Source organism: Lentzea sp. NPDC005914 (genome assembly GCF_040629405.1).
Classification (GTDB): Bacteria; Actinomycetota; Actinomycetes; order Mycobacteriales; family Pseudonocardiaceae; genus Lentzea.
This window is the reverse complement of the sequence record NZ_JBEXVQ010000030.1, coordinates 57672-111669: the sequence shown is the minus strand read 5'-3', so window position 1 is coordinate 111669 and position 53998 is coordinate 57672. Positions and strand designations below refer to the sequence as shown.

Here is a 53998-nt window from a genome sequence, read left to right as displayed (position 1 = left end):
GGCGCTGCAGGTAGAGGCATCGTAAGCACACCTCACATGGAATCGCCTGCTCACATGGGCGCGGCCTGAACCTGACTTAACAGGCAACCAACCCTCAGTGCTCAGGCCGCAGGCTCCGCGTCGCCGATCAACTGCGGTGCGCCGGACCCGATCCGCCGCCACCGGTAGCCCTCGCCGTCGAGAAACGAGAACGTCACCAACGGCTTGGCGTCGCCTGACTCGATCTTGCTTTTCATGCGCCCAAGCCGGCCGTGACTGATTTCCTCCAGCGATCCCGCAGCGATCACTTCCGGTCCGTCGGACACCACGTCGTCGAAGAACACGCGGCCAGGGAATGCGACGTTCCTGAAGTCGGCACCAGCCTCGAACGTGGCGTGCCCGAAGTCCACCGCCACGGACGGCGTGAGCTCGCCGCGCTCTGAGGCGGTCTCGATCTTCAGCATGGTTCCAGGGAGGGGCGCGTTCCCGGTGAAGGTGCAGCCGCGGAAGACGAACCGCTCAGCGCTGACGCCATTGAGGATTTGCTGCACGTGGTGCTCATTCAGGACGGTCCCGCGCACGTCGACGCGCTTGTGCATCTTCGTGACGAGCAGAGCAGCGGTTCGCTGACGATCGTCGGCATGGGCGAAGCAGAGATCGGGTCCGTCCTCATAGACGGTGTCGCGCAAGATCCGGCCGGTACAGCCCTCGTGGGTGCACTGCGAAAAAGAGGTGGTGCGGCGTCCGTCGAGGCCTTGACCTCCACGTTTGGCCGTGTGCCAGAGTGCGCTCATAGGGGCTCACCGCCAGCGGCCGGTTCGAGCCCGGCGATTGGCTCGTGATCGGCGGTGCGCCCGGACGGCTTCGCTGACATAGGGCAACGTGATTTGCGTGCACGCGGCAGCCGGGTCATGGGCGTCTGCTCCGACGTGCGTCAAGCTTTCGTCCGGCCCAGATGATCCCGAAGCATATGGCGAGGTAGAGAAGGACGACCACGCCACTGACGCGGATGCTCGGGTCGACCAAGTTGAGGGCCAAGCCGAGCAACAAGAACGCACTGATCACCGATCCGACCACAGTCCACGTGCGGTTCATAGCGTCGGCCTAACCGATGTTCCAGACCCAACCGCGGCTTCCGTCCGGCCCAGGTGTCAGCCACGCTGACGCAACGGAGGTGACCGACTCGGGCACGTCGACTTCCACCGTTCCCGTGTACCGCGAGTTTGCAAGGATCGTGTCTGACAGCCTGCCCTTGTAGTCCACGCACGAACCCGGCTGCGCGTCGTGCACGAACCCGTCAGCGCTGAGGCCCTTGAGCGAGAACGGGTTGAAAATCGTGGGCGCCAACCCCTGCGCATTGGAGCTGAGGTTCCCCGTCGTCAGCGACACGTGCAGCAGCAACGTCTTCCGTCCCGCAGCGGCGGGCGTGCCGTACTCGTAGCACGTGGGGTTCACCTCGATCTTGTCGACGGTGAACTTGATCGCGCACGTGTCGAGGCTGTTCTGACACTCTGTCCCGCCCAGCTCGCCGACCTTCTTCTGCAGGAACCCCTGCGCCGTGAGGTTCTTCTTCACGCTCGCGGCCGTGGCGGGTGCGGCGCTGCTCGGTGTCGGACTGGGCGCTGGGCTTTTGGTCTCAGCAGTTGGCCCTGTGCACGAAGCGAGCAGGACGAGCGCGGGAAGAGCGGCGAGGCGAGCAACGATCGACAGCATGGCGGACTCCTCGGCGGCGTGGTGTCACCCATCCACATCGAGGGTGGTTGCGGAGCGTTACGCACCTCACCTGGTTGGCCGCTGCCGAGGCCCGGCGTCTACTCGGCGAGCTCGGTGGCCAGGCGCAGCCGAGGCCGTCCGCGCTACCCCTTGCAGACCCGGTAGTGGAGCGTCGACACCGGGATCCCGCCGTCGGCTTTCGTCTCGCGCGAGAAAATGAGTTCGCCGGAGAAACCGATGAGGTCATTCGTCTCCCATAGCCGACGACCGTCCTTGCACAGCGCGATCTTGCCGAACCGCAAGGCCCCTTTGTCATCCGTGCAGCCCTTGTCGATGAGGGTGTCTGTGACTGGCTGGTCTTCCTGGGCGACCTGCTGGCACCTGTCGGCACTGCTGGTTGATGAGGTAGCCATCGTTGCTGGCACCGACGTTTCGGTAGCCGGTTGAGGGCTGATTGAACACGCTGCGGCGAGGCAGGCGGCGGCGAGGGCCAGCAGAGTTCGCACAGAGATGTCTCCGCTCGGATGGGGCTACTCCGAGGTGTCGAGGGCGCCCGCCTCTGCGTTACTGCCGGCGGACTGGCCGTCAGGCTCGGCCTCGTCTTCTGACTGGACGATTCGGCGGACCTGCTGACGCGTATACCCCGTCACCTCACAGATGTCCTTCTGGGGCACCCCATCTTTTGTTGCTTCCCGGATCGCTTCGGCGAGCTCCTGCCTAAGGATCTTGGTCCGGATCTCGGCCTCCCTGAATCTGCCCGCCAGATGCGCCAGTGATCGCTTGTCCACGGTACATAGTGTTCCATCAGTCGTCATGGAACTAGATGTTACTTACATCGGTACTATTTACCTAGGTTGAGAGTGTTGACAAGGGAACATTATGTTCCCTACGGTGGTCCTATCAGCACCAACACGGAGCAGGGAGAGACCAGATGAACGCCGAGGCCAAGCCCGCCAGATGTGCCCGCTGTGGCCGAAAGCTGACCTCGGCCAAGGCGGTTGCGGAGGGCTATGGCCGCACGTGCAAGGCGAAGATCGCCAAGGCCGCGAAGGTCGTCGACCTGGCCGAGTACAAGGCGTTCCAGGTCGCCAAGGCGCAGGAGCTGATCGAGCTGCGCGCCATCGTCCGCACCGCGCCCGCGCTGTACCTCGCCGTCTCCTCGGACGGCTCCGTGAACTACGAGGTCAACCAGGCCGCACACAGCTGTTCCTGCAAGGCCGGAGAGCGCGGTCTCCGGTGCTACCACCTGGCGGCAGCCGAGATCTTGGCCGCGGCCTGACCGAACGAAAGCGGCCCCGGCCGGTGCGCTAACACCGAGCCGAGGCCTTGACCCCAACCACCTGCAGACACAGGAGTTGAGACCCGATGGCGAATCCTGCCAGCACCCTCACCAAGCCCGACAGCAACACCGTCGTCTACGGCGCGTACGGCGCCCCCAGCCCCACCCCCGTTGAGGCGGGCGTGCGCCTGGAGTGCCTGCCGGGCTGCGACGACTCGCACAACCGCGGTCGCGGCAACGAGTGCCACGTCGTGCACAAGATCGGCACGGCCGAGCTCAGCTACGGCGACCCGAACGTGACCGTCCGCAGCTACTCCACGACCGAGGGCGCGTTGCGCTTCGCCGAGGTCGGGTTTCACTTCGACGGCGCCCACCCCGAGACCGAGCAGTTCCTCAACCCCGACGCGGCTCGCAAGCTGGCGCGGCTGTTGCTGGAGGCCGCCAACGTCGCCGAGCGCGTCGCCGCGGGTAACGCCCGATGAGCGGCGAATCCGCCGAGGTGGTGCAGCTGGGCTGTCTGCCCGGCTGCACCGTCAGTCACGCCACGACGGTCAGCGGCTGCGAGGTCACCACCGACGTCGGAACCGTGAAGTCCACCCAGGGCGAGCCCGACCTGATCGTGCGCAGCTACGTCTCCACCGAGGGCGGCACGAGGTACACCGAGATCAACCTCGCGGTCGCCGACGACGAGCAGGGCGACCTCGTCTCGCTCGACGTCGACCAGGCGCTGGAGTTGGCGGCCCTGCTGCTCGCCGCGTGCGACAAGGCCGCGCAGATCGCCGCTGGCGGCAACCAGGCCAGCGCGGGAGATCCGCGATGACCGCGTTGTTCTCGTCTGGCAGGCCGGCGTCGGACCGCGTCACGTCACGCGACGTCGCCAGCGTCCGCCTGATGACCGTGCGAGACGGCGCAGGACGCGAACGCAACCTCGGCGTCGGAACCACCGGAGACGGCCGCATCTCGCTAACCGCCAGCGGCCGACCTGTCGGCCTGCTCGCGATGGACGACGCCGCCGAACTGATCGGCCTGCTCCGCGAAGCGATCAGCAGCGCCGCACTGACCTTTTTGGACTGACACCACCAGGAGAGCGCCATGGCCAACCAGGGCCAGCAGGCATCACAGCCGCCGCTCAGCGCGGCAGCACTCGACGCGGTCCCGCACATGCCCGGCTGCACCGGAGCGTGCGACATCACCCGCCACGAGCACTCCGGTGACGGCCGGATCGAGTACCCGACCCGACAGCTGCCGGTCGACGGCACGGCCAAGCAGGGACGCCAGGTCGTGTACGTGCGGTGGTGCGTGCGCCCGATCAGCGAGTCGCCCGAGGTGTGGATCGAGCGCCTCGCGTGGGCCGACTCCAGCGGCGTGCACGTCGGCGACATCGAGATCGTCGTCAACGACGCGCCGGGCACGACCCTAGACGACGTCCGAGCGTTCGGACGGCTCATGGAGCAGACCGCGGCGATCGCCGAGAAGACGCTCGTCGAGGACCGTGCCAGGCGCGACGGCGCACTCGACGACGGGCTCCAGATGCTGCTGGGAACGCGCCGATGATCAGCACCGGCCTCGTCCAGGGCGCCGCCGCCGGCGACCAGCAGGCCACCGCCGAGCTGTTCGCCGCGCTGCGCCCGGTCGTGCTCCGCTACGTACGCCGCCGCGTGCAGCCGGACCTCGTCGAGGACACCACTCAGGACGTGTGCGAGCGGCTGATCGCCGCGCTGCCGGGCTACCGCAGCTACGGCCGCCCGTTCCTCGCGTTCGTCTACCGGGTGGCCGCGAACCGGATCATCGACATCCACCGGGCCGCCGCGCGGAACCCGTCGATTCTCGTGGACGAGCTGCCGCCCAGCGTTGACGACCAGCCGGGGCCCGAGCAGCTGGTGATCCGCGCCGACCAGGCCACCGCCGCGAAGGCAGCTCTCGACCATCTGACCGCCGACCAGCGCGCCGTCGTCGTCATGCGGATCTTCGCGGAGATGTCGTTTACCGACATCGCGGTCGCCACCGACACGACCACCGGCGCGGTCAAGGCCTTGCAACACCGGGCGCTGCTTCGCCTCCGCAAGACCGTGCAGCACGTGCTGTGACTGCTCGCCTTCGACTTCAAGGAGAAGTTGTGAACACCATCCGAAGCTTGCGGCGCTTGACGATGCCAGCGGCCGTCGCTCTGGTCCTCGTGACCGTGCTGACGCTGCTTGCCCGCGTGGTGGCCACGCTGGCTGCGCTCGTCGCCGACGTGGCCGAGCGCCTGGCTGACGCCGGCGACAACGCCCGCCACACCGTGACCGCGCCCGTGCCGATGCACGCCGGGGGTGGCTGGTGAGCGGCAGGCTCGACGTGATGACCGCCATCGCCGAGGCGGATGCCTACAACCGACAGTCCGAGGCGGGCGACCTGCAGGAGCGGGCGCACGCGGCTCACCGCGACTCAACGGACCCGGTTGCCGTCGTCAGCGAGCCGTCTGCAGTGACCGCCGAGAAGGAGCCCGTCGACGAGCCGACCGGCACGGCCGAGTTGCCGGAGACCGGAGACGCACGTGAGCAGGCGCGTCAGGAGATCCGGGATCGTGCCGCCGCCGGACTGCCCGAACTGAGCGGCAAGACCCTCGGCAAGATGTTCGGCTACAGCGAGCGTTGGGGACGCGACCGCATCGGCGAGGTTCGCAGGTCAGGCCCTGCGGCAAGCTCGGTTGCCGTCGCGGGGCGCGTCGACCAGGACGCGGCAAGCACCGCGGCAAACCAGGGGACCGAAACGACCCCCATTCCTGCCGCTGAGACAGCCGTGGTCGTGCGGCCCGTTGCCGCCGAGTCTGCTCGTCGGCCCGCTGGCGCGAAGGGCTTCTACGCGGTCGCGCTCCTGAGCATCGGCGTCAGCGTCGACACCTCCTGGCGCTTCTTCGAGCAACGCCTGGGCATCACTGACAGCTGGGAACGCGTCGCCCTGTTCTCCGTCATGGAGGCCGCACTCGTCGCGTGCGGCTGGGCGATGCGCGGAGGCGTGCGCCAGAACGGCCGGCCCGGTCCCGCCCGGCTCGTGGCCTGGGCACTGACGGCGTTCGCCGCGTTCGCCGCGCTCAGCCTCTCCGGCCCGGTCGCGGGTACCGCCCGCGTCCTGCTGGGTCCGGTGCTCGGACTGGTGATGCTGCACCTCGCACTCGGCATCGAGATCCGCGCTGCACGTCAGCGCACGACGACGTGGGCACGTGTCGGCCGTGAGCTCCGGGAACGCCTGCTGTCGTTGCTCGGCCTAGGCGACGACCACCGGGACGCCCTGGCGCGCACCCGTGACAGGGCGGCATTGCGTGCAGCCAAGCTCGCCATCGCCAGTCCGTGGACGCCGCGGCGGAAGGCACGTCTGCGCAAGGCCCTGCACGCCTCGCACGTCGCGCACGACCCCGCCCAGCGTGACCGGATGCTGCGCGAGCTCGGTGTGCTGCAGCACGCGGACAAGCTCGCCTCGACCACCCAGTCAGCACCGTGGTGACCCCGGCATTCGTCTCCTGCCTGGCCGTGGTCGTCCTCGGCTGCGGCGCGGCGCTTGCCCACCTGCCGCACAGCGACGGAAGGAACTGATCATGGCGAAGGAAGTTGTGCACACCGGCCGTGTTTCGTGGTGGAACGGCAGGTACCACGCCCTGTGTGGCCTGGTCGTCGAGGGTGCCAACGCGCAACGCACCTGGTTCCGCAAGGTCACCTGCCCCGGCTGCATCGCGGCGAAGAAGTAACGCGATGCACTACCTCGACCGCCAGGCCGCCAGCGATGGCGTCACCAAGACCCGCCGGATCTCCACGCTCAACCACTGCCGCGGTGGCCGCGCCTGGGAGACGACCAGTCCTGCATGGGCCGACAACCGGCCCGTAACCAACACCGACCCGAGAGGGAACTGAACATGTTCGGACGCAGCAAGGCTCCCCAGGGCCTGAGTCAGGGAAACAACCCCATGTACGTCAAGCACTCCGTGGTCATGACCGGCGAGTGCACCAACAGCCGCTGCCGCGCCAACCTCGAAGTGCCGCACAGCTTCGACGCCCCTTGGGGATGGATCGGCAAGGTCGTTGACAACGTGACCTGTTCGTGCGGCATGACGTCGCCTGTCTCCGCCTACTCCGGCTGATGGCCGACACGGTTCACGTCGAGGCGTCCCGCAGCTGGTGGAACGGCTCTAGCAAGACGCTCTGCGGCCAGACGATCACCAAGGTCACGACCTCGGGCTACTGGTGGACCGGGATGTCCATCACCTGCCCCACCTGCAAGCAGCTCAAGAAGGGCGGGTGCCCGTGGTCAAGGAGTTGATCCACACCGGATCCATCAGCTGGTGGGACGGCAGCGGTAAATCGTTGTGCGGCCTGAAGTTCCCGAGCGTCGCGCGCGTCTGGTTCTCCAGCGGCCCCACCTGCCCGACCTGCAAAGCGCTCAAGAAGAAGCGACACCCAGGCGGACGGCGCCGGCTCCACACCTGGCCGTCCGCCTGGTCCCTCCCGAAGGAGTTGCAAGATCGTGGCACAACCAGACGAGCGGGCAGGTCAGGTCGTCCCGTTCCCCACTCGATCGGCCGACGTCGAGCCCGCGCAGGAGATCCTCGACGGCGAGATCGTCGACGAGGCCGCCGAGCTGAACCGCTCGGTGCCGCGGTGGGTGCCCGCCACGGTGGTGCGGGTGGCGCGGCACGAGCCGACCAGGCGCACCGCCCGCACCGTGGCCGGTGTCGCGGTCACCATCGGTCAGGGCTTCGCATCGTGGGGGCGACGCACCCGCGATGCACGCACGCTCGCACCGCACAATAGGGCGATCCGGGCGGCCGAGATGTCCGGGGATCTGCAGGTGCTCGGCGAGTTCCTCGACCGGCGTGAGGCCGCGGCCGACCAGCGTCACCGCAGGCGCATGGAGCTCCCCAAGTTCCTCGCCGGCATGGCCCGGATCGTGCTCGGCAGCCTCGTGGTGTTCACGCTGCTGACACTGGTCACGGGCCTGGTTGTGCAGCTCGCCGACGTCGGCTCGTTCCTCGGTGTCGTCGGAGCGGTGTTCAGCGTGATCGCGTGGTGCGTCGCCCTGATCGCGGTCTTGTGGACGCCGTTCCTCGCGTGCCTGCCGCTGCTGATCGGCTTCGCCGCGTGGCGGGAGGGCCGCAAGGTCGCCCCGCCGACCCAGTGGGCGACAGGCTTCGTCGACGGCGACGAGGGCCGCGAGATCGTGCCCAGTGACGGCGCGATCCTCGAAGCCTTGCGGCACCTGGGGATCTCGAAGCTCAACGACGCGTTCAAGCGCGGTTGGGGCAGCGTCGGCCACCCGGCACGGGTGTTCGAGCAGGGCACCGCGAAGGACGGTAAGGGCTGGCGGACGCAGATCCGGCTGCCGCAAGGCGTCAACGTCGAGATGATCAACCGGCGCAAGGCGATCCTGGCGCACAACCTCGTGCGTCTGCCGGTCGAGGTGTGGCCGACCGAGCCCAAGGACAAGCCCGGCGTGCTCGACCTGTGGGTCGCCGAACCCGGCAGCCTGACCGGACCGCCGCCGGCATGGCCGCTGCTGGCCAAGCTCGACACCGTCCAGACCGACTACTTCAAGGGCGTCCCGGCCGGGGTGAACATCCGCGGCGACAACGTCAACGGCCTGCTGTCCGAGGCCAACTACGCCATGGCCGGGATCATGGGCTCCGGCAAATCGAGCCTGGCGATCACGCTACTGCTCGGCGCGCTGCTCGACCCGCTCGTCGACGCCGACGTCGTGGTCATGGCCGAGAACAGCGACTTCGAGCCGATGAAGCCGCGGCTGCGCAGCCTGCGCACCGGTCCCGGTCTGGACACGATCGAACACTGCATGGCCCTACTCCGCGAGGCGTACAACGACCTCGAGGTGCGCGGCCAGGCACTCAAGGAACACGACGAGCGCGCCGTAACCCGGAGGCTGGCCGAGAAGGACGACCGGCTGCGGCCCCGGATCATCCTGATCGACGAGTGCCAGGCGCTGTTCATGGACGAGACCTACGGCGAGGAGGCCGCGAACGTCGTACAACTGCTGATCAGCGCGGCCCGCAAGTACGCTTTCACGCTGATCTTCCTCACGCCGGAGCCGTCGACCGCGTCCCTGCCACGCAAGGTGATCACCCTCGTTCGCTGTAAGGCGTGCTTCGCGATCGGCGACCAGCAGTCCAACGACGCCATCCTCGGCACCGGCTCGTACCGGACCGGCATCAGCGCGGTCGACCTCGAGCCCAAGACCGACGAGAGCAACGGCGACGTCGGCACGTCGATGGTCCGCGGCTTCATGCCCAAGCCGGGCCTGCTGCGCTCGTACTTCGTCAACCAGGCCGACGCGCACCGCGTCACCGCCCGCGCCATGCAGATCCGCGAGAAGGCCGGCATCACCGGCCGCACCACGGCCGTGATCGAGGCCGAGCAGCGTGACCTGCTGGAGGACGTGGCCGAGGTGCTCGGCGGGGAGCGTGTCAACGCCGCCGACGTCCCTGCGCTGCTGCGCGACCTCGCGCCGAACTGGGCGCCGTACCGGACGCTGGACGGCGTCCGGCTGCGCAAGCTCCTCGCGGCCGAGGGTGTCAAGGTGCCGTCGACCAACAACCGCTACCCGGTCGATCCAGCCGCCGTGCGCAGGGTGCTCGCCGAGCGCTCAACCGCGGACCTCGACGAGGAGTGAGTTAGCCCAACGGCAGTGGCCCCGAACCCCTGAGATCCGGGGTTCGGGGCCACGTCCTAAGCGGATCTAACTCGCTCACTCGTCTAACTTTCCGCTGCTCAGTGGCACATCCACCCGCCGTGGCGCCTCAGGTTAGATCCGTAACTCGATCTGGCGGACCTAACTTGGTACGCAGGCGAACCTCGCGGTCTGCTGTGCAGTCAACGACCGACCAAGTCGATGCGGCTGACATGTCCCTTCCCGCTCTCTTGACCTACTCCGCGACAGGAGGGATGAACGCCTGGATCTTGTCTCGCCTAACCCGATACCGTCGCTGCCCCACACGTCCCACCAACCCGAGCTTGGCGAGTTCGTTCATGTCCCGGGCGGGTGTTCGTTCTCCGCTCTGCGCGTACTTCTTCGCCAGCGTCGTGGTCAGTTCGGTGATTTCCTCAGGGGTATACCGGAGGTCGGCATCCATGTGGAGCGCAACGTCACGCTGCCGGTCACGGGCCGCCGTGCTCGGCTGGCGCCGGAAGACCTCGAAGACATAGCTCTCCCACATGACCTGCAGGTTGTGCTGGCGTACGGCGTCGATCTGCTCGCGCAGTTCGTCGACGAGGCCCTGCAACGCGTAGGTGATGAACTCGCGGACGTCCTTCTGGGCGGCATCAAGGGCCAGGTAGTAGCGGTTCCGGGTCTTGTTGTAGTGGTTGGACAGCAGGTTGGTGGCCACGATGGGGACTACGCCGGACTCGGAGAGGATCTGTACTTCGATCAGCCGCGCGAGTCGACCATTGCCGTTGGCGAACGGGTGGATCCAGGCGATGTAGAGGTGCGCGAGGATCGCGGCCAGCACTGAGCAGACGAAGCGGTCCTCGCGGCGCGATTTCTTCGACACGCTGCTGCGGTGCTCGTCGAGCCACTCCACCAACCGCTTGGTCAGGCCAGGGACGTCCTGCCAGTGGGGTGCGATGTAGGAGCCGGCGGAGACGTTGTGCTGTCGGAACTCACCAGGGACGACCTCGGGCTTGTCTGGGATGCCGTCGAGGATCTTCGCGTTCAGCTTGAGCAGACGGTCGACGTCGATCGGAAGCCGCTGACCTTGTTCGAGAGCGGTGTCGATCTCGTCGATGCAGCCGAGGATGTTCTGGGCTTCGCGCTCTAAGTAAGCCCTGGACTCGGAGACATCGGCTGTGCCCTTGCGGACGATGTCCTGAACCTCGGCCTCCGACAGGGTGTTGCCCTCGATCGCCGTCGTCGCCTGCACGCCGCGCGCGAGGTAGACCGCCGCAAGATCGGCGGCCGCGATTGGCTTCAACGGGATGCCCGCGAGGTGCTGGCACTTACTCATGGCCTCGCCAAGTGCGATCCATGCGTGCGGACTCAGGGTCTTGGTTTCGAACTCGAAGGTGATGAACGGGTGCCGTTCCGGTGGTCTGCCCATCGCTCGATCGTAGGGTAAATACATCGGTCTGACCAGGCACTTCCCCCTATCGGTACACTTATTCGTCCATTCTCTTGACGTGAACGTCATCCTGACCGTTGACCGAATGTCTGACGGTTACGCTGTGCATGCTGTTGTGCACAGTTTCCCGATTGGATGTCCCCGGCCCTGACGAACTCATCGCCTGGATGGGGTCTGGTCGACGTTCTTCGGCGAGCGCAACAGAGAGCCTCGTGGCCACGAGGCTCTCGGACCTGGACGTTGTGGGCTGATGGGCAAGTGAGGTCGCTGATCGCTTTGAGTTAGGTTCGTAACTCGCGGCGACGGCCTCACTCGTTCGTTGAACGTCTGCAGATCGAGCTGGCGTTCACCGGGCGGCTGTTGCGGTGTCGAACGAACCTGGCCGGCATGACACCAACACCGCTAGTGGAAGCTGCTGCCAGGCTGGCCAACGCGACGCAGGAATTCGGGAACGCCTTGGCCTCGATGATCACCATCGTGGTTTTCGAGTGGTCCAAGTCCCGCACCAACAGCCCCCAGACGCTGCCACCGCCCCAGGCTGCTCCAACCTCGAAGACCGAACAACCTCGGTCACGGACGGCCTGGACTGTGGACGAGCTCTCCGAGTCGACGGCTCTGAACAGGAGCACCATTTACCGACTCATCCAGTCTGGCGAGATCCGTGCGATCCGGGTCAACAAGGGCTACCGCATCGCCGAGACAGAGCGGATCAGGTGGTTCGAGGAGCAGGAGCGGCGCCTCGCCGCCGACCTCGGAATCGTGGAGCGGTAGGTCGCGTCCCTTCAACGGCTACAGCCGCGCCGATAGGCTGGTTGTACATCCTCGCCGGATGTTGTGCCCCCGGACTGATCCCCGGGGGCATCTGGCGGGGTGCATCCGGCGAAGAGGTGGCGACGTGCCCAGTCACGACGGGATCGGCCGTACCGTGCGGCAGATCCGCCACGCGAAGCGCAAGAGCCTCGCGGTCATCGCGGGCCGCGCGGGCATCTCCGTGTCCTACCTGTCCCGCATCGAGTCCGGCGAACGCGCCCTCGACCGACGCTCCCTGATCATCGCTTTGGCCAACGCCCTCGAAGTCGCCCCGAGTGAACTCACCGGCGCGGGTCTATCCACGCCAGGCCTGCTCGATGAGGACGCCGCGCTGCCCGCTGTGCGCCGCGCTCTGCTCGCCGTGTCTATGGGCGCACCGCAGGGACAGGTCCAGCCCGCGACTCTGCTGGAGGCGCGTGTGGGGGCGCTGCTCGACGATCAGCGGGACTGCCGGTTCACTGCGGTCGGTGAGGCGTTGCCCGACCTGATCCGCGATCTGCACACTGCCCTCGACGCCGGTCGCGCCGTTGACCACGTGCTGCGCCTGGTCGCGCTGCTGCACGTGCAGGGCACACAGGCGTGGCTGGGCGACATCGGCGCGAGCATGGACCTGGCCTGGCAGGCCTCCCAACTCGCCCGGCAGGCTGCCGAACGCCTCGACGACCCGGTCACCGCGGCTGTAGCGGCGTTCGGCTCCGCGCACGGCCTGCTTGCCGCCGGGGCCGTCGACCTTGCCCAGCACCAGCTGAGCACCGCGCACCCCGGCACCGGCACGCCAGCGGCGCTCGCCGCGACCGGCATGCTCACGCTCACCTCGTCACTGGTCGCCGCCACCGCAGGTGATCGGGCCGAGCAGGGTGCCGCGCTCGCCGAGGCCGCATCCCTCGCCGCGGCCGCGCCGGACGGCCTGGACGCGCTGTGGTTCGGCTTCTCACCCGGCAACGTCGGGGTGTGGCGCATGTCCGTCGCCAACGAGCTCGGCGAGCACGCCGAGGCCGCCCGCATCGGCGCGACCGTGAACGCCGACATGCTGCCCTCGTCGACGCGCCGCGCGGCTTTCTATCGCGAGCTGGGCAGGGCGTTGGCCCGGCTGCCTAAGCGTCACGAGCAGGCCGTGCAGGTGCTGCGCATCGCCGAGGACCTTGCTCCCGCCCGGATGCACCGGCACCCGTTCATGCGCTCGGTGCTTGCCGAACTGCTCGCCAAGGCCCGCCGCGACGCCGCCGGCCGCGAACTGCGGGGTATGGCGTACCGGGCCGGCCTGCTCGGGTAGCCCGTCCGGGGGTGTTTGCCACACAGGCAAAAGTCCACAGCAGACCGTTCCTAGCGTCCTGATCATGGCTGACCTGCTGATTCCTGCCAGCGCCTGTGAACACCCGCGCGACAAGCTGCGCTGCGACGTCCGCAACGACGGCGTGACCGTGCGCATCCTCGCCCAGTGCCTACGGTGCGCAAGCACCTGGAACGAGCGCGACCTACCCGAGGACGTCGCGGACAAGCTCCTCGAGCTAGCCGAGATGGGGTGCTACCGCGAGGGTCGGCTCTAGTGCTCCCCTTGGAAGGGCCGCCGCGCCCGATTCCAGGCGTGTTCAGCTCGCTCTGGCACCTCGTCGACCCAGGCGCGTACGCCATCCGCTTCGACGGTGTGCTGCTCCTTGTGGCACGGTGCGGCGCCATGACCGACCCGACAGCTCACCGCGGACGGCGCCCGTGGTGCCCGCGCTGCTGGCAGAAAGGGTTCTCGTGACCGAGATCCGTGCAACCGCCCTAATGACCGTCACGAACGCCGATGGAACCTTGGTCAACATCGGCGCCGGCGTGGACGTCCACGGCAGGGTGGCGCTGTTCGGTTCCGCTGTGCCTGTGCACCTCACGCTGGACGAGATGACGGAGTACATGAGGCTGGTCCGCGCGGCGATCGCTACCGCCACAGCATTCGACCCTGGCGGGCCAGGAAGGCGCTAGGACTGGCTCGCCTCCACGGTGCGCAGGGCTTCCCGGAACTGCACGACCATCTGACGAGCCGCGACGCTCATGGCGCTCGGGTCGGTCAGGTCCACGATGCCCGTGATGTGGATGTGGATGTCTCCCTGCACGACCGTCCCGCCAACAGCAGCAGGGACAGCCACAGCAGCATCCACAGGCGTGGATGCTGCTGTGGGCAAAGCTGCGCCATCGCCGCCGACGAGCCCGTTGGCGGCGGCGTTCGCGAGTCGCAGTGACGCCCGCTCGACGTCCTTGCTGCCGCCCTCCAGGCCGATCACCATGCCCGCGGGGACCTGACTCGCGAGCTCCTCGGCGACCTTCGAAGGCGACTTGATGCCGAGGGCGTCCGCGACCGGCTTCGGGATGACGCTCTTGACCCAGTCCCAGACCTTGTCGCGCAGCCAGCCGCCCAAGGACGAGATGCCGTTCCAGAGGCCGCGCACGAAATCCTGGCCCTTGCCGAACAGCGTCCCCGCCGCGTCACCGATCGCGGCCAGGATCCGGCCAGGCAGTGCCTTGGCTTCGCCGACGAGCTCCCAGAACTTGTCGACCGCGGCCTGCTTCATGCGGCCGATCCAGTCGCCCATTTTCCCTGGCAGCTCAGAGAACCAGTTGATCGCGTCGCGGATCATGTCGATCTGCTTGCCGGTCTCGGTCTTGATCCACTCCCAGGCGGCGGGGATCTTCTCGATCGCCCAGGCGATGGCGTCACCGATCGGGCCGAGGATCGTGTCGTGCAGCTCTAGCAACGCCGTCACGATGAAGGCGATCGCGGGGATCACGATGCCCGCGATGGTGGCGGCCAGCTCGATCAGCTGGGGGATGTGCGGGGCCACGGCCTCGACGATCTTCATGAAGCTCTCCGCCATCTCCGGCAGATGCGGAGCGATATCGGCGATCGCCTTGGAGAGTTCCTCGGCGATCACCTGCGCGAGCTTCTGCATCTCCGGCCAGATCGGCTCGAAGGCCTCCAGCCACCTGACGGCCAGATCGACCAGTGGCGGCAGCAGGGCCGTGATCAACGTGGTGAGCGGCTCGGTCAGCTGCGCCAGCACCATCCACCACTGCCCGAAGGCTTCCGCGAGTGGTGGCAGCAGTTCCTGCAGTTGACCGCCGATCAGCACGGCTAGCGGCAGCAGGCAGTTCTCGATCAAGCTCGTCAACGCGGGGCTCAGGGCGTCGAGGACCGGGCCGACCACCGCGAGGATGGCGTCGGCCAGCGCCTTCACGACGGGCACCAGCGCGTCCAGGACGGGCGCGAGGGCTTCGGCGAACATGCCGACCAGCTGGCCGATCGGGCCGAGCAGGAGACTGGCTGCCTGGAACACAGACCGCAGCACGTCGCCGATCGGCCCCATCGCGGGCCCGAGCGCGTCGAACAGCATTCCGAGGCCGTCACCGAGCATGTGCAGGCCGTCGGCGAGCGCGTCGGTGACGGGCTTGGCCTCGGAGCCGAGCTTGATCCAGTCCGCGAACACCTGCAGGCCGACGTCACCGGCCGCCTTCACGAGGGGCATGGCGTTGGCGAAGTTCTGCTGCAGCTGCCCCTGGAAAACGGGGCTCTGGAACAGGTCCCCGGCCTTGGAGGCGATGTCACCGATGGCGCCGCTGATGTCCGCGATCCCCGCCTTGAAGATCGGGAACAGGACCTCGGAGTCCTTGAACATCTTCGTGAAGCCCGGCAGCATCTCCCGCTGCGCCGTCTTCGACAGGTCGTCCACGAGCGGCTTCATGGAGATCAGCTGTTCGACGAGGGCGCGCGCCTCGGGCGTCAGCTTCGCCATCGCCTCCGCGTACTGCGACGTCGCACCACCACCCGCGGCCGCCGATGACGCCTGCTGGGCTTGCACATCCGCGAGGTGTTCGACCGCGCGCGCGACCTTCTCGTCAGCCTGGCGTCGGCGCTCGGCCGCGTCCTCCTGCGCGTCGGCGAGTTCTTTCTGGGCGTCCGCGACGTCACGGTTCGCCTCTGCCACGCGTTCCTTCGCGTCGACCACACGCTCGTCGCCCTCGATGCCGGCGGCGTTCGCGTCGTCGAGGTCGCGGCGCATCGACGCGTTGTCTTCCTTCAACCGCTGAAGCCGGTTCTCGGCTTCCTTCACGTCGTGCTGGGCGCGGCGGCGCTCCAGGTCGCTCGACAGCGGGCTGTTGATGACCTCCTTGAGGCGTTCCTGTGCGGACTCCAGCGCGAGCGACGCGCCCTCTTCGGACAGCGCGGAGTCCTCGACGCGACGACGGAGGTCGTCGAGCTGTTCGGCCGCCCGCCGCCGGGCGTCGGTGAGTTCGTCCTGCGCGTCGGCCGCGGACCGGTTCGCGTCCTCGACACGCCGCTCGGCCGCGGCGATCTGGTCGGCGGCATCCTCGTAGGCCTGGACCTGGTCGCGCTTCGACTCGGCGATCGCCCGGTTCGCGTCCCGGATCGCGATCGCGTCCGCGAGCTGACTGCCCGCGGCCGAGCCTGATGCGGCACCAGCAGCCTTCTGGTCGGCCGCGTAGCCCTTCAACGCGCCGATCACACCACCCCAGGCCAGGCCGATGGACGCGATGCCCGCCGCAGCGGCGAGAGCAGCCGGCGCGATGGCCGCGATCGCACCAGCACCGGCGATCGCGAGCGGCGGCACCACGCCGAGGCCGATGGCCGCGTACCGGCCGAGGGAGCCGAGGTGCATGCCCGACCGGTTGGCCGCGCCGCCGAGCCGGTTCTCGAGGTCGTTGGCCGCGGCACCGGACTGCTGCCGGATCGAGTTCGTTGACGAGCGCATGTTGCGCTGCATGTCGTCGGCGGCGTCGCGGACAGAGCCCTTGGCGCGGTTCAGCTTCGGCTCGTCGACCTCGACCGGGATCTTGGCCTTGACGGTCATCGCGACCAGGTCGACTTCGCTGCGGATCTTGCGGCGGAACTCGGCGGCCTCGCCCACATCGAGCGGGATGTCGGCCTTCATCGTCTGCTGGATCTCTTGGATCTGCGCGGCGATGTGCTGCCGGATCTTCTCCGTGTCCGCGTCGACCGGCAGCTGCGCGAGGTCCTTCGCCGCGGCCCGGATGTCGGAGTCGACCTTGGCGCGCCACGCCGCGTCGACCGGGTCCTTCAGCTTGACCGGGACCTCGACGGGGTCCTTCTTGGACTCCTTCTCGGTCTCCTCCTTGAGCTTCTTCTGCTCGGCCGGCGAGGGCGGCTTCAGCTTGGTGGTGGCGGGCAGCTCGAACGGCTTCGAGTTCTTGACGCGCTCCCGCATCTTCCGCATGTCGTCATCGGTGTGGTCCCGCAAGACGACATCCACGAACGCCTCGGCGATGCGAAATCCCTCGGCCATGATCAGGCCGCCCGGTTCGACGTCGGGGTGCCCGCGGTCGGCGCGAAGAACGCCTCCAGCGGTACATCGAGCGCGTGTGCGACGGCGGCGAGTGCGTCAGCACCGGGCCGTGCCCGGCTGGAACGCCACTTGAACACCGCGGACGCTGAACAACCGGTCGCGTCCGCGAGCTGAGTCGCGGTCACACCTTGTTCGGCGCACAAGTCGCGAAAACGCTTGCTGGAGAACCGAAGACTCGCCACGGCGCAGCTCCCGGAAACACGAACGCCGAGCTCCGAGAGCAACGGTTGTTGCTCTGGTGCTCGGCGTCGCGGTCGTCGCGGGCGCGCCGTTCAGCGATCGCTGCCGTTCCGGGGTCCGGACTACCGGACTTATGCCAGTCCACTCGGGACCGGCTTCCCCTCGGCCAGCTCGCTTGGCGTCGACGTTCTACGTCATCATCAGGATAGAGGCGCAGGTCACGACTCGACAGCCCGCAGGCCGACGATGATGCGGCGCAGCCGCTCGACGGTGTGCTCCTCGCTGCCCGGCGAGATGCCCTGAATGCACTCGGCCGAGAGGTACGCCAGCGCCCACAAGGCGATCCGCGACTCCTCTGGCGTCATCGACGTGATGAGGAGGTCGATGCCCTCGGAGTCTCTCCGGATCGCGCCGACGACGAGCGCGATCGTGGTGGCGTGCGGTCCGGCGAAAACAGGGTCAGTAGCCACGGTCACGCCTCCTCGGCCGGCTGGAGCCCGACCGCGTAGGTGATCACCGCGCGCGGCTGGCCGTAGCGGTCGGGCTCCTGCTCGACGATCGACGCGACCGTCACGTCACCATTTGGGCGGAGGCCGCGCTGCTGCAGCTCCCGCAGGAACGCGGTCCCGTTCGCCTCGTGAATCGCGTCCGGGACGTTCGGGCCGATGTCCAGCGCGAACGTCCGGGAGGCGTTGGCGCCTTCGATTCTGATCATGAGTCACTTCCCGTCGATGCCAAGAGCTGCTGTCGCGCGGCTTGTGCGAGGGCGCGTGCTTCGGCGATCAGCCGCAGTCGCTGAGCAGCCTCGGCGGCGTACCGGCCGCTGGCGATGTCGTCGTGCCGCTCGTCGATCGCCTCATCGAGCGTCAGTTCCCGTTCACCGCGGGCCTTCCGGATCAGGTTCATCACGGGCAAGGTGCCAGCGATCTCGGCTTCCATCTCCTCGGTGAACCTGAACTCGGTAGGAAGAACCGACTCGGCCGCCAGCTCGTACCAGGGCCGACGCGCATGCGCCGGTTGCTCCTTCCTCCGCATCACCCACCACCCCCCAGAAGCCGCAGGTGTCGGACGATGAGCGTCGGCGCGCGGCCCGCCTGTTCAGGCGACAGTTCGAGGTCGTCGAGGACACCGTTGATCACGCGAGTGAACTGATCAGCGAGGCGTTCCTGAACCTCGACGCGTCGCTCGTCCAAGCCGAGGCGCACGAGATTTTCCAGAAACTTGGCCGATCTGCTGAAGAATCTTTCGTACATCACGACTTCTGCGCGGATTTGTTCGGAACCGCCAGCGGATTCGTACCGAACGTTCGGCCCAAGCGCGACGACCCGTGCAGCCCAAGCGCTCTTCACCGCGAGCGCCTCGGCCGCCAGGCGCTCTAGGGCCGCGTACGGGTCCTCGCCCAAGGAAACCCCCTCGGCCGCCAGCACTGCCGCCGCGTCGGCCTCCACAGCCCGCACAGCGAGCCGATTCGCGGCCGCACGCTGCACCTGGGGCGCTCCTCCGCCGTGCATCACGCACACCGTGGCGCCAGGCACGGGGGCGCGCTTGCAGCGTTCACCGGAGCGTCGTGACGGTGCCGTGCATCGCGGGGCTTCCAAGGGGTCTGAGGTGGCCACTGGTCCTCCATGGGGTTTTCACGCTCCGCCTGGTCGACCTCGGCACACGCCGCTGGACGACCAGGCGGAGCAGGTGTGTCAGCTGGCGGCGGCGTCCGGCTGCTGGCGGTCGGCGGCGTCCGCCAACCGCAGGTGCTCGAGGAATGCCTCGGCGCTGGTGTGTGCTTCCTGAACGAGGTTCTGTCCGGCGTAGCCGCGGAACTGGAACCGGGCGCGCTCAGCGAGGCCTTGCGCGGTGCCGCTGTGCACGTGGTAGGCCGCAGTCAGTTCGATGACCTGGCCGAGCAGCTTGATCAGCTTCGCGCGTGCCACGCCGACCTGCTTGTTCGATGCCACCGTCCAGTCGCCGTAGTGCGCGTTCAACACGCCGAACAGCGCTTCCCGCGCACGATCCGGCGTCGCTTTGCGCTCGCGGGCGTCGAGGATGAGTCGCGCGACCAGTTCCGCGTCCGCGTCGGGTGGAACCATGTCGACCCGCCCAGCTTGTGCGGCTTCGCGGGCCGCGTTGTGTGCAGTGGTGGTCACGAAGAACTCGTCGAGTGCTGCGTCGATGTGCGGCTCGACGGCGGCCCCGCTGCGGATGAAGCTCATGCTCGGCGAGGCGATCAGGACGTCGATTTGCGGGAGACCCATTGTTGTTCCTTCTCGATCTTGGTCGTGGGGGTTGGCCGTAGATCAGCTCTTGGTCGGGGTGCGGGAGGAAGTCGGCGGACTCCGGCCGCGCCGGCGGCGCACGATGCGGGCGAGGTGCGGCTTGCAGTGCAGGCAGGGCACTGCGGCGTCACGGTCGATCCAGCCGTCCACGCACCGCTCGTCGTGAGGCGGCTCCGGGAACGGCAGCACCAGGGCATCGGTCTCCTCGGGCTCGACGCGTTCGCCAAACCGGTCATGAGGCACGGTGTGCTCCCTCGGCTCGGTGGGCGCGGTAGATCTCGCGGTTGAGCGCTTCCCGGTGCTTCGGGCTGGTCGTGACCGAGTGGCTGAGGCCGAGCGCTTTCCTCGCGGCGAACCGGGCATTGCGGTACCGCACCGGGTCCAGTGCCTTGAGCACCTCGACACGGCTGCTGATCTCCTCTGCGTCGAGCTCCGTGTCATCGGCCAAGAAGTCGACCGAGGCCAGCTCGCGCGCTCGCGCGTGGAGAACGTGAGTTGAGAGATCGACCTGCGTTGGTTTCTCTGGGAGCACGGCAGGTTCCGGTTCCAGATCGGTCCGAGGTGCCGCTTGCGGCGACTCGGTTCGCCGGGGGTCGCAGGGGCCAGCGTGGCCCCCGTTGGTCTCTGGGCTGGTCAGGGGCTGGTCAAGGGCTGGTGTAGCCGGGCTGACCTGCAGGTGTGACGGAGTCGGCGGCGTGACGCAATGCTCCACTGCGGCGTGACGTGATGCCTCTGTGGAGCGTGACGTCACGCCTCTCTGCGGCGTGACGCTGGCATCGGCGTCACGCTCCACTGCGGCGTGACGCGCTCGTTTCGCGTCCCGGTACCTTTGGCTGCGCTCGGCCTGCTTCTTCCGCTCCCGCTCGAACCGGTCATCGAACTCGTCTGCCACGCTGTCGGAGTCGAACTCCAGCTCGTAGTTCAACTTCCACACAACGGTGCCGCCGGTCATCTCGCCGGTCCGCACGATCAGCTTCTCGTCTTCCAAGCGCCGCAACGCATCCAGCGTTGTGCGTTGCTTCGCGAAGTGACTCTCCTTGGTCAGCGTCGCCACTGATGGGCGGACGTTCGTGCCGTCCGGATCCGCAAAGGTGGCCATAACCAGCAACACGTGGTGAGCCGTGGTGTCGGGAGTGCCGTTCCCCCGCATGAGCAACGGCACGGTCTTGGCCCATTCGAACGGGGCGTACACCGAGTACGAACCGTCGTGCAGCCGCGATTTCGAGGGCTTGCGGCGACTTGTCACGCTGGCCACCTCCCGCGGCGTCCACGTCTGGAGATGACCGTGTTCATCCGGTCCGTCGACGCCGAGGCGTACGAGCCTGGAGCCGCACCACCTGCTCGGAAGACGGCTGGGCCTGAGCACGGCGACGAGGGGTCGAGGTCCGCGACGTCGGCTCGTCGCCGGGGAGCTGCTCGAAGATCTTCAAGATCGCGGCCACGTGCTCTGCCGTAAAGCGGTAACTGCCGCCAACCTTTGTGAACGGAATCCGTCGGAGACGGCACTGCTCCAGAAGCCACCAACGCGACGGCGCCGCTGGCCCCCACGACTTGATGACGTCGTCAGGCGTGTACAGCGCAGGCAACGGGTTCGCATTCATGACCGGCCGTCCCTTGCGTAAGGCGCCAACAGCTTGGCCAGGTCCGCCAGTCCGTAAACCCTGGCCAGTCGCACAAGAGCATCGACACTCACCCCTGCGAGACCACGCTCCACACGCGACAGGTGGGCGGGGTCGAGGGCAGCCCGCTTTCCGGCTTCTCCGAGCGAAAGACCATGCGCAACGCGGAGCGCTCGCAGCGGCGACGCTCCATCTAGCACTGGCGCTACCCGACTAGCATTCATGCTTAGTGTGTAGCACCGCCGATGCGTACTACGCAAGTACGCAAGCCGACTAGCACTGATGCTTTGCCCGCTGTTATCGTCGGCGAGGTGGACCCACAGACAAGGCCGAAAAGCTTCGACGACCTGGTCTCGTACAACCTTGGTGAGGCCAGAAAACTGCGCGGGTGGACTCAGCAAGAGGCGGCCGAAAAGCTGTCCGAGTACCTCGGGCGAAGCTGGTCAGTCCAGGTGTACGGAGACGCAGAACGAGCTCATCGAAGCTCGCGAGTGAAGGTGTTCAGCGGGGACGAGCTGATTGCCATGTCTCGCGCGTTCGAACTGCCGCTCACTTGGTGGTTTCTCCCCGAGAGCCCCAACGTCCGCCTCGCGCCTCGCGGCACCGCGAGCGATGACGTCGTCACTGGTGCCGATCTGCTCGACTACATCACCCCGGTTTCGGGCGGGATGTCGAAGGACTTCAGGGACCGCCTCACGCAGCTGTTCGACGCATCACCCGAACTGCGAGACAAGTACCTCCGGGCTACGTCCGCAACCGAGGACCTAGCAGCACGGGCCGCACGCAAAGCAGAGATCGAGGCCGTGGCGATGGAAGCCGTCCGGCGCTACGCCGACAGGTACCCCGAGGACGAAGAGGACCCGGGAATCAGACTCGACTGAGAAAGGAACCCGATGGGGTTCGCCGAGAAGCGCACCGGCAAGGACGGCGTCTACTACAGAGGCCGGTACAAGATCGCCCATGGCAAGTACGGCACGGTCACCGACGCAACCGGCGCGACCGTCAGGTACCGCACGAAGCGCGACGCCGAGAAGGGCGCGAACGACGAAGAGTCCAAGGTCCGCGCTGGCACCTGGCGCGACCCCGCATCCGGGAAGATCCTGTTCGCTGACTACGCGTCACGCTGGTACGCCGCACAGGACCTGGCACTGTCCACGATGGAGAACTACAAGTCGAACCTCGAGGTGCACCTACTCCCCTACTTCGGGGAGATGGAGATCGGTGCGATCACGGCGTTCGACATCGCCGAGTGGGAGAAGGAAGAGCGTGCCGCCGGGTATAAGCCGGCCAGCATCAAGGGCTGGCGCGGCACGCTGCACTTGGTCCTTGAAGACGCGGTCGACGACGAGCTGATCGGCTCGAATCCAGCGACGAGGCGTCGCGGGCGCGGCAAGCGCGCCGGCCGTGCGAGCGAACGTGGGCCAGAGAAGGTCATCACGGACCCGTTAGGCGCCTTGCTAATCGCTGAGCGAGCCGCCTTGCTATCGGGGCGTGACGACGAGTTCGTAGCCGTCGTGACGAAGTACTACACCGGGATGCGGTGGGGCGAGCTGGTCGGACTGGAGACCGAGTACGCCCGACTGGGCTCGATCCAAGTCGAGCACCAGCTGTACGAACTGGACACGAGCGAGCTGCACCGCTGCCCGCCGAAGGACGACTCGTACCGCAAGATCGACTCTCCGGCGTTCCTGTCGCGCCTGATCTCCGACCACATCGCCCGCACCGGACCGAAACCGTGCGCGTGCCACGGCAGGACGTACGTGTTCCGTGGCCTCGGTGCGGCGAACGGCGCCGCGCGCCGCCCTGGCGCGAAGCTCGTCGACGTCGCACGGCGGGCCGACGTGTCAACCGGGACCGTCTCGAACGTGTTGAACTACCCGGACCGCGTGGCCGATGCGACTCGCCTGCAGGTCGAGAAGGCTATCGCCGAGCTCGGCTTCATCCGCGGCTCTGGCGGCGGGGAGACGGCGGCTCACTGGCGCCGCAACGGGTTCGCGACGTGGCTCTTCCAACCGGCGGCGACAGGCTGGTATCCGAAGAAGGCGCCGCACGACGCCCGGCCGGTGCCAGTGCTCGGCGAGCCTTGGCCTGGAGTGCCGGCGCGCGGCCGCAACGCGAGCGGTCGGGCTGACTCGTGCTGGGTGCCGATCGCGAAAGGCCTGACGCCGCACGGGTTGCGGCACTCGCACAAGACGTTGATGCGGAGTGTTGGTACGCCGCCGCCGTTGATGGACGACCGGCTTGGCCACCTCGACGGTTCAGTGCAGGCTCGCTACGACCACGTCACGCAAGAGATGCGGGCCCGCCTGCTCGACGAACTGACGGCCGCGTGGGAGAAGGCGCTGGACGCACGGATCGCGATGAGCCCGCGGTCGCCGGTCGCCGCGCTGGACGAGCTGCTGCGAGCGCGAGCCCGGAAGCTCAATGAGCTCGCGAAGGACGACGTCCGGCGAGCGACTCAGGGACTGGCGTGATGATCGCCGAACCCATGATCATCTCCCCAGATTCTCCCCAGAACCCTTGGGAGACAAGTCAGGGCTGGTCTCCCATTCGGGAAAACCAGCCCTGTCCTGCACTTTCAACCGTCGGGGCGACAGGATTTGAACCTGCGACCCCCCGCTCCCAAAGCGGGTGCGCTACCAAACTGCGCCACGCCCCGGTTGCAACCAGCTTACCGCCCTCGGCTAAGGTATTCACCGCAGCCCCTGAACAGGGCGGCAACGCGGGCGTAGCTCAATGGTAGAGCCCTAGTCTTCCAAACTAGCTACGCGGGTTCGATTCCCGTCGCCCGCTCGCGACCGAGTGGCCGAGGTGTGTCTGCGGAGAGCGCAGACCTTACCTCGGCCTCTCGGTTTTTTCTGGGGGCCGAGCCCCCAGACCCCCAGCCGGGGGCACGCCCCCGGACCCCCATATGGGTTGATCACCTTGGCCAGGCCGCGCTGCGGAGCGCCGTGCCGCGTAGATGACGGGTGTGGGTGGGCTGGGTCAGGCTGAGGTGACTCCTAGCTGGGTGTGGTGGTGGGTTGGGTGGTCGATTTGGTCGGCCACGGCTAGGGCGAAGTCTTCGTAGGTGAGGTTGTCTGCCGGGTTTGGTGGGCCCAAGCGGTACTTGCCTGTGGGGGTGCCGCCGAAGTTGCCTGCGGGGCTCATCACCAGCCAGTTCGTGGTGGAGTTGGCCAGTACCTGGATGCCGGCTGCGTGGCCTTGGCAGAACGGGCGGTGTTCCGCCGGGAAGTCTGGGGCGTCGATCACTCGCAGGCCTGGTGAGGTCTCTAGGAGTGGGTAGATGCCGATCACGATGATTCGGCCTACGCCGGATGTCACCAAGGCTTGGGCCGCTTCTGTGTAGAACTCGGTTGGGTCTCGGGACAGGTCGGCCACCGAGCTCACTGCTACGTCGTAGCCTGCGGCTACCTCCGGGGCTCGGTGGACGCCGGGGGTGCGGCCTATTCGGGCGACCTCGTGGCCGCGGACTTCTGTTGCCGCCGCGATCTGGTGGCCTGCTTTGCCGTGGGCGCCGAAAACAACGATCTTCGCCATGGGCGCGACGGTAGGGTGCGGGTGGCCGGTTTCCGCAACGATATCGGGGGTGACCAGGTGGAATGCGACCTGCCGTACCGCATCGGCGACAAGTGGACGGCGCATGTGTTGCGGGCGCTGCACGGGGGGCGGCGGCGGTTCACCGAGCTGCGCGCGGAGATGCCGGTGGTTACGGCCAAAGTGCTCACCGAGACGTTGCGGGCGATGGAGCGCGACGGCACAGTCACGCGCACCGAGTACGACGAGAATCCGCCGCGCGTGGAGTACGAACTGACGGAGCAGGGCTACAAGCTGCTGGGGCTGCTCGACCTGTGTTGCGACTGGGCCCGAGAGAACGTGGTGAAGGCGTGAGGCTGGAACAGATCGTCGTCGACAGCAACGACCCCGACCGCCTCGTGCGGTTCTGGGCCGAAATGCTCGGCGGGGAGCCGGTGAACCGCGAGCACGGCTGGGCCCACGTCGAACCCCCCGGCGGGGTGCGGATGTCGTTCCAGCCCGTGCCCGAGCGCAAAGACGTGAAGAACCGGCTGCACCTCGACTTCGAGGTCGACGACATCGAGGCCTCCGTCGTGAAGGCCGTGAACCTCGGCGCGACCCGCGAGGGCGTGATCGTCACCGACGAGAAGGGCAGCTTCCAGGTCATGCGCGACCCCGAGGGCAACGAGTTCTGTTTCGTCCGCTGAGTCTGCTGAAGTCCCGTCCTGGTTCGTCCACAGGGGAACTACTGCACTGCCCGCCAGAGTGCCTCACCGAAGCGGATCGCGAGGATCGCGAGCAGCACACCGATCGCGAAACTGATGAGGCACCGCACGACGACCAGCAGTTTGGCGCCCTTCACACAGCCATGATTTATCGCTGTGAGGCAGGAACAACAGAGTCCAACGGAACCAATAGCATGCGGGTGTGACCGATTGCCTGTTCTGCCGCGTCGTCGCGGGTGACATCCCGGCGACCGTGGTGACGGAGACCGACACGACGCTCGCCTTCCGCGACATCGACCCCAAGGCGCCCACGCACGTCCTGGTGATCCCCAAGGAACACCACCAGGCGGTCGGCGACGTCGACCCGGTGCTCGCGGGCCAGATCCTCGCGACCGCGCACCAGGTCGCGAAGCAGGAGGGGATCGACGAGTCCGGCTACCGGCTCGTGTTCAACACCGGCAAGGACGGCGGCCAGACCGTCTTCCACGTCCACTGCCACGTCCTGGGCGGACGCCGCCTCACGTGGCCGCCGGGATAGCCATCTCCCTGACGAACTCGGCGTCGACCGGGCTGCCGTGGCCCGGCACGACGATCCGCGGGTTCAGCTCCAGCAGCCGGTCCAGGACGTGGCGCCAGTTCGACGGCGTCGCGTCCGAACCGGCCTGAGCGGGAGCGCCCTGCTCGACGAGGTCGCCCGCGAACACCACGCCGACGTCCGGCACGTGCACGATCACGTCGTGCGAGGTGTGCGCGGGCCCGAAGTGGTGCAGGTCGACCCGCCGTCCGCCGACGTCGAGCGTCACGGCGTCCCGGAACGTGTGCGTGGGCGCGACGAGCGTGCCCTCGAAGGGTTCCGAGTAGTACCTGGCACGGCTGTCGAGCAGGCTTTCGTCGACCACGCAGTCCTCGTGCGCCCACACCTCGCACGGCAGGAACGCCTCGGTCGCCAGGACGTGGTCGAAGTGGTTGTGCGTCAACACGATCCGCGACGGCCGGACCTCAGTGGCCAGTGCGGGATCCATGCCGGAGTCCACGAGCAGCGAGTCACCGGAGCCGGTGACAAGTCCCAGCGTGAGGTCGAGTTCGGTGTGCCGTCGGATGAACACACCGTCGGCGATCTCGATCACCGCAGCACCCCGTCGACGAGCACCGGCACGGCGCTGCTGACCCCGATCTGCACCGCCAGTTCGACGTCCGCCGCGTGCCCGTGCCCGATCAGCTCCTGCCCCGATCCGCACGCCCTCACGGCCGCGGCGACGTCCGTGTTCTGAAACGCCGTGACCGCGAGTTGCGCCTCGGGCGAGGCCGGCCCGGAGAGCGCCGCGAGCACCGCGCCGGCGCCCAGGTAGTCCTCGACGCACGGCCGCAGCGGACCGAACGTCTGCCCCTCCCCCGCCATGTTGACGCCCCACCGCTCGCCACCGGGGATCACGCCGATCGTCTCCCCCAGTTCCTGAGCGCGCTTCGCCACGGCCGAGGCGTTGCGCAGACAGGCCGCGAGCACGTGCGCGCCGGTCTCGGCCGCCAGCGCGCACAGGTTCGAGCCGTTCGGCGACGGCAGCTCCACCAGACCCGTCGCGTCGACGAGTGACGCTGGTCGCAGCGTGCCGTTGCGCGGCTTCCAGCGCGACGGCCGCACCTGGCCGCCGTTGCCGACGACCAGGTCGACGGACGTGGTGAACGACAACACGTCCACGACGACCAGCACGTCGCAGTCCCGCAGCACGTCGACGCCCTCAGGCCCCCATTCCAGCTTCAGCCGGTACCCCTCCTGAGCAAACATGCCCGCCAGCGTGCCAGACTCCCGGACGTGCGCGTTTATCTGGCAGCAGACCACGCGGGCTTCGAGCTGAAGTCCCACCTGTCCAAGGCTCTGAGCGAGCAGGGTCACGAGATCGTCGACGTCGGCGCCCTCGAGTACGACGCCCAGGACGACTACGTGTCGTTCTGCATCGACGCGGCCGAGCGGGTCGTCGGCGACCCCGGCAGCCTCGGCGTGGTGATCGGCGGCTCCGGCAACGGCGAGCAGATCGCCGCGAACAAGGTGAAGGGCGCCCGCGCCGCACTCGCCTGGAACATCAGCACCGCGCAGCTGGCCCGCCAGCACAACGACGCCAACCTGGTCGGCATCGGCGCTCGCCAGCACACCACCGAGGAGGCGACCGCGATCGTCTCGGCGTTCGTCGAGACGCCGTTCTCGGGCGAGCCCCGCCACCAGCGTCGCATCGACCAGGTCAGCGCGTACGAAGACAAGCGTGCCTGAGGGCCACACGCTGCACCGCCTGGCGCGGCTGCACCAGCGCCGGTACGCGGGCAGGCCCGTGTCCGTCACGAGTCCACAGGGGCGCTTCGCGGCGTCCCTTGTGGACGGACGGAAGCTGGTCCGCGCGGAGGCGCACGGGAAGCACCTGTTCCACGTCTACGGCCCGGACGCGATCGTGCACGTCCACCTCGGCCTCTACGGGACGTTCACGGAGTCACCCCTGCCGGTCCTGCTGCCCGTCGGCCAGGTCCGGATGCGGATGGCCGGCGAGACGCACTGGACGGACCTGCGCGGCCCCACCGCGTGCGAGGTGCTCAACAAAGACGAGGTCAAGGCGATCCGCGAGCGGCTGGGGCCCGACCCGTTGCGCAAGGACGCCGACTCCGACCGCGCCTACGAGCGGATCATCCGTTCCAAGCAGCCGCTGGCCGTCCTGCTGATGGACCAGAAGATCCTCGCGGGTGTCGGCAACGTCTACCGCGCCGAGGTCCTGTTCCGGCACAACGTGAACCCGCTGCTGGTCGGCAACAAGGTCAGCCGCGAGCTGTGGGACGCGATCTGGGATGACCTGGTCGTGCTGATGAAGGACGGCGTGAAGGTCGGCCAGATCAACACCGTCCGCCGCGAGCACATGCCGCGCGCCATGGGCCGTGCGCCGCGCGTGGATCGGCACGGCGGTGAGGTGTACGTCTACCGCCGTGCCGGGGAGCCGTGCCTGGTCTGCGGCACCGAGGTCCTGACCACGGAACTGGCAGCTCGCAACCTCTTCTGGTGCCCCGCCTGCCAGCCCTGAGAATTTTCTCGGGATGTCTTTTCGGGTGTGGCTGGAAAGTGCTCAGTTCGTGAGCACTTTCCACCGATGAGCACTTCGGGCTAGAAGTCGAACCCGCCCATGTCGCCGAAGTCGAAGCCACCGCCGGCGTCACCCATGTCACCACCACCGAAGTCGGCCGCGCCCATGTCCGCCATGCCGTAGTCACCGATGCCGTGCATGCCGGAGAACATGGCGTCCATCAGCAGGAACGTGCCCACACCCCACGCACCGGCCACGAGCGCGGGCTTCCACCACGGCTCGGAGTACCAGCCACGCGGCACTGGACGTCCGGCGACCATGCCACCGGGGTAGTAGTAGGGCGTGCCGGAACCGGAGTGCGGCGACGCGGCGTACTGGTGGCCCTCGACGCTGACCTGACGGTCCTCGCTGACGGCACCCGCCTGCTTCTGCCCCGCGCTCTCGGGAAGCGCGGGTCCGGGGTCCATGCCCATGGCCTCACGCGCGGCGCGCACGTAGTGCAGGCCCTCCATCGCGGTCTCGGTGACCAGCCGCGCCTGCGGGATCGTGCGGGCCTGCTCCATCTGCGACCCGGCCGCGGTGAAGCGCTCGGACGCGTCGGCCATGGCCTGCGTGGACGCGGCGTTCGACCCCGTGAGGCTCATCACCTGCCCGCCCAGCCGCTCGACCCACCGGCGGGCCTCCGCCTTGGCGTCGTCGAGCTCCCGCGCCTTGCGCGCGTTGCTCTGGCTGACCAGGTAGAACACCCCTGCGACCAGCAGTACCAGTACAACCACCCACACGATGGTGCCCACGGCTTTACCTCCCACACCAGGTAAACCGTCAACGTGTGAACGCGGGCGTGAGTTCCGTCAGAACACCTCTGGGCAGTGCGGCTCACACACGCCGATGAACGCCAACGTCAGCGCGTCCACGTGACCGGGCGTGTGCTCGACCACGCGGTGTGCCCGCTTGAGCACGGAAAGCCGTACGCCACCAAGGTATGCGCTGCCGAGCGCGGCGACGTCGAGCGACACGTCCGCCGGATCCTCGGTCCGCGCCACCACCGCTTCCCCGCCCTTCACGGTGAAGCGCCAGCGACCGGAGTTCCACGGGCAGAACGAGTCCTCGACCTCCAGCACACTGTCCACATCGGACGAATAGCGGCGCAGCGGCAGAGCCCTGTCGACGTCGACGATCCGCAGCCACAGCGCGTCGCCGAGGTCACGTCCCACCTTCCGCGGGTTGTCGACCATGTGCAGGATCGGGTCGTCGGCGGCGGTGTAGAACGAGATCTCCGTCGCCAGGTCGATGTCCAGCAGGAACCGGTACAGGTCCGCGTACGCCTGGTCGGTCTCGCACACCAGCTCGCGCACGTGCAGCTCGTCCTGCGGCCCGCGCGGACCGCCCCCGCCCTTCACCCGGAACACCACGTACCCCTCGGGATGCAGGCAGTACCGGTAGGAGGTGAGGCCGTTGCGATCGACCTCGCGGTCGCCGAGCTGGACCTCCCACGTCGCCTCGACCCGGCTCAGCCAGCCGACCTTCGTGCGGCGCACCCGGTCGTGCACCTCGCGCATGAACGGCAGCGCCTCCTCGCGGGTCACCTGCCGGATCCGGGTGTCGCTCACCGGGACGCCGGGGTGGAACGCCATCCGCGTCGGCATCGTCATCCGGTTGAGGCTGGTGGCCAGCTCGCCGTAGCCGAACCGGCGGTAGATCGCCCCCTCCGACGCCCAGAGGATCGCGATCGGCTCGCCCGACTCGTGCATGCCGTGCAGCTGCGTCTTCATGAGCAGCGACGCGACACCACGCCGCCGATGGCCCGGCTTGACCGTCACCACGGTCACCGCGCCGGCCGGAACCTGCAGACCACCCGGAACGGTGATCTCCCTGCTGAGGACTCCCCCGGTGCCGATGATCTCGTCACCGTCGAGGATCGCGTGCGCCCGGTCGTGCTCGAGCACCTTGAGCCACTTGCTGTCCACGCCCCGCGGGTCGTCCAGGAATGCCCACGCCATGACCCGCGAGAACTCGGGCATGTCGGATTCGTCGATGGTCCTGATGCTCAGCGCCGAGTCAGCCATGGCAGCAGTGATACGCCGCTCCAGCCGGTCCCGCAGCTCAATTTCGTCCGGCCGCGCAGTCCACGTGACGTCGAAAGCAATCGTTTTCATCGGGAACGTTCCTGGGTGGCGTTTTGTTCGAGGCCGAGCGAAAAATCGCCGCGCACGCCGCACCAGTGTTTTGACGAAGGAGCAGAAATGAGAGTGCTCATCGCTTTCTTGTCCGCCGCGGCAATTGTTCTCGGCACGTCCGCGACGGCTTTCGCCACACCCGTTCCGGTGCAGCTGATCGCCGAGACCGGGACGGCGAAGGTCGTCCCGACGCCGATCGAGATCCACATGGAGGCGTTCGCGCGCAACGCGAACACCGGCGCCAACCTCAACAACGTGCTGGTCTCGTTCCGCACCACGACCGGCAACGTGCTGTGCACCGACCACACGGACAGCGGCGGCAAGGCCTCCTGCAACGCCGAGGTCGACCAGACGCAGCTCGTGCTGGTGCTGCTGCTCGGGTTCGACGCCGTGGTGACCGGCACCGCGGACTACGGACCGGCCACCGCCCACAATTCAGTGCGCATTGTTTAGCGCTGAATTGACTTGATCTCGCAGAACTCGTCGAGACCGAACCTGCCGAACTCACGACCGTTGCCCGACTGGCGGTAGCCGCCGAACGGCGCGCTCGTGTTGAACGCGGCGGCGTTGATGTCGACCTGGCCGGTGCGCAAGCGCTTGGCCACCCGCATCGCCCGGTCGGCATCGGCGGAGAACACGCCGCCCGCCAGGCCGTAGATCGTGGAGTTCGCGATGCGCACCGCGTCGTCCTCGTCCACGTACGGCATGACCGCCAGCACCGGCCCGAAGATCTCCTCCTGGGCGATCGTCATCTCCGGCGTGACGCCACCGAACACCGTCGGCGCGACGTAAAAGCCCTGGGACAACGGCGCTTCCGGCCCACCGGCGGCCAGCCGCGCGCCTTCCTCGACGCCCTTGCGGATGTAGCCGACCACGCGGTCGCACTGCGCCTTGGACACCGCCGGCCCGATTCGCGTCGACGGATCCGCCGGGTCCGCGCTCGTGTACTTGGCGGCGGCCTGCGCGGCGAGTTCCACGGCCTCGTCGTGACGGTCCGCGGGCACCAGCAACCGCGTCCAAGCACTGCACGCCTGACCGTTGTTCATGAACGCGTTGGCGACCGCGATCTTCACCGCACGCGCCAGGTCCGCATCGTCGAGCACGATGCACGCCGACTTGCCGCCCAGTTCCAGCGCGACCCGCTTGACCGTCTCGGACGCCACCTTGGACACCTGCCGCCCCGCCCGCGTCGACCCGGTGAACGACACCATGTCCACGTCCGGGTGCGCCGCCAGTGCCTCACCAACGACCGGCCCGGTGCCGTGGACCAGCCCGAACACGCCGCTCGGCACTGCGGCTTCAATGACCTCGGCGAGCAGGTCCGCGGTCTTCGGCGCGAGCTCGCTCGGCTTGAGCACGACGGTGTTGCCCGCGGCGAGCGCCGGCACGACCTTCGCGACCATCTGCTGCAGCGGGAAGTTCCACGGCGTGATGGCGGCGACGACTCCAATGGGCTCGCGCAGGACCAGCGAGTTGCCGATCTCCTCGGGCTCGAAGTAGCCGCGCTCCAGCACGTCCGCCACGCCCTTCGCGATGGCGATGGGGTTCGCGACCTGCACCTTCTGGCTGAAGGTGATGGGCGTGCCCATCTCGGCCGTCATCGCCCGCGCGATCTCTTGGCTCTGTCGCTCGAGGCCGTCGATGATCGCTCGCACGACCTTCGCCCGCTCCTCGACCTCGGTCTGCGACCACGCCGGGAAGGCGGCCACCGCGGCGGCGACGGCGGTGTCGACGTCGGCCGGGGTGCCTTCGGCGAGCGTGCCGATGACTTCCTCGGTGGCGGGGTTGACGACCTCGATCACGAGAGCCCTCCAGGCGGGATGTGACACCTCAGTGCTGACAACGGGTCAGCCTGTCACATCTGCTCGTGGGGGTCACGTTCGAGCGGGGTGGAGGTCAGCGGGGCGGAGGTCAGCGGGGCGGAGGTCAGCGGGGCGGAGGTCAGCGGGATGAGGTGGGGCGCGGCCTGGTGAGGGCCACGAGGTGCGGGCGCGAGTGGGAAGTGTGGTGGCGGGCACCTGTGCGGCGTCGAGCACGGGTGCGCGACGACACCGGCGAGGCGGCAGCCACGGTGCGGCGATCGCACCGGCACTACGGCGGGCGCCGACGAGGTGACGGCGGCCACGAGCGCGACACCGGACACCGGCACCGCCGAGAACGCGGGCGCGGCGGTGGGCACGGGGCAGCGACGGCACAGCTTTCGGCACGGGCGCGCGACGGCACCGACACCGGCATGGCGGCGGGCACGGAGCGGTGCGGAGCGCTCACCGGCCCGAAGTCGCCATCGCACCCCCAAGCCGCCGCTCCCGCAGCACCCTCAGGTGCACCGCGGCCCAAGTCCGATACGGCCGCCACGCCTCGGACACCTCCGCCAGCGGCCGCCCATACCGTTCACGAACCTCGTCCGTGAGCCGGGACTCGTTGTGCGGCACGGCATCCGGCGCGTTCGCCCCGCGCAGCACGACCAGTTCGGCGGCGAACGGGCCCAGGCCCTTGACCTGCTGCACGGCCAGCACCGCCGCGGCGGGCTTCATCGAGCGCAACGTCACCGCGTCGAGCAGGCCGTCCAGCGCGGCCTCGGCCACCGCGCGCAGGTACTCGGGCTTGCGACCGGGCAGGTCGAGGTCCATCGACCGCAACGACGCGGGCGCCGGGAACACCCCGTCCCGCAGCAGCGAAGCCTTCAGAACAGCCGCCTGCGTCATCCGGACCCGCTGCGACAGCACCGACCACGCCGCCGCCTCGTACGGCGAGTAGAACCCGCACGGCCGTAAACCGGGCAGTTCCGCCTGTGCCTCGGCGATCACCGGATCTCGGGCGCCGACGTCGGGCCAGCCCCGGCCGTCGACGTCCAGCGCCAGGAAGCGGCAGACCTGCGCTGCCGCCAGGTCGAGGTCGCCGGCACCGGAGAGCTCCAGAACGGCAGTGGCGCCGCGCTGGGTCACGGAGACCGAAGCACGACGCCACTCACCCTCGACCAGGAACTCCGCCTGCAGCGCCTCGCCTGCAACGGCGGGCAGCGCGGCCGGTGTGAAGCCCTCCCAGAAGGCTCGGGAGGTGGCCAGCGACCAGGGGCCCTGAACTGCGACTTCGACGCGGTGGTGTGCCATGTCTCCAGACGCTAGCGAGCACCACCGACAAAAAACTCAGCTGAAGTCCAGGTCGCCCGACCGGGTCCTCTTGAGCTCGAAGAAGTACGGGTAGCCGGCCAGCAGCCGGGCGCCGTCGAAGATCGTGCCCGCCTCCTCGCCCCGCGGGATCTTGGTCAGCACCGGGCCGAAGAACGCGACGCCGTCGATGTGGATCGTGGGCGTGCCGACGTCCATGCCGACCGGGTCCATGCCGCGGTGGTGCGAGGCCCGCAGCTCCTCGTCGAGCTCGGTCGAGGTGGCCGCGGAGGCCAGCTCGGCCGGCAGCTCGGCGTCGGCCAGGGCCAGCTTGATGATCTCGTCGAAGTCCTTGTTGCCCTCGTTGTGGATCCGGGTGCCCATCGCGGTGTACAGCCGCGGCAGGACCTCGTTGCCGAACTTCTGCTCGGCGGCGATGGCGACGCGGACCGGGCCCCAGCCCTTGGTCATGAGCTCCTTGTACTGCTCGGGCAGGTCGCGCCCCTCGTTCAGCACGGAAAGACTCATCACGTGGAAGCTCAGGTCGATCTCGCGGACCTTCTCCACCTCGAGGATCCACCGGGAGGTGATCCAGGCGAACGGACAAAGAGGGTCGAAGTAGAAATCGACCTTCGCCTTGTCGGCCATGCGTGCCCCTTCGGTCGCGTTCTGTCGCGTTGGGTGCGGTTATCGCCCCATCAGCCCAACCAGATCACCCTCTCATCTCTTCCCGTACGCCGGTTCCGTGATTGGATGCGGGAGTCATAACCATTCCCGACGACGTCAGCGCGTAACCACCCGCGCGGCAGACGAGGTGACCAGTGGCCGCGCCCAACCTCACCCGCGACCAGGCTCAGGAACGTGCTGAGCTGCTGGAAGTGGAGTCCTACCGGATCGAGCTGGACCTGACCGACGGCGGCGGAAAGCCGGGTTCGGACACGTTCCGCTCCACCACGACCGTGGTGTTCCGCAGCCGGACTCCGGGTGCTTCCTCGTGGATCGACATCGTGGCGGCGACCGTGCACCGCGCTGTGCTCAACGGCAGCGAGCTCGACGTCTCCTCCTACCGCGAGGAGGACGGCGTCAGGCTGCCGGACCTCGCGGAGACCAACGAGCTCACCATCGAGGCCGACTGCCGGTACATGAACACCGGCGAGGGCCTGCACCGGTTCGTCGACCCGGTCGACGGCGGCGTGTACCTGTACTCGCAGTTCGAGACCGCGGACGCCAAGCGCATGTTCGCGTGCTTCGACCAGCCCGACCTGAAGTCCGTCTACTCGATGAAGGTGACGGCCCCGCACGACTGGAAGGTCATCTCCAACGGCGAGATCACCGCCACGGAGGACGGCGAGGGCGGCGCGGACGTGCACACGTTCGCCACCACCAAGCCGATGTCGACCTACATCGTCGCGCTCGTGGCCGGCCCGTACGCGGAGTGGCGTGACGAGTTCGTCGAGGGTGACTTCAAGATCCCGCTGGGCATCTACTGCCGTGCCTCGCTCGCTCCTCACATGGACGCCGAGCGGCTCTTCACGGAGACCAAGCAGGGCTTCGGGTTCTTCCACAAGGCGTTCGGGGTGCAGTACCCGTTCGGCAAGTACGACCAGTGCTTCGTGCCGGAGTTCAACGCGGGCGCGATGGAGAACGCGGGCTGCGTCACGTTCCTCGAGGACTACGTCTTCCGCAGCCGCGTCACCCGCTACCTCTACGAGCGCCGCGCCGAGACCGTGCTGCACGAGATGGCGCACATGTGGTTCGGCGACCTCGTGACCATGCGCTGGTGGGACGACCTGTGGCTGAACGAGTCGTTCGCCACCTGGGCGTCGGTGCTGGCGCAGGCCGAGGCCACCGAGTACCGGCAGGCGTGGACGACGTTCGCGAAGATCGAGAAGTCGTGGGCGTACCGGCAAGACCAGCTGCCGAGCACGCACCCGGTCGCCGCGGACATCTCCGACGTGCAGGCGGTCGAGGTCAACTTCGACGGCATCACCTACGCCAAGGGCGCTTCGGTCCTGAAGCAACTCGTCGCGTACGTCGGGCTGGAGAACTTCCTGGCGGGCCTGCGGGTCTACTTCGGCAAGCACGCCTGGGGCAACGCGACGCTCGCGGACCTGCTCGGCGCGTTGGAGGAGGCTTCGGGCCGCGACCTGTCGTGGTGGAGCGCGCAGTGGCTGGAGACGACGGGCCTGAACCTGTTGCGTCCCAAGTTCACCGTCGACTCGTCCGGGAAGTTCACCGAGTTCGCGGTGCTGCAGGGCGGCGCGCGTCCGGGTGCCGGCGAACTGCGCACGCACCGCATCGCGATCGGTGTCTACGACGCGGACGAGACCGGCAAGCTGGTCCGCACGCACCGCCACGAGCTGGACGTGACCGGCGACCGCACCGAGGTTCCCGAGCTGGTCGGCGTGCACCGCGGCAAGATCGTGCTGGTCAACGACGACGACCTCACATACTGCACGATGCGCCTCGACCCGGACTCGCTGGCCGGGCTGATCGACCACATCTCCGACATCGCCGAGCCGCTGCCGCGCACGCTGTGCTGGTCGGCCGCGTGGGAGATGACCCGCGAGGCCGAACTGAAGGCCCGCGACTTCGTGAACCTGGTGCTGGGCGGTCTGCACGCCGAGTCCGAGGTCGGTGTCGTGCAACGGCTTCTGCTGCAGGCCCAGACCTCGTTGTCCTCCTACGCCGACGACACGTGGCGTGGCGAGGGCTGGCGCCGGTTCGTGGCCACGACGCTGGAACTGGCCCAGTCCGCCGAACCGGGCTCGGACCACCAGCTGGCGTTCGTGAACGCGCTGGCGTCGTCGGTGCTGGACGAGTCCACTTTGGACGTGCTGCGCGGCTGGTACGACGGTTCCGCCGTGCTGGAAGGCCTCGACGTCGACACGGACCTGCGGTGGCGTCTGCTGCAGGCGCTCGTCGCGCACGGCAAGGCCGGCCTGCCGGAGATCAACGCCGAGGAGGAGCGCGACCCGACCTCGACCGGTCACCGCCGCGCGCAGCAGGCGCGTGCGCTGCGCCCGACGATCGCCGCCAAGGACGAGGCGTGGGACCGCGCGGTGAACGACGACGACCTGCCCAACGCGGTCAGCGAGGCGATCATCGCGGGCATCTCGCACCCCGGCCAGAAGGAGTTGCTCGCGCCGTACGTCGAGCGCTACTTCGCCGACGTGAAGAGCGTCTGGGACCGGCGCACGTCCGAGCGCGCGCAGTCCATGGTGGTCGGCATGTTCCCGGCGTGGTCGATCGCCCGGTCCACTGTGGAGGCGGCGGACGCGTGGCTGGCGGACGAGCACCCGCCGGCGTTGCGGCGCCTGGTTTCCGAGGGGCGTGCGGGGATCGTGCGCGCGCTGGCGGCCCAGGAGTTCGATCGCTCCTGAATTCGCTTGGTGGTGAAGGCCCCGTGGCGCTTTGATGGCGGCACGGGGTCTTCCCGTTTCCTGGGGGGAAGCGTGCGTTACGAGGTGGTGCGCTGGTACTCGACCGAAGAGAGCGAAGAGGTCACGGACGTCCTGGCGCGAGCGGTGGACGTCGACGGGCTGTTCAGCGATCCGGTACCGGTGGAACGTGAGCGCGTCGTGTTGCGGGGGTGTCCGGCCGAGTTCGCTGCTCTCGCCGGTGACTACGAGCTCGAAGTGGCCGAAGGCGACGAAACGCAGTGGTGGGACCGTAACCTCCTCTTCCAGAACAACGCGCAGATCGGTGAGGGCTTCACGATCGACGGACTCCCCCGGCCCTGGCGCGGCCACGAGTGGCCACCCGTGACGCTGATCGGTGTCGACGATCCGGAACGCATCCGGGAGCAGACGGACTGGCGCAAACGCGGATGGTGGTGCCGAGAGGGGTTGCACGCTCTCGACAGGCACGGCCGGATCATGGCCAGGGTGCCGATCACGCTGGAAGTCGCTTCAGTGACACCGTCGGCGCTGGGTGACGGGCTTTTCGACGTCGTGCTCGACCAACTGCCCACAACGACCCCGATCTACTGGCACGAACGCCCGGCCCCCTCGGCGCGAGGGGTGTGGAACCTGTGGCACCAGGGCGTCCCGGCTGAACGCAATCTCTGGGCCCGGTTCGACGCCGACGGCCGCGAGGCCTGGGCCGACCTCACCTACCGAGCGCGCGAGAGGTACGACGCGGATCGGTTCGGCGGAGTGCACCACCTGGACGGCAGACACGTCACCGACGCACCCGGTCTGCACCTGGCGCTGAGCGAGGCGGAGCGGGAGCTGTTCCTCGATGTGGTGAAGTTGTTGCGGCAGTGTGGCAACCGGGTCGAGCTGGACTCCGAGTTGGACGGAATCGAGGAGATCGACCGGATCATGGAGTTTCCCGGCCTGGTCGACAGATGGCTCCACGGGTGGGTCGCCGCGGCCGGGCTGCGGGCCCTGCGTCATCCGAGCGCCTGGCACGTGCGTTGCGACCGGCCGGGCAGGCGGATCGAACGCGTCCTCACCGACGACGCCGCCGCGAACTGGCACGCGACCCGGACCGGCTGCGAGGACTGGCTCACCGTGCCCACGAAGTCACCGGTGGAGGTCGAGGAGATCGTCAGGAAGAACGGCCTGGCCGTGCGCCCTGGGGAGACGTTCATGCGGCGCGCACTCGCCGGCCATCCCGCACCCCCGGCGCCTGATGGCTACACGGTGGAGGTGACGCCGGGCGACGTCATCGAGGTCCGGGTGCTGCACGACGGCGCCGAGGCCGCGAGCGGGTTGATCGCCGTCGTCGGCGAAGACGCTGTGCCGCACCGCATCGCCACGACTCCCGAGCACCGGCGGCGCGGGCTCGGCAGCGTCGTGATGGGTGCGCTCGCACGGGAAGCGGTCCAGGCGGGTGCCACGAGCGGACTGCTGTTCGCGACCGAGGACGGCCTGCACCTCTATCGAAGGCTCGGCTGGGAAACCGTTCCCGACGTTGTGATCGCTGAGGGGAAGTCATGATCGGTGAACTGGTGGAGCGCTGGCACCGCGGCTGGATCGCGGCCGACGGGCTGACGTCGAGGTACCGTGACGGCTACCTGGTCGTCGACGTGAACCGATCGCGCCGCAAGTACGAGTGGATCGCCACGGACGACGCGGAAACCGCTGCCATGGCAAGGATCGTGGCCGCGACGGAGGAGCCGAACTGGCTGAGCGTGCCGACGCACTCGCCGCTGAAGGTGACCGCGGAGATCGAGGCGGCCGGGTTGATCGTGGCACGGCCGGACGAGACGTTCATGCGGTGCGCGCTCGCCGAGCACCCGCACTTCGACGCTCCCGCGGGCTACGCGGTGGAGGTGACCAGGAACCCGGTCATCGGGGTGCGGGTGCTGAAGGACGGCGAGCAGGCGGCGAGCGGGCTGATGGCCGTCGTCGGTGAAGACGCTGTGGCGCACCGCATCGAGACCGCGGACGCGCATCGGCGACGTGGGCTGGGCAGCGTCGTGATGGGCACGCTGGCCCATGAGGCGGTGAAGGACGGGGCGAAGACGGGATTGCTGTTCTCGTCGACCGACGGCGTGCACCTGTACCGCAAGCTCGGCTGGGAGAAGATCTCCGACCTCGTGGTGGCGCGCAACGACGTCACGCCAGGGTGATGCCCGTGATCGGCGTGCCGGGCGGCAGATCCTTGACCTGCAGCCAGATCTGGCCGTGGATCGACCAGTACACCTCGAGGTTCACGGCCTCCAGGTTCCAGCAGGTCCGTGCGCAGCAGCTCGTCGGGCGCGGCGGCGAGGGCCTCTTCCATCGTCGGATAGTCGTAGCCGAGCGCCTCGGCGGTGCCGGGGTCGAAGACGACGACCATGCCGCTGGTCTCGAGGTAATGGCGGCCCATCCAGTCCACGGCCGTGAAGGACACGTCCTCCAGATCCGGGACCATCCTCAGCGCGGACGCCGCGGACGTGTTGTCGTGCCTGTGCAAACTCATCGAAGCCCCCAGAAAACGTCGCAGGCCCCCGGCGGTGAAGCCGGGGGCCTGCCAAGTCGAACCTGGATTCAGGAACGCGGTGCGTTGCCCGCCTGGTCGGTCAGCATGCGCAGGCCGGACACGATGCCGCCCGCGAGGTCGCCCTCCTTGAAGGACGCCACCATGCTCATCACCGCGAGCTTCGCGCCGCGGTCGGCGAGCCGGCGGTGCGACTCCTCGCCCGTCACGATCTCGACGACGCGCTCGCCCGGCGACACGGCCAGCAGGACGTGGTGCGACGGACGGGCGGTGGAGGCGTGCAGCTCCCCGGCGCGCTCGCGCGAGGAAGAGCCCAGCTCCCCCAGGTACACGCTGAAGTCGAGGCCCGTGGTGCGGCTGGAGAGCGTCAGCGCCTCGTCCAGCTGCGCGAGCTGGGCTGGCGTGAACGGCAGCTCCGGCGCGTGCGGCTCGTACATCTTCGCGGCGGAGACACGGCCGCTGTTCGTCACAACCGCGCCGACGGGCAACGTCGACGGGTCGACGGCCACGATCGCTTTACCAGTTGCCACGGGCGCCTCCCTTGGCGGTCGAGCCCGAGACGGCGGACTCGGCGGTGCTGTGGTGGTCCGAGCTCAACCCGGCCGGGTTCGCGCTCCACCACACCGGGGCGTAGCCCCACTCCTGGCCGGGCCGGTACCGGGGAATCCGGGTGGCCTTTGGCCTCACCGTCAGCAGCGCGATCACGCCGTACAGAGCCAGCGGGATCAGCGCGAAGACGAGGACGGTCTCCACGATGGTCACGGCGGGTACGGTAGCCGAACTCACGCGCGCGTGAGCGGCCGGGCCAGCATGATCGCGGTCAATCCCACGATCGTGCCCGCCACGACGTAGACGGTGCCCAGCGACGTCACCGCCGCCAGTGGTCCGGCCAGCCCCGCTCCCAGCGGCGACAGACCCCACGCGAGCACCCGATAAGCGCTGGTCACGCGGCCCATCACCGGCCCTGGCGTGAGACGTTGGCGGCGGGTCGCGGACAGCACGTTCCACCCCGCGGACGCGACGCCGAACAGCACGCACGCGATCACCGCGACCACCAGCCACGGCACCAGGCCGAACAACGCGAACGCCGCGCCCAGCAACGCCAGGAACCCGACCATCACCCGCCCCGGACCCCACCGGGACGCGAGCCGCGGAGACGACCACGCGCCTAGCAGAGCACCCGCCGCCATGCACACGACAAGGCCGGGAACCACCGGTTCGGCGAGGCCGAGCACCTGGATGGAGTAGAGCGCCAGCATGGCGTTGACCGCGGCCGCACAGACAGCTGTGATTGCAACGGCAACTACCAGTGACCGCAGGCCAGGCGTCCGCACGAGGAATCGCGCGCCCTCCACCAGTTGCCCGCGAAGATCGCCCCCGGAGCGCTCGGGAGCCACGTCCGGCACGCGGGACACCAGCAGTGCGGCGACGACGAACGACGCCGCGTCCAGGGCGAAACAGGCCGCCGGAGCCCACCAGAACAGCACCGCGGCCGCCAGGGGTCCGGCGAGGTCCATGCCGACCGTCTCGACCGTGACGAACCTGCCGTTCGCCGCCTCCAGGTCGTCCGGGCCCGCCAGTTCGACCAGCAACACCTGGGACGCCGAGTCCGCGAATGTCTCAGCCGAGGTCAGTACAAAAGCCGTGGCGCACAAGACGACGACCGTCGCGTGTCCGGTGTGGACCGCGAGCGCGAGCAGTCCGGTCACCCCGGCGCGCAGCCAATGTGCCACCACGACAACGATTCGCGGTCTCCAGCGGTCCACGAACGCGCCGGCGGGCAGTGCGACGAGCAACCACGGCAAAGTGGTGGCGACGGCCACCGCGGACACCGCGAGCGGGCTACGGGTACTCGTGGCGGTGAACAAGGGCAACGCGACAACGCGCACACCGTCCCCGACGAGCGACACCGCCCACGCGCCGGTGAGGGCTCGGAAACCGCGTCCACGCACGCCTTTTGCGGTATGACGCATGTCACGTTCCATCGGTTTGAACGCTACAGAGCGTGTCCATACCGGCCAGTAGAGGCAATGAGTGCTCTCGTGCGGCGCAGCGGTTACACCCGGTCAGGCCTCACCCGGTCGGATGCGAATGGGTGCCGGTTTGGGGTCTTGTTCCCGGCACACCCACCTCTTAGCTTTTCACCTATACGGCTCTTGCGCAGCCGTACCGAGCGTCCTGGAGGACACGAAATGTTGAACACGACCCGCCCCCAGGCACTGTCCTTCACTCTTCCGAGCTACAAGGACGATTCAGTGCGTATTACGGCAAGTGACTCCGTTCGCATCACAGCGCGTGACTCCGTTCGGATCACTGCGGCCGATTCAGTGCGCATCACCGCCTCGGACTCGGTGCGCATCACGATGGCAGACTCGGTCCGCATCACGGCGAGCGATTCGGTCAGGATCACCATGTCCGATTCGGTCAGGATCACTGCCCGTGAGGACTCCGTCCGGATCACCGCTCAGCAGGACTCGGTGAGGATCACGGCGCGTGAGGACTCGGTCCGGATCACGATGGACGACTCGGTGCGCATCACGGCCCACGACGACAGCGTCCGCATCACGATGGACGACTCCGTGCGCATCACCGCGCACGACGACAGCGTCCGGATCACCGCGCACGACGACTCGGTGCGCATCACCATGGACGACTCGGTCCGCATCACCGCGCATGACGACAGCGTCCGCATCACCATGGACGACTCCGTGCGCATCACCGCGCACGACGACAGCGTCCGCATCACGGCACGCCAGGACGACTTCTCCCTCGCGGCCTGACCCCACCCGAAGGCAGATCAGGCCGCGGGTTCACCCAGGTACGGCAACCACTGCGGATCAGCCTCGGTCACCCCGGCGAGCAGTCGCCAGTGCTGGCCACGTGGCGCCGCGGGTACGACGCGCAGCCGCCAGCCCAGTTCGGACAGCAGTTTGTCCGCCTTGCGGTGGTTGCACTTCGCACAGCAGGCGACGCAGTTGGTCCAGGTGTGAGGTCCGCCACGCGAGCGCGGCACGACGTGGTCGATCGTCTCGGCCCGCCCGCCGCAGTAGGCACAGCGATAACGGTCGCGCTGCATGAGCCCGGCACGGGTCATCGGCACACGGCCGCGATAAGGAACGCGCACGTAGGTGCTCAGCCGGATCACGGACGGCACGAGCACCTCGGACTTCGACGAGTGCAGCACCAGCCCGGAAGCGTCTCCGTGCACGACTTCGGCTTTGCCGCACACCACCAGCACGACCGCCCGGCGCAGTGACAACGCCGTGAGCGGCTCGAACGTGGCGTTCAGCAGCAGGACTTTGCGTCTTCCCCAGGGGAAAACCGCCGGCGTCGGACCGGAACCTCCCCCATCTCGATCCCCATCCGGTACCGCCCTCAGCTCGGGCTGATTTCGGCATGGGGGGACCGTCGGCGCCGTCTCGCCAGGTAGCGAGCCGCCGATAGGGGTCGGTTGTCGGTCTGGCACGCGACCACCTCCACCGGTTCAGCCATAGGAGACCACACTTACCAGCAAAAAATCACGTGTGATAAATGACGTGTCATGGATGTGTGATCGAACCCTGCGTCAACAGCTCCCTAACGGAGATGGTTTTCATCGCCCGCTACCCTTGACAAGGTGACAGAGGCTCCTTGCACTCCACTGCCTGCGACGATCACCTACCCGATCGCCGAGCGGCTAAACCTCGCCGAGCGGATTCACGGTCGTGACATCGCCGATCCGTACCGCTGGCTCGAGGACACGAGCGATCCCCGCACCGAGTCGTGGTCGCAGGCGCAGGACGTGCTCGCACGCTCCTGGTTGGACGCGATGCCCGGCCGCGCACGCCTGGGCGAGCGGTTGAAGGAGCTGATGCGCACGGGGTCGGTGTCCACGCCGGCCTGGCGCGCGGGCAGGGCGTTCTTCACCCGCCGCGGTCCCGAGCAGGACCACCCCGTCGTCATGGTGCGGGAGAGCGACGGCACCGAACGCGTGCTGCTCGACGTGAGCGTCCTCGACCCGTCCGGCAAGACCACTCTGGACGCGTGGTCGCCGAGCCTCGAGGGCAGGCTCCTGGCGTACCAGGTGTCCATCGGCGGCAACGAGCACTCGCTGCTGCACGTCGTCGACGTCGACTCGGGCGAGCTCGTCGACGGCCCGATCGACAGGTGCCGCTACTCCGCCATCGGCTGGCTGCCCGGAGGCGAGGAGTTCTACTACGTGCGCCAGCTCGACCCGGCGCTGCTGCCCGAGGACGAGAAGCTGTTCCACCGCCGCGTGTGGCGCCACCGCGTCGGCGCGAACCCGGACACGGACCTCAACGTGCACGGCGACGGCCTCGGTCACACCTACTACTACGGCCTGAACCTGTCGCACGACGGGCGCTGGCTGATCGTCAACGGCGCGCCCAGCACGATGCGGCACGACTCGGTGTGGATCGCGGACCTGCACGGCGACGGCGAGCTCAGGCCGATCATCCTCACCGACGCCGGTGTGCGCTGCGAGGCGTTCGTCGCCCGTGACGGCAAGCTCTACCTGCACACCTCGCTGGACGCGCCGCGGTTCCGGCTGTGCGTCGCGGACCCGGCGAAGCCCACCGAGTGGACCGAGCTCATCAGCGAGGAGCCGGACTCCGTGCTGGACGGTGTGCGCTGGCTGAACGGCGACCTCGTCGTGTTGCGCACCCGGCACGCGGTGTCCGAACTGCACCTGCACGACGCGGACGGCACGCACAAGCAGGAGATCCCGCTGCCCGGCACGGGTTCGCTGCACGGCATGTCCGTTGTGGACGCTGAGACCGGGCACGACCAGGACACGCTGTGGTTCGGCTGGACGGACTTCGTGACGCCGCAGTCGGTGTTCCGCTTCACGAAGTCGACCGGCGAGACCGTGCTGCACGAGGCCGCTCCCGGCCGCGTCGAGCTGCCGACGGTGACGACGCAGCAGATCGCGTACACGTCCAAGGACGGCACGACGGTCCGGATGTTCGTCGTCAGCGGCGAGCAGAAGCCCGATCTGCCCCGTCCCGCGCTGCTCACCGGCTACGGCGGCTTCGCGATCGGCCGCGGCCCCGGCTACAGCGCGACCACGCTGGCGTGGGTCGAGGCGGGCGGCGTGTGGGTGCACGTGTCGTTGCGCGGCGGCGATGAGGAAGGCGAGGAGTGGCACGTCGCGGGCATGCGTGCGAACAAGCAGAACGTGTTCGACGACTTCCACGCCGCGGCTGAACGCCTGGTGCGCGACGGCTGGACCACGCCGCAGCAGTTGGCGATCATGGGCGGCTCGAACGGCGGCCTGCTCGTCGGTGCCGCTTTGACGCAACGCCCGGAGCTCTACGCGGCCGTGGTGTGCTCAGCGCCACTGCTCGACATGGTGCGCTACGAGAAGTTCCTGCTCGGGCGCCTGTGGGCCGAGGAATACGGCAGCGCAAGCGTTTCCGAGGAGCTGGGCTGGCTGCTGTCCTACTCTCCTTATCACCGAGTGGTAACGGACGTTGAGTACCCTTCTGTGTTGTTCACGGTGTTCGAGTCGGATTCTCGTGTGGACCCCAACCACGCCAGGAAGATGTGCGCGGCACTGCAGCACGCTTCGTCAAGTGATCCGACCAAGCACCCGGTGCTGATCCGCCGCGAGACCGAGGTCGGTCACGCGGGCAGGTCGGTCAGCCGGACCGTTGCTCTCGCCGTGGACCAACTGACGTTTCTCGCGAATGCCACCGGCATGGAGTTGTAGGAGGGCACGACCACGTGCAGGCGATGAGTCCCGTGGATGACGCCGCGAACAAGACCGCGCAGGCGATCGAGTTCTTCGAGAAGTACGGGCCGCAGATCCTCGCGGGCGCGATCAAGATCATCGTGATCCTGATCGCCGCCTTCGTGATCAGGGCCCTGCTGCGCAAGGTCATCGACCGGATCACCACTCCCGGCAAGGAAGGCAAGAAGCCGGGCCTGCTCAAGCCCCTGCGCGAACGTGCTCCGCAGGCGCTCGGGAACCTGGTGTCCGAGCGCCGCGAGCAGCGGGCGAAGACGATCGGCTCGGTGCTGAAGTCCATCGTCACGATCCTGATCTTCGGAATAGCGTTCCTGGAGATCATGATCGTCGTCGGCCTGGACATCACACCGGTGCTGACCTCGGCGGGCATCCTGGGTGTCGCCATCGGTTTCGGCGCCCAGAACCTGGTGAAGGACTTCCTGTCCGGCATGTTCATGCTGCTCGAGGACCAGTACGGCGTCGGCGACGTCGTGGACCTCGGCCCGTCGATCACCGGCACCGTCGAGGCCGTCGCGCTGCGCACCACCACGATCCGCGACACCGGCGGCACCGTCTGGTACGTCCGCAACGGCGAGATCCTGCGCGTCGGCAACTCGTCGCAGGGCTTCGCGGTCGCGGTCGTCGACCTGCCGCTGAGCTACGGCGCGAACCTCGCCGAGGCGACCAAGGTGCTGGAGCGCACGGTCGCCGAGGTGGCCGACATGGAGCCGTTGAAGACAGACATCACGGCCAAGCCCGAGGTGCTCGGCGTCGAGAAGTTCACGCCGGAGAACATCACCCTGCGGGTCACCGTGAAGACGCGTCCAGGACGCCAGTGGGCGGTCCAGCGCAACCTGCGCGCGCAGCTCATGCCCGCGCTGGAGGACGCAGGCTTCACCGCCAAATGAGGTGGGTGAGTTAGAACACCCATTCGAGACGGGCCAATCCCGGTGAACCGCCAGCTCACGCCTGTGTGGCGGAGCCAATAGCCGGGGTGGCCTGCACGCGGTGGCTCGCGTGAGTCAGGATGGTTGTGTGGGCAACCCCGTGAGCTTCTTCGAACAGGTCGGTGGCGAGGAGACCTTCCATCGCATCGTCGCGCGCTTCTACAAAGAGGTGAAGGCCGACGAGATCCTCCTCCCGCTGTACCCCGAAGAGGACCTCGGACCTGCGGAGGAACGGCTGCGGCTGTTCCTGATGCAGTACTGGGGCGGCCCCCACACCTACTCGGAGAACCGGGGCCACCCGAGGCTGCGGATGCGTCACGTGCCGTTCAAGATCGGACCGATCGAACGCGACGCATGGCTGCGCTGCATGCGGATCGCCGTCGACGAGGCAGGCCTCGACGACGCGCACCGCAAGCAGCTCTGGGAGTACCTGGAGATGGCCGCGAACAGCCTGATGAACGCCTGGTCTTGATCGCCCATCACCCGATCGGGCCCTTTCGCAGCGAGACGTAAGGCAGGATGACCCCCCGTGCGACGATCCTCCGACCTCACCCCCGAGATCGCCGAAGAGTCCGCCTGGTGGCGTGACGCCGTCTTCTACCAGGTCTACGTGCGCTCCTTCGCCGACTCCAACGGCGACGGCGTGGGCGACCTCGACGGCATCCGGTCCCGCCTCGGCTACCTGGAGCTGCTCGGGGTCGACGCCCTGTGGCTCACCCCGTTCTACCGCTCGCCGATGGCCGACCACGGCTACGACGTCGCAGACCCGCGCGACGTCGACCCGCTGTTCGGCGACCTGGCCGCGTTCGACCGGCTGGTGGCGGACGCGCACGAGCACAACATCCGGGTGACCGTCGACCTGGTCCCGAACCACACGAGCGACCTGCACGAGTGGTTCCAGGAGGCTCTGCAGGCCGGTCCGAACAGCATGGAGCGCTCGCGCTACATCTTCCGCGAGGGCCGGGGCTTCGACGGCTCCCAGCCGCCGAACAACTGGGTGTCCGTCTTCGGCGGCCCAGCCTGGACCCGCGTGCCCGACGGCCAGTGGTACCTGCACCTGTTCGCGCCGGAGCAGCCCGACCTCAACTGGGACCACCCGGAGGTCCGCGCCGACCTGGAGCACACGCTGCGGTTCTGGCTGGACCGCGGTGTCGACGGCTTCCGCATCGACGTGGCGCACGGCATGGCCAAGCCCGAGGGCCTGCCGGACATGGAGATCCAGGTCCAGGTGCCGGGTGTGCTGTCCGACGACGTCCACGACCCGCGCTTCGACAACGACGGCGTGCACGAGATCCACCGCATGATCCGCAAGGTCATGGACGGCTACCCCGGCACCATGGCCGTAGGCGAGATCTGGGTGAAGGACGACGAGCGCTTCGCCGCCTACGTCCGCCCCGACGAGCTGCACCTGGGCTTCAACTTCCGCCTGGTCGAGGCCGGCTTCGACGCCGACGCCGTCCGCACGGCCATCGAGCACTCACTGGGCGCAGTGGCTTTGAGCGGCACGCCCGCGACCTGGACGCTGTCGAACCACGACGTCGTGCGTCACGTGACGCGCTACGGCGGCGGCGCGCAGGGCGAGCAGCGTGCCCGCGCGATGACGCTGGTCGAGCTGGCGCTGCCGGGCGTGATCTACCTCTACAACGGCGAAGAGCTGGGCCTGCCGAACGTGGAGCTGCCGGACTGGGCCCTGCAGGACCCGACCTGGGAGCGCTCCGGCCACACGGAGCGCGGCCGCGACGGCTGCCGCGTGCCGATCCCGTGGGAGGGCACCACGCCGCCGTTCGGGTTCTCGACGGCCGTGAACACCTGGCTGCCGCAGCCGAACGAGTGGGACCACCTCACGGCGGAAGCCCAGCTGGAGGACCCCGGCTCGATGCTGTCGCTGTACCGGGAGGCGCTGGAGCACCGCAAGTCCAACGCGTCGTTCGCCGGCGAGGAGCTCGAGTGGTACGGCGCCCCGGCGGGCTGCTTCGCGTTCCGCCGCAAGGGTGGTGGCCTGATCTGCGCTCTGAACACGTCCGGGGCGTCCGTGCCGCTGCCTCCGGGTCAGGTGCTGCTGTCGTCTGGTCCGATGGACGGCGACCAGCTGCCTCCGGACACCGCGGTGTGGCTGGTCTGAGCGGTCTCTGGCTGGCCTGAACGGACTGTCAGACCCTCTGAGTACGTTGAAACGCAGGGGTTCCCAGCTCGAGGGGACCCCCTGCGTCAGCGTGCGGTCCCGGCACCAGCCACGCGTGACCAGGGCGGACACGTTGGACGTGTCCGCCCTGGTCGTTGTGGCATCACGGGCAGCCCACCGCGGTCTGAACGAGGCCACCCGCACGCTGTAGCCCGAAAACTGTCAGACCAGCTGAGTACGTTGAGATGTAGGGGATCCCAGCACGGGGGTACCCCTGCGTCAGCGTGCGCATCAGGCTTGCAGCTTGGTCCGCGTGCGTCAGGCTTGTCGCTTGGTCCGGGCTTGTCGCTTGGTCCGGGCTCGTCGCTTGGTCCGCGTCCGCGTCAGGCTTCTCGCTTGGCTTCGACCGCCAACAAGGCGCCGAAGACGGCGACGAGCGCCGCGACCTGGGCGATGGCCAGCCACAGCCCGACCGGCACCGTCGCCAGCGCGGCGATCGCGGCGATGGTGCGCCACTTGTTGCTGCCGATCTTCATCTGGTAGCGGAAGTAGATCTCGCCGACGAGGAAGATCGCCGCGCCGCCGCCCAGCGCCAGCGCTCCGCTGAGGTGGAGGTGCTCGGTGGCGTGCCCGATCGTCTTCTTCACGCCGACCGCCACCACGACGATGCCGAGCAGGATCGGTGCGTGGGCCCAGCCGAACGCCGACAGTGCCGCGCGGGCCCGGTCGGACGGCGTCATGCTCGCCAGGCTGTGCTCGGCGCGCAGGTCCTGCTCGCGGCCGAAGTAGCACCACCAGAGCTGGTAGACGAGCGCGAGGCCGAGCAGCGCGGCCACGACCAGCTGCAGGTTGAGCGGCAGCCCCGCCGCGCCGATGCCGATCGCGATGACCGACTCGCCGAGCGCCACGATGACGACCAGGCCGTGCCGCTCCACGAAGTGCGCCGACCTGATCCGGAACTCGCCGTGGCGCCGGTTCACGTAAGGCGACACGATCATGAGCACCACCGCCGCGGTCCACGCCGCCGCGCGCCAGGTGCTCGGCAGGAAGCCTCCGACGAACACCAGACCCGCCGACCCGAGGTTGAACGGCGCCAGCCGCGCCATCGCCGCCGCCGAGCCCGGTCCGCCCGCCGAGATGAACAGGCCGGAGTGCACCAGGTTCACGATCAGGTACCCGATGCCGAACGCGACCCCGGCGGCGCCGAACGCGTTGGGGATCGCCAGCGCGATCACCAGGAACCCGCCCATGCCGGCCATGAGCAGCAACCGCCGCGCGGTGGTGCTCGGCGGGACGGAGTTCGTGAGCCAGACGTACCCGAAGTACATCCAGAGGATCACGAACAGCATGATCACGACCTGCGCGAACCCGAGCGGCGACGTGTCGTCGGCCAGCGTGCTGGTCAGCTGGGTGATCGTGAAGACGAAGACGAGGTCGAAGAAGAGTTCCAGCGTCGAGACGCGGTACTCGGTCTCCTCGTGTGTTTCGTGCGTTTCGGCGGACACGCGCGACATCGTGCCACGCGCATCCGCTTACGGCGCCCCGAATTCTCCAAGCGCGAACCTGGACCAAACTCCAGGTCGGCGTGGTTCGGAAGATCAGCGCGAACCTGGACCGAACTTCGGTCAGCCTCGCGCAGACGATCAGGCCGCGAACCTGGCCAGACACCAGGTCGGCGTCGTTCGGACGATCAGCGCGCGAACCTGGCCAGACTCCGGTCAGCCTCACTCAGACGATCAGCGCGCGAACCTGACCAGATCCCAGGTCGGCCTCGTTCAGACGATCAGCGGCAACATCGAGTGCCGGCGCCGGACCACTGCGCCGAACTTGGCGTCGATCCGCAGCCACGAGTCGGTCGCCGTCACCCGCACCTCGCCGTCGTCGCCGAGGAAACCCATGCCCGACAACGCGAACAGGCACCGCAGCGGGATCTTCACGTCCAACCCGGACCCGCTGACCGTGAGCACCGTCTGGTCGAGCAACGAGGCGGGCGGCGTGCCTTGCGGGCCGGTGTTCTCCCGCGCCACGGCCACCCCCTCGTCGGCGAGCTTCGCCACGACCTCGACGGGCAGCAGGTCGACCATGAGCCAGCCCTCCATGGGAGGCAGGGCCGTGCGCCACATCAGGTCCTTGGCCGGGCCGGGGTCGATGCGTTCGTCGCGCATCACCGCGAGGCCCGTCAGCAACTCCGAGCCCGACACCGTGACGTCGGCCGGGTTCGCCTGTCCCGCAACGGTTCGCGTCGCGAGCGTGTCGAACGGCGTGGCGACCCACGCGTCCAGCAACTCGGAGTTGCGGTTGCGCAGCCGCACCACGGACTGCGCCTCCAGCCTCACCGCACGCGCGGCGAACGCCCCGAGGTCGTCTCTCTCGGCCGAGTCGGCCAGCACCAGCTCAGGCACCATTACCCCCTGCTCGCCACCCGGCGAGGAAGTCGCGCTCGGCGTCGATGAGACGACGCGGCCGCGCGGTGGTCACGTTGTAGGGCACCATGAGCGTCTCCGCCCTGGTGACCACGGGGCTGTCCGCCTCCCGGCTGCCGCGCACCACGTAGTCGAGCGTGAACGACGCGGACTTGAGCTCCCGCACCGACATCTCGACGACGATGTCCTCGCCGGTGAACACGATCGGCGCGAGGTAGTCGACGAAGAGCTTCGCCACGACCATCCCCTCGGCCATCTCCTTCACCCCGTGGCGGGCAGCCTCGGTGAACAGCAGCTCGATCCGGGCCTCTTCCAGCAACGTCACCGTGTTCGCGTGGTTGACGTGGCCGAACGCATCCATGTCCGACCATCGCGGTCGCACACCAGTGACGAAGACACCCATGCAGGGACCCTACCCAGCGCGACGCCCGCGTTACGAGCGAGTCCCGCTCGGATTGGCGTGGATCAGTTCCGGTATAGGCACCGAAGCCGAGCAGACGGGCCGAGCAGAACGGATGGGTGGTGTGAGCAGGACGGCCGTGGCTGTCGCTGTGCACACGCTCCCCCCGCGCGATTCCTCCTGACGCAACGAACGAAAGCCGCATTCGGTTCCCGGCGCTCCCGAAACCTGTGGACAACTCAGGCCTGTGGACAACTCGGCCGGCATGCACTGCGAGCCGGTGGCGCGCGTGGCGCGAACCTTCACAGGACCTCCACGCCAGCCGATTGAAAGTCGATATCCAGCTCTCGATACTCGATCCATGTACCGCGCGCTCGTGATCGTTCCGCAGGCCCTGCTCGCCGTCGCGTTCCTCGGCGGGCTGTACGCGCAGGTCGTGGTGATCCCAACGACGGCGGCGGACGTAGTCGCGTCCTTCCCGCCCTACGAGTCCGTGCGGGTGCCGCTCGTGACGTTCGCGATCGTCTTCGTCGCGTGCCTCCAACTGCTGGCGGTGGCGCTGGGAGGAGTGCTGCACCGCACCGGCGCACACACCCTGTTCGAGCCTGGCGCACTCAGGTGGACGAACCTCGCGGTCGGCGCTGTCGCCGCCGGGACCGTGGTGCTCGGCTCGCTGTGCGCCTATGTCCTCGATGCGGACATCCCCACGCAGTCGGACGGCACGGAGGTCCTCGGCCTGTGGATGGCGAGCATTTCCGCCACGATCGGAGCGGTCGTTGTCGCGTTGACGTTCCTGCTCGCGCGGTCCTGGCACCGTGACGCGATCGTCGAGCGTGCGGAGCTGGAGCAGGCCAGGCGACCTGCTCCAGCTTCGAGCACTACCTGACCATGCTCCGCACCTGGCGTGCGGCGACGGACAGGGTGGCCAGGTCCAGCTGGTGGACCCGGTTGATCTCGTCCAGCGCACCGCGCGAGCGAGCCAGACGGGAGGCGTTGGCCTGCTCCCACTTGGCGATCTTCTCGCTCGCCGTGTCGCCCTCGTCGCTCGCCCTCAGCACGTCGATGGAGATGGCGCGCAGCGACGAGTAGAAGTCGTCGCGCAGAGCCAGTCGGGCCAGGGCGTGCCAGCGGTTGCCGCGCTCCAGGCTCGTCACCGAGTCGAGCATGTGGTCGATGTCGAGGTGGTCGGACAGCGCGAAGTACACCTCGGCCGTCTCCCGGTGCGTGCGCTCCGGGCCCGCGCCGCCGGTCGGGCCGAACTCGCGTTCGGCCAGCTCGGCGATCTCGGTGACGTCCAGCAGGCCGTACATGTAGAGCAGCGCGGCGACCTTGCGGGCGAGTTCGGCCGGGACGCCCTGCTCGACGTACCTTTCCGCCTTGCCCGCGACGACGTCGTACTCCTTGCCCTGCAACAGGTCGAAGGCGTGCGGGCTGAGCTCCTCGACCACGCCGCGGAAGCGGTTGATCGTCGAGCCCACCGCGAGCGGCTGCGGGCGGTTCGACAGCAGCCAGCGGGACGCGCGGTCCAGCAGGCGGCGGGTCTCCAGGACCATGTTGTCCTGGACGGCCGTCGGCACCACGTTGTCCAGCGCCTCGATCTCGCGCCAGATCGCCGGCAGGTCGAAGACCTCGGTGACCACGGCGTAGGAGCGCACCGCGTCGGTCGCCGACGCGCTCATCTCCTCGGCCAGGCGGAAAGCGTAGGAGATGCCGCCGCCGTCGACCACCTCGTTGACGACCACCGTGGTGATGATCTGCCTCGCCAGCGGGTGGTTCGGGATGGCCGTGCCGAAACGTTCGCGCAGCAGGCTGGGGAAGTAGTCCGGCAGCTTGTTCTTGAACGTGTCGATCGTCGGGATGTCGCTCGCGAGCAGCTCTTCCTTCAGCGTGAGCTTGGTGAACGCGAGCAGCGTGGCGAGCTCCGGCGAGGTGAGGCCCTCGCCCTGCTTCTCCAGCGCCTTGAACTCCGCGGCGCTCGGCAACGCTTCCAGCTTGCGGTTGAGAGCTCCGCGAGCTTCGAGATCGGCCGTGAGACGCGCATGCACCGACAGCATCGGCGCGGCGTGCGCCCGGCTGACGCCGAGGACGTTGTTCTGCGAGTAGTTGTCGGCCAGCACGAGCTCGCCGACCTCGTCGGTCATCTCGGCGAGGACCTCGTTGCGCTGCTGCTGCTCCACCGAGCCCTCCCGGACCAGGTGGTCCAGCAGGATCTTGATGTTGACTTCGTGGTCGGAGCAGTCGACACCGGCGGAGTTGTCGAGCGCGTCGGTGTTGACCTTGCCGCCCTTGCGCGCGAACTCGATGCGACCTCGCTGGGTCAGGCCCAGGTTGCCGCCCTCACCGACGACCTTGACGCGCAGCTCGTTGCCGTCGACGCGGATCGAGTCGTTCGCCTTGTCACCGACGTCGGTGTGCGACTCGGTCGACGCCTTGACGTAGGTGCCGATTCCGCCGTTCCAGAGCAGGTCGACCGGCGCGAGCAGGATCGCCTTCTTCAGCTCCGGCGGCGACAGCTTCTCGACGCCTTCGGGCAGCCCGAGCGCGACGCGGGCCTGCTC

The 53998-nt window shown here is 68.2% G+C and carries 66 protein-coding genes and 2 tRNA genes (1 of these 68 running past the window's edge); 35 read left to right on the top strand and 33 right to left on the bottom strand.

Annotated features, from left to right (window positions below; genetic code table 11):
- Window positions 1-101: 101 nt before the first annotated feature.
- The 4 genes from ABZ345_RS34210 to ABZ345_RS34195 all read right to left on the bottom strand — a co-directional run bounded on the left by ABZ345_RS34210 (window position 102) and on the right by ABZ345_RS34195 (window position 2480).
- Window positions 102-773 carry a hypothetical protein gene (locus ABZ345_RS34210; protein WP_359858082.1) on the bottom strand — a complete coding sequence of 224 codons (672 nt, stop codon included), beginning with the start codon at window positions 771-773 and terminating at the stop codon, window positions 102-104.
- A gap of 310 nt (window positions 774-1083) precedes the next feature.
- Window positions 1084-1692 carry a hypothetical protein gene (locus ABZ345_RS34205; protein ID WP_359858079.1) on the bottom strand — a complete coding sequence of 203 codons (609 nt, stop codon included), beginning with the start codon at window positions 1690-1692 and terminating at the stop codon, window positions 1084-1086.
- Between the two features lie 143 nt (window positions 1693-1835).
- Window positions 1836-2198, bottom strand: a complete 363-nt coding sequence (locus ABZ345_RS34200; protein WP_359858077.1) for a hypothetical protein — start codon at window positions 2196-2198, stop codon at window positions 1836-1838.
- Between the two features lie 24 nt (window positions 2199-2222).
- The gene (locus ABZ345_RS34195; RefSeq protein WP_359858074.1) at window positions 2223-2480 is read right to left on the bottom strand and encodes a hypothetical protein; all 258 of its coding nucleotides are present in this window, start codon (window positions 2478-2480) and stop codon (window positions 2223-2225) included.
- Between the two features lie 143 nt (window positions 2481-2623).
- On the opposite strand from ABZ345_RS34195, the gene ABZ345_RS34190 reads away from it, so the two are divergent.
- The 13 genes from ABZ345_RS34190 to ABZ345_RS34130 all read left to right on the top strand — a co-directional run bounded on the left by ABZ345_RS34190 (window position 2624) and on the right by ABZ345_RS34130 (window position 9622).
- Complete coding sequence (locus ABZ345_RS34190; RefSeq protein ID WP_359858072.1) at window positions 2624-2971, top strand: DUF6011 domain-containing protein; 348 nt, start codon at window positions 2624-2626, stop codon at window positions 2969-2971.
- 86 nt (window positions 2972-3057) lie between these two features.
- Complete coding sequence (locus ABZ345_RS34185) at window positions 3058-3453, top strand: hypothetical protein (RefSeq protein WP_359858069.1); 396 nt, start codon at window positions 3058-3060, stop codon at window positions 3451-3453.
- Window positions 3450-3791: a hypothetical protein gene (locus ABZ345_RS34180; protein WP_359858066.1), complete on the top strand. Its 342-nt coding sequence runs from the start codon at window positions 3450-3452 to the stop codon at window positions 3789-3791. Before ABZ345_RS34185 ends, ABZ345_RS34180 begins: the two co-directional genes overlap by 4 nt.
- A gap of 71 nt (window positions 3792-3862) precedes the next feature.
- A complete protein-coding gene (locus tag ABZ345_RS34175; protein WP_359858063.1) occupies window positions 3863-4045 on the top strand; it encodes a hypothetical protein in 183 nt (60 codons plus the stop codon).
- An 18-nt stretch (window positions 4046-4063) separates the two neighbouring features.
- Window positions 4064-4525 (top strand): hypothetical protein, encoded by a 462-nt coding sequence (locus tag ABZ345_RS34170; RefSeq protein ID WP_359858061.1) that lies wholly within the window; start codon window positions 4064-4066, stop codon window positions 4523-4525.
- Entirely contained in the window at window positions 4522-5058 is a 537-nt protein-coding gene (locus ABZ345_RS34165) for a sigma-70 family RNA polymerase sigma factor (RefSeq protein WP_359858059.1), read from the top strand. The genes ABZ345_RS34170 and ABZ345_RS34165 overlap by 4 nt, the downstream gene beginning before the upstream one ends.
- 56 nt (window positions 5059-5114) lie before the next feature.
- The gene (locus ABZ345_RS34160) at window positions 5115-5294 is read left to right on the top strand and encodes a hypothetical protein (RefSeq protein WP_359858056.1); all 180 of its coding nucleotides are present in this window, start codon (window positions 5115-5117) and stop codon (window positions 5292-5294) included.
- The gene (locus tag ABZ345_RS34155) at window positions 5291-6454 is read left to right on the top strand and encodes a hypothetical protein (protein WP_359858054.1); all 1164 of its coding nucleotides are present in this window, start codon (window positions 5291-5293) and stop codon (window positions 6452-6454) included. Before ABZ345_RS34160 ends, ABZ345_RS34155 begins: the two co-directional genes overlap by 4 nt.
- A gap of 91 nt (window positions 6455-6545) precedes the next feature.
- The gene (locus tag ABZ345_RS34150) at window positions 6546-6695 is read left to right on the top strand and encodes a hypothetical protein (protein WP_359858053.1); all 150 of its coding nucleotides are present in this window, start codon (window positions 6546-6548) and stop codon (window positions 6693-6695) included.
- Between the two features lie 4 nt (window positions 6696-6699).
- Entirely contained in the window at window positions 6700-6858 is a 159-nt protein-coding gene (locus ABZ345_RS34145; RefSeq protein WP_359858050.1) for a hypothetical protein, read from the top strand.
- Window positions 6859-6860: 2 nt separating this feature from the next.
- Window positions 6861-7085 carry a hypothetical protein gene (locus ABZ345_RS34140; protein WP_359858047.1) on the top strand — a complete coding sequence of 75 codons (225 nt, stop codon included), beginning with the start codon at window positions 6861-6863 and terminating at the stop codon, window positions 7083-7085.
- Window positions 7085-7264 carry a hypothetical protein gene (locus tag ABZ345_RS34135; protein WP_359858044.1) on the top strand — a complete coding sequence of 60 codons (180 nt, stop codon included), beginning with the start codon at window positions 7085-7087 and terminating at the stop codon, window positions 7262-7264. Before ABZ345_RS34140 ends, ABZ345_RS34135 begins: the two co-directional genes overlap by 1 nt.
- A gap of 204 nt (window positions 7265-7468) precedes the next feature.
- Window positions 7469-9622 carry a zonular occludens toxin domain-containing protein gene (locus ABZ345_RS34130; protein ID WP_359858041.1) on the top strand — a complete coding sequence of 718 codons (2154 nt, stop codon included), beginning with the start codon at window positions 7469-7471 and terminating at the stop codon, window positions 9620-9622.
- A 253-nt stretch (window positions 9623-9875) separates the two neighbouring features.
- On the opposite strand, the gene ABZ345_RS34125 is transcribed toward ABZ345_RS34130, so the two are convergent.
- Entirely contained in the window at window positions 9876-11048 is a 1173-nt protein-coding gene (locus tag ABZ345_RS34125) for a Fic family protein (RefSeq protein ID WP_359858038.1), read from the bottom strand.
- A 408-nt stretch (window positions 11049-11456) separates the two neighbouring features.
- Here ABZ345_RS34125 and ABZ345_RS34120 point away from each other — a divergent pair, with 408 nt between their 5' ends.
- The 4 genes from ABZ345_RS34120 (at window position 11457) to ABZ345_RS34105 (ending at window position 13844) form a co-directional block, all read left to right on the top strand.
- Window positions 11457-11840: a helix-turn-helix domain-containing protein gene (locus ABZ345_RS34120; protein WP_359858035.1), complete on the top strand. Its 384-nt coding sequence runs from the start codon at window positions 11457-11459 to the stop codon at window positions 11838-11840.
- Between the two features lie 124 nt (window positions 11841-11964).
- Window positions 11965-13152: a helix-turn-helix transcriptional regulator gene (locus ABZ345_RS34115; protein ID WP_359858032.1), complete on the top strand. Its 1188-nt coding sequence runs from the start codon at window positions 11965-11967 to the stop codon at window positions 13150-13152.
- 64 nt (window positions 13153-13216) lie between these two features.
- Window positions 13217-13426 carry a hypothetical protein gene (locus ABZ345_RS34110; protein WP_359858030.1) on the top strand — a complete coding sequence of 70 codons (210 nt, stop codon included), beginning with the start codon at window positions 13217-13219 and terminating at the stop codon, window positions 13424-13426.
- 163 nt (window positions 13427-13589) lie between these two features.
- On the top strand, window positions 13590-13844 hold the full coding sequence (locus ABZ345_RS34105; RefSeq protein WP_359858027.1) for a hypothetical protein: 255 nt from the start codon (window positions 13590-13592) through the stop codon (window positions 13842-13844).
- Here ABZ345_RS34105 and ABZ345_RS34100 read toward each other — a convergent pair.
- From ABZ345_RS34100 to ABZ345_RS34055, 10 genes are all read right to left on the bottom strand, one after another.
- Window positions 13841-17179, bottom strand: a complete 3339-nt coding sequence (locus tag ABZ345_RS34100; protein ID WP_359858024.1) for a hypothetical protein — start codon at window positions 17177-17179, stop codon at window positions 13841-13843. The genes ABZ345_RS34105 and ABZ345_RS34100 overlap by 4 nt on opposite strands.
- A 2-nt stretch (window positions 17180-17181) precedes the next feature.
- Window positions 17182-17421 (bottom strand): helix-turn-helix transcriptional regulator, encoded by a 240-nt coding sequence (locus ABZ345_RS34095; protein WP_359858021.1) that lies wholly within the window; start codon window positions 17419-17421, stop codon window positions 17182-17184.
- A 216-nt stretch (window positions 17422-17637) separates the two neighbouring features.
- On the bottom strand, window positions 17638-17889 hold the full coding sequence (locus tag ABZ345_RS34090) for a hypothetical protein (RefSeq protein WP_359858018.1): 252 nt from the start codon (window positions 17887-17889) through the stop codon (window positions 17638-17640).
- A 2-nt stretch (window positions 17890-17891) separates the two neighbouring features.
- Window positions 17892-18134: a hypothetical protein gene (locus ABZ345_RS34085; protein WP_359858015.1), complete on the bottom strand. Its 243-nt coding sequence runs from the start codon at window positions 18132-18134 to the stop codon at window positions 17892-17894.
- Window positions 18131-18358 (bottom strand): hypothetical protein, encoded by a 228-nt coding sequence (locus tag ABZ345_RS34080; protein ID WP_359858012.1) that lies wholly within the window; start codon window positions 18356-18358, stop codon window positions 18131-18133. Before ABZ345_RS34080 ends, ABZ345_RS34085 begins: the two co-directional genes overlap by 4 nt.
- Before the next feature lie 95 nt (window positions 18359-18453).
- A complete protein-coding gene (locus ABZ345_RS34075) occupies window positions 18454-18906 on the bottom strand; it encodes a hypothetical protein (protein ID WP_359858010.1) in 453 nt (150 codons plus the stop codon).
- 207 nt (window positions 18907-19113) lie between these two features.
- A complete protein-coding gene (locus tag ABZ345_RS34070; RefSeq protein ID WP_359858007.1) occupies window positions 19114-19668 on the bottom strand; it encodes a hypothetical protein in 555 nt (184 codons plus the stop codon).
- A 42-nt stretch (window positions 19669-19710) separates the two neighbouring features.
- Window positions 19711-19932 (bottom strand): hypothetical protein, encoded by a 222-nt coding sequence (locus tag ABZ345_RS34065; protein WP_359858004.1) that lies wholly within the window; start codon window positions 19930-19932, stop codon window positions 19711-19713.
- Window positions 19922-20935 (bottom strand): hypothetical protein, encoded by a 1014-nt coding sequence (locus ABZ345_RS34060; protein WP_359858001.1) that lies wholly within the window; start codon window positions 20933-20935, stop codon window positions 19922-19924. Before ABZ345_RS34060 ends, ABZ345_RS34065 begins: the two co-directional genes overlap by 11 nt.
- A gap of 351 nt (window positions 20936-21286) precedes the next feature.
- Entirely contained in the window at window positions 21287-21532 is a 246-nt protein-coding gene (locus ABZ345_RS34055) for a helix-turn-helix transcriptional regulator (protein WP_359857998.1), read from the bottom strand.
- A gap of 87 nt (window positions 21533-21619) precedes the next feature.
- Here ABZ345_RS34055 and ABZ345_RS34050 point away from each other — a divergent pair, with 87 nt between their 5' ends.
- Window positions 21620-22189, top strand: coding sequence for a helix-turn-helix transcriptional regulator (locus tag ABZ345_RS34050; protein WP_359857995.1), 570 nt, complete (start codon window positions 21620-21622; stop codon window positions 22187-22189).
- Window positions 22190-22201: 12 nt separating this feature from the next.
- The gene (locus tag ABZ345_RS34045) at window positions 22202-23782 is read left to right on the top strand and encodes a LacI family DNA-binding transcriptional regulator (RefSeq protein WP_359857992.1); all 1581 of its coding nucleotides are present in this window, start codon (window positions 22202-22204) and stop codon (window positions 23780-23782) included.
- 111 nt (window positions 23783-23893) lie between these two features.
- On the opposite strand, the gene ABZ345_RS34040 is transcribed toward ABZ345_RS34045, so the two are convergent.
- Window positions 23894-23967, bottom strand: a tRNA-Pro gene (locus ABZ345_RS34040).
- Between the two features lie 63 nt (window positions 23968-24030).
- Here ABZ345_RS34040 and ABZ345_RS34035 point away from each other — a divergent pair.
- Window positions 24031-24101, top strand: a tRNA-Gly gene (locus ABZ345_RS34035).
- Between the two features lie 192 nt (window positions 24102-24293).
- On the opposite strand, the gene ABZ345_RS34030 is transcribed toward ABZ345_RS34035, so the two are convergent.
- Entirely contained in the window at window positions 24294-24848 is a 555-nt protein-coding gene (locus ABZ345_RS34030; RefSeq protein WP_359857989.1) for a hypothetical protein, read from the bottom strand.
- A gap of 57 nt (window positions 24849-24905) precedes the next feature.
- On the opposite strand from ABZ345_RS34030, the gene ABZ345_RS34025 reads away from it, so the two are divergent.
- From ABZ345_RS34025 to ABZ345_RS34015, 3 genes are all read left to right on the top strand, one after another.
- Window positions 24906-25199 (top strand): helix-turn-helix domain-containing protein, encoded by a 294-nt coding sequence (locus ABZ345_RS34025; protein WP_359857986.1) that lies wholly within the window; start codon window positions 24906-24908, stop codon window positions 25197-25199.
- A complete protein-coding gene (locus ABZ345_RS34020; RefSeq protein WP_359857983.1) occupies window positions 25196-25531 on the top strand; it encodes a VOC family protein in 336 nt (111 codons plus the stop codon). Before ABZ345_RS34025 ends, ABZ345_RS34020 begins: the two co-directional genes overlap by 4 nt.
- A gap of 220 nt (window positions 25532-25751) precedes the next feature.
- Window positions 25752-26087 carry a histidine triad nucleotide-binding protein gene (locus tag ABZ345_RS34015; RefSeq protein ID WP_359857980.1) on the top strand — a complete coding sequence of 112 codons (336 nt, stop codon included), beginning with the start codon at window positions 25752-25754 and terminating at the stop codon, window positions 26085-26087.
- Here the strand turns inward: ABZ345_RS34015 and ABZ345_RS34010 are convergent.
- Both ABZ345_RS34010 and ABZ345_RS34005 read right to left on the bottom strand, forming a co-directional pair.
- Window positions 26068-26676, bottom strand: a complete 609-nt coding sequence (locus ABZ345_RS34010) for an MBL fold metallo-hydrolase (RefSeq protein ID WP_359857977.1) — start codon at window positions 26674-26676, stop codon at window positions 26068-26070. The genes ABZ345_RS34015 and ABZ345_RS34010 overlap by 20 nt on opposite strands.
- Complete coding sequence (locus tag ABZ345_RS34005) at window positions 26673-27332, bottom strand: 2-phosphosulfolactate phosphatase (RefSeq protein WP_359857975.1); 660 nt, start codon at window positions 27330-27332, stop codon at window positions 26673-26675. Before ABZ345_RS34005 ends, ABZ345_RS34010 begins: the two co-directional genes overlap by 4 nt.
- Before the next feature lie 27 nt (window positions 27333-27359).
- Here ABZ345_RS34005 and ABZ345_RS34000 point away from each other — a divergent pair, with 27 nt between their 5' ends.
- Window positions 27360-27812, top strand: a complete 453-nt coding sequence (locus ABZ345_RS34000; RefSeq protein ID WP_359857972.1) for a ribose-5-phosphate isomerase — start codon at window positions 27360-27362, stop codon at window positions 27810-27812.
- A complete protein-coding gene (locus ABZ345_RS33995) occupies window positions 27805-28605 on the top strand; it encodes a zinc finger domain-containing protein (RefSeq protein ID WP_359857969.1) in 801 nt (266 codons plus the stop codon). Before ABZ345_RS34000 ends, ABZ345_RS33995 begins: the two co-directional genes overlap by 8 nt.
- An 80-nt stretch (window positions 28606-28685) precedes the next feature.
- Here the strand turns inward: ABZ345_RS33995 and ABZ345_RS33990 are convergent, their stop codons facing one another.
- Entirely contained in the window at window positions 28686-29399 is a 714-nt protein-coding gene (locus ABZ345_RS33990; RefSeq protein WP_359857967.1) for a hypothetical protein, read from the bottom strand.
- 57 nt (window positions 29400-29456) lie between these two features.
- Window positions 29457-30671, bottom strand: coding sequence for a GNAT family N-acetyltransferase (locus ABZ345_RS33985; RefSeq protein WP_359857964.1), 1215 nt, complete (start codon window positions 30669-30671; stop codon window positions 29457-29459).
- 177 nt (window positions 30672-30848) lie between these two features.
- Here ABZ345_RS33985 and ABZ345_RS33980 point away from each other — a divergent pair, with 177 nt between their 5' ends.
- Window positions 30849-31235 (top strand): hypothetical protein, encoded by a 387-nt coding sequence (locus tag ABZ345_RS33980; RefSeq protein WP_359857962.1) that lies wholly within the window; start codon window positions 30849-30851, stop codon window positions 31233-31235.
- Here ABZ345_RS33980 and ABZ345_RS33975 read toward each other — a convergent pair.
- The 4 genes from ABZ345_RS33975 to ABZ345_RS33960 form a co-directional block, all read right to left on the bottom strand.
- Complete coding sequence (locus ABZ345_RS33975) at window positions 31232-32584, bottom strand: aldehyde dehydrogenase family protein (protein WP_359857959.1); 1353 nt, start codon at window positions 32582-32584, stop codon at window positions 31232-31234. The genes ABZ345_RS33980 and ABZ345_RS33975 overlap by 4 nt on opposite strands.
- A 53-nt stretch (window positions 32585-32637) precedes the next feature.
- On the bottom strand, window positions 32638-32961 hold the full coding sequence (locus tag ABZ345_RS33970) for a hypothetical protein (protein WP_359857956.1): 324 nt from the start codon (window positions 32959-32961) through the stop codon (window positions 32638-32640).
- Between the two features lie 85 nt (window positions 32962-33046).
- The gene (locus ABZ345_RS33965; RefSeq protein ID WP_359857953.1) at window positions 33047-33892 is read right to left on the bottom strand and encodes a DNA-3-methyladenine glycosylase 2 family protein; all 846 of its coding nucleotides are present in this window, start codon (window positions 33890-33892) and stop codon (window positions 33047-33049) included.
- Between the two features lie 36 nt (window positions 33893-33928).
- Window positions 33929-34537: a disulfide bond formation protein DsbA gene (locus ABZ345_RS33960; RefSeq protein ID WP_359857951.1), complete on the bottom strand. Its 609-nt coding sequence runs from the start codon at window positions 34535-34537 to the stop codon at window positions 33929-33931.
- A 173-nt stretch (window positions 34538-34710) separates the two neighbouring features.
- Here ABZ345_RS33960 and pepN point away from each other — a divergent pair, with 173 nt between their 5' ends.
- The 3 genes from pepN to ABZ345_RS33945 all read left to right on the top strand — a co-directional run bounded on the left by pepN (window position 34711) and on the right by ABZ345_RS33945 (window position 39470).
- Window positions 34711-37272, top strand: coding sequence for an aminopeptidase N (pepN, locus tag ABZ345_RS33955; RefSeq protein WP_359857948.1), 2562 nt, complete (start codon window positions 34711-34713; stop codon window positions 37270-37272).
- Window positions 37273-37344: 72 nt separating this feature from the next.
- Window positions 37345-38835 (top strand): GNAT family N-acetyltransferase, encoded by a 1491-nt coding sequence (locus tag ABZ345_RS33950; RefSeq protein WP_359857945.1) that lies wholly within the window; start codon window positions 37345-37347, stop codon window positions 38833-38835.
- The gene (locus tag ABZ345_RS33945) at window positions 38832-39470 is read left to right on the top strand and encodes a GNAT family N-acetyltransferase (RefSeq protein ID WP_359857942.1); all 639 of its coding nucleotides are present in this window, start codon (window positions 38832-38834) and stop codon (window positions 39468-39470) included. Before ABZ345_RS33950 ends, ABZ345_RS33945 begins: the two co-directional genes overlap by 4 nt.
- A gap of 400 nt (window positions 39471-39870) precedes the next feature.
- On the opposite strand, the gene ABZ345_RS33940 is transcribed toward ABZ345_RS33945, so the two are convergent.
- From ABZ345_RS33940 to ABZ345_RS33930, 3 genes are read right to left on the bottom strand one after another with little or no spacing between them, the layout of a single operon-like run.
- The gene (locus ABZ345_RS33940) at window positions 39871-40350 is read right to left on the bottom strand and encodes a DUF5130 family protein (protein ID WP_359857939.1); all 480 of its coding nucleotides are present in this window, start codon (window positions 40348-40350) and stop codon (window positions 39871-39873) included.
- On the bottom strand, window positions 40337-40582 hold the full coding sequence (locus tag ABZ345_RS33935) for a hypothetical protein (protein WP_359857936.1): 246 nt from the start codon (window positions 40580-40582) through the stop codon (window positions 40337-40339). The genes ABZ345_RS33940 and ABZ345_RS33935 overlap by 14 nt, the downstream gene beginning before the upstream one ends.
- A 20-nt stretch (window positions 40583-40602) precedes the next feature.
- Complete coding sequence (locus tag ABZ345_RS33930) at window positions 40603-41772, bottom strand: MFS transporter (RefSeq protein WP_359857933.1); 1170 nt, start codon at window positions 41770-41772, stop codon at window positions 40603-40605.
- A gap of 12 nt (window positions 41773-41784) precedes the next feature.
- Here ABZ345_RS33930 and ABZ345_RS33925 point away from each other — a divergent pair, with 12 nt between their 5' ends.
- Entirely contained in the window at window positions 41785-42600 is an 816-nt protein-coding gene (locus ABZ345_RS33925; protein WP_359857930.1) for a DUF2345 domain-containing protein, read from the top strand.
- A 17-nt stretch (window positions 42601-42617) separates the two neighbouring features.
- On the opposite strand, the gene ABZ345_RS33920 is transcribed toward ABZ345_RS33925, so the two are convergent.
- The gene (locus tag ABZ345_RS33920; protein ID WP_359857927.1) at window positions 42618-43286 is read right to left on the bottom strand and encodes an HNH endonuclease; all 669 of its coding nucleotides are present in this window, start codon (window positions 43284-43286) and stop codon (window positions 42618-42620) included.
- A 150-nt stretch (window positions 43287-43436) separates the two neighbouring features.
- Between ABZ345_RS33920 and ABZ345_RS33915 the strand changes: the two genes are divergently transcribed.
- From ABZ345_RS33915 to ABZ345_RS33900, 4 genes are all read left to right on the top strand, one after another.
- Window positions 43437-45530, top strand: coding sequence for a prolyl oligopeptidase family serine peptidase (locus ABZ345_RS33915; RefSeq protein WP_359857924.1), 2094 nt, complete (start codon window positions 43437-43439; stop codon window positions 45528-45530).
- Window positions 45531-45553: 23 nt separating this feature from the next.
- The gene (locus ABZ345_RS33910; RefSeq protein WP_359857921.1) at window positions 45554-46456 is read left to right on the top strand and encodes a mechanosensitive ion channel family protein; all 903 of its coding nucleotides are present in this window, start codon (window positions 45554-45556) and stop codon (window positions 46454-46456) included.
- 127 nt (window positions 46457-46583) lie between these two features.
- Window positions 46584-46967 carry a globin gene (locus ABZ345_RS33905; RefSeq protein WP_359857918.1) on the top strand — a complete coding sequence of 128 codons (384 nt, stop codon included), beginning with the start codon at window positions 46584-46586 and terminating at the stop codon, window positions 46965-46967.
- A gap of 57 nt (window positions 46968-47024) precedes the next feature.
- Window positions 47025-48617, top strand: coding sequence for a glycoside hydrolase family 13 protein (locus ABZ345_RS33900; RefSeq protein WP_359857915.1), 1593 nt, complete (start codon window positions 47025-47027; stop codon window positions 48615-48617).
- A 383-nt stretch (window positions 48618-49000) separates the two neighbouring features.
- Here the strand turns inward: ABZ345_RS33900 and ABZ345_RS33895 are convergent, their stop codons facing one another.
- The 3 genes from ABZ345_RS33895 to ABZ345_RS33885 form a co-directional block, all read right to left on the bottom strand.
- On the bottom strand, window positions 49001-50122 hold the full coding sequence (locus ABZ345_RS33895) for a low temperature requirement protein A (RefSeq protein WP_359857912.1): 1122 nt from the start codon (window positions 50120-50122) through the stop codon (window positions 49001-49003).
- A 270-nt stretch (window positions 50123-50392) separates the two neighbouring features.
- Entirely contained in the window at window positions 50393-51019 is a 627-nt protein-coding gene (locus tag ABZ345_RS33890) for a hypothetical protein (RefSeq protein WP_359858119.1), read from the bottom strand.
- On the bottom strand, window positions 51012-51443 hold the full coding sequence (locus tag ABZ345_RS33885) for a thioesterase family protein (protein WP_359857909.1): 432 nt from the start codon (window positions 51441-51443) through the stop codon (window positions 51012-51014). Before ABZ345_RS33885 ends, ABZ345_RS33890 begins: the two co-directional genes overlap by 8 nt.
- Before the next feature lie 358 nt (window positions 51444-51801).
- On the opposite strand from ABZ345_RS33885, the gene ABZ345_RS33880 reads away from it, so the two are divergent.
- On the top strand, window positions 51802-52326 hold the full coding sequence (locus ABZ345_RS33880) for a DUF2975 domain-containing protein (RefSeq protein WP_359857906.1): 525 nt from the start codon (window positions 51802-51804) through the stop codon (window positions 52324-52326).
- Here ABZ345_RS33880 and ABZ345_RS33875 read toward each other — a convergent pair.
- Window positions 52319-53998 carry the end of an NAD-glutamate dehydrogenase gene (locus ABZ345_RS33875; RefSeq protein ID WP_359857903.1) on the bottom strand. Its footprint extends 3264 nt past the window's final position, so 1680 of the gene's 4944 nt are visible here — the last part of the coding sequence; its start codon lies off the right edge, out of view — the gene reads right to left on this strand; it ends in the stop codon at window positions 52319-52321. The two genes, ABZ345_RS33880 and ABZ345_RS33875, sit on opposite strands and share 8 nt — an antisense overlap.

Coding starts and splice junctions, on each gene's coding strand:
- ABZ345_RS34210 (WP_359858082.1), bottom strand. CDS start 773: ATGAGCGCACTCTGGCACACGGCCAAACGTGGAGGTCAAGGCCTCGAC.
- ABZ345_RS34205 (WP_359858079.1), bottom strand. CDS start 1,692: ATGCTGTCGATCGTTGCTCGCCTCGCCGCTCTTCCCGCGCTCGTCCTG.
- ABZ345_RS34190 (WP_359858072.1), top strand. CDS start 2,624: ATGAACGCCGAGGCCAAGCCCGCCAGATGTGCCCGCTGTGGCCGAAAG.
- ABZ345_RS34185 (WP_359858069.1), top strand. CDS start 3,058: ATGGCGAATCCTGCCAGCACCCTCACCAAGCCCGACAGCAACACCGTC.
- ABZ345_RS34180 (WP_359858066.1), top strand. CDS start 3,450: ATGAGCGGCGAATCCGCCGAGGTGGTGCAGCTGGGCTGTCTGCCCGGC.
- ABZ345_RS34175 (WP_359858063.1), top strand. CDS start 3,863: ATGACCGTGCGAGACGGCGCAGGACGCGAACGCAACCTCGGCGTCGGA.
- ABZ345_RS34170 (WP_359858061.1), top strand. CDS start 4,064: ATGGCCAACCAGGGCCAGCAGGCATCACAGCCGCCGCTCAGCGCGGCA.
- ABZ345_RS34165 (WP_359858059.1), top strand. CDS start 4,522: ATGATCAGCACCGGCCTCGTCCAGGGCGCCGCCGCCGGCGACCAGCAG.
- ABZ345_RS34150 (WP_359858053.1), top strand. CDS start 6,546: ATGGCGAAGGAAGTTGTGCACACCGGCCGTGTTTCGTGGTGGAACGGC.
- ABZ345_RS34145 (WP_359858050.1), top strand. CDS start 6,700: ATGCACTACCTCGACCGCCAGGCCGCCAGCGATGGCGTCACCAAGACC.
- ABZ345_RS34140 (WP_359858047.1), top strand. CDS start 6,861: ATGTTCGGACGCAGCAAGGCTCCCCAGGGCCTGAGTCAGGGAAACAAC.
- ABZ345_RS34135 (WP_359858044.1), top strand. CDS start 7,085: ATGGCCGACACGGTTCACGTCGAGGCGTCCCGCAGCTGGTGGAACGGC.
- ABZ345_RS34125 (WP_359858038.1), bottom strand. CDS start 11,048: ATGGGCAGACCACCGGAACGGCACCCGTTCATCACCTTCGAGTTCGAA.
- ABZ345_RS34120 (WP_359858035.1), top strand. CDS start 11,457: ATGACACCAACACCGCTAGTGGAAGCTGCTGCCAGGCTGGCCAACGCG.
- ABZ345_RS34110 (WP_359858030.1), top strand. CDS start 13,217: ATGGCTGACCTGCTGATTCCTGCCAGCGCCTGTGAACACCCGCGCGAC.
- ABZ345_RS34100 (WP_359858024.1), bottom strand. CDS start 17,179: ATGGCCGAGGGATTTCGCATCGCCGAGGCGTTCGTGGATGTCGTCTTG.
- ABZ345_RS34085 (WP_359858015.1), bottom strand. CDS start 18,134: ATGATCAGAATCGAAGGCGCCAACGCCTCCCGGACGTTCGCGCTGGAC.
- ABZ345_RS34080 (WP_359858012.1), bottom strand. CDS start 18,358: ATGGAAGCCGAGATCGCTGGCACCTTGCCCGTGATGAACCTGATCCGG.
- ABZ345_RS34070 (WP_359858007.1), bottom strand. CDS start 19,668: ATGGGTCTCCCGCAAATCGACGTCCTGATCGCCTCGCCGAGCATGAGC.
- ABZ345_RS34055 (WP_359857998.1), bottom strand. CDS start 21,532: ATGAATGCTAGTCGGGTAGCGCCAGTGCTAGATGGAGCGTCGCCGCTG.
- ABZ345_RS34045 (WP_359857992.1), top strand. CDS start 22,202: ATGGGGTTCGCCGAGAAGCGCACCGGCAAGGACGGCGTCTACTACAGA.
- ABZ345_RS34030 (WP_359857989.1), bottom strand. CDS start 24,848: ATGGCGAAGATCGTTGTTTTCGGCGCCCACGGCAAAGCAGGCCACCAG.
- ABZ345_RS34005 (WP_359857975.1), bottom strand. CDS start 27,332: ATGTTTGCTCAGGAGGGGTACCGGCTGAAGCTGGAATGGGGGCCTGAG.
- ABZ345_RS33985 (WP_359857964.1), bottom strand. CDS start 30,671: ATGGCTGACTCGGCGCTGAGCATCAGGACCATCGACGAATCCGACATG.
- ABZ345_RS33980 (WP_359857962.1), top strand. CDS start 30,849: ATGAGAGTGCTCATCGCTTTCTTGTCCGCCGCGGCAATTGTTCTCGGC.
- ABZ345_RS33965 (WP_359857953.1), bottom strand. CDS start 33,892: ATGGCACACCACCGCGTCGAAGTCGCAGTTCAGGGCCCCTGGTCGCTG.
- ABZ345_RS33960 (WP_359857951.1), bottom strand. CDS start 34,537: ATGGCCGACAAGGCGAAGGTCGATTTCTACTTCGACCCTCTTTGTCCG.
- ABZ345_RS33945 (WP_359857942.1), top strand. CDS start 38,832: ATGATCGGTGAACTGGTGGAGCGCTGGCACCGCGGCTGGATCGCGGCC.
- ABZ345_RS33925 (WP_359857930.1), top strand. CDS start 41,785: ATGACGCATGTCACGTTCCATCGGTTTGAACGCTACAGAGCGTGTCCA.
- ABZ345_RS33910 (WP_359857921.1), top strand. CDS start 45,554: ATGAGTCCCGTGGATGACGCCGCGAACAAGACCGCGCAGGCGATCGAG.
- ABZ345_RS33885 (WP_359857909.1), bottom strand. CDS start 51,443: ATGGGTGTCTTCGTCACTGGTGTGCGACCGCGATGGTCGGACATGGAT.
- ABZ345_RS33880 (WP_359857906.1), top strand. CDS start 51,802: ATGTACCGCGCGCTCGTGATCGTTCCGCAGGCCCTGCTCGCCGTCGCG.